At 51.1% G+C, this 50,742-nt stretch carries 53 protein-coding genes (1 of these 53 cut by a window edge); 16 read left to right on the top strand and 37 right to left on the bottom strand.

Features of this window, described 5'->3' with window-relative positions; translation table 11 throughout:
* On the bottom strand, positions 1-723 hold the 5' portion of the coding sequence (cysQ, locus tag C0K55_RS08180) for a 3'(2'),5'-bisphosphate nucleotidase CysQ (RefSeq protein WP_000886881.1). Its footprint begins 18 nt before the window's first position; only the first 723 of its 741 coding nucleotides appear in the window; it begins with the start codon at positions 721-723; the stop codon falls past the left edge of the window.
* Between the two features lie 171 nt (positions 724-894).
* Here cysQ and cpdB point away from each other — a divergent pair, with 171 nt between their 5' ends.
* Positions 895-2,838 carry a 2',3'-cyclic-nucleotide 2'-phosphodiesterase gene (gene cpdB, locus C0K55_RS08185; protein ID WP_016262813.1) on the top strand — a complete coding sequence of 648 codons (1,944 nt, stop codon included), beginning with the start codon at positions 895-897 and terminating at the stop codon, positions 2,836-2,838.
* Positions 2,839-2,950: 112 nt separating this feature from the next.
* Here the strand turns inward: cpdB and C0K55_RS08190 are convergent, their stop codons facing one another.
* Positions 2,951-3,331: a winged helix-turn-helix transcriptional regulator gene (locus C0K55_RS08190; protein WP_001517645.1), complete on the bottom strand. Its 381-nt coding sequence runs from the start codon at positions 3,329-3,331 to the stop codon at positions 2,951-2,953.
* Between the two features lie 88 nt (positions 3,332-3,419).
* Here C0K55_RS08190 and C0K55_RS08195 point away from each other — a divergent pair, with 88 nt between their 5' ends.
* The 3 genes from C0K55_RS08195 to ytfE all read left to right on the top strand — a co-directional run bounded on the left by C0K55_RS08195 (position 3,420) and on the right by ytfE (position 6,124).
* Positions 3,420-4,280 (top strand): SDR family oxidoreductase, encoded by an 861-nt coding sequence (locus C0K55_RS08195; RefSeq protein WP_001517644.1) that lies wholly within the window; start codon positions 3,420-3,422, stop codon positions 4,278-4,280.
* Positions 4,281-4,388: 108 nt separating this feature from the next.
* A complete protein-coding gene (locus C0K55_RS08200; RefSeq protein WP_105266258.1) occupies positions 4,389-5,354 on the top strand; it encodes a DMT family transporter in 966 nt (321 codons plus the stop codon).
* 107 nt (positions 5,355-5,461) lie between these two features.
* Entirely contained in the window at positions 5,462-6,124 is a 663-nt protein-coding gene (gene ytfE / locus C0K55_RS08205) for an iron-sulfur cluster repair protein YtfE (RefSeq protein WP_000331472.1), read from the top strand.
* Positions 6,125-6,176: 52 nt separating this feature from the next.
* On the opposite strand, the gene C0K55_RS08210 is transcribed toward ytfE, so the two are convergent.
* From C0K55_RS08210 to fklB, 4 genes are all read right to left on the bottom strand, one after another.
* Positions 6,177-7,670, bottom strand: coding sequence for a hypothetical protein (locus C0K55_RS08210; RefSeq protein WP_000944314.1), 1,494 nt, complete (start codon positions 7,668-7,670; stop codon positions 6,177-6,179).
* 32 nt (positions 7,671-7,702) lie between these two features.
* Positions 7,703-8,860: a hypothetical protein gene (locus C0K55_RS08215; protein WP_105266259.1), complete on the bottom strand. Its 1,158-nt coding sequence runs from the start codon at positions 8,858-8,860 to the stop codon at positions 7,703-7,705.
* A 266-nt stretch (positions 8,861-9,126) separates the two neighbouring features.
* Positions 9,127-10,530: a D-serine/D-alanine/glycine transporter gene (cycA, locus tag C0K55_RS08220; RefSeq protein ID WP_000228359.1), complete on the bottom strand. Its 1,404-nt coding sequence runs from the start codon at positions 10,528-10,530 to the stop codon at positions 9,127-9,129.
* A 301-nt stretch (positions 10,531-10,831) separates the two neighbouring features.
* Complete coding sequence (gene fklB / locus C0K55_RS08225; protein WP_000211229.1) at positions 10,832-11,452, bottom strand: FKBP-type peptidyl-prolyl cis-trans isomerase; 621 nt, start codon at positions 11,450-11,452, stop codon at positions 10,832-10,834.
* Positions 11,453-11,669: 217 nt separating this feature from the next.
* Between fklB and ytfB the strand changes: the two genes are divergently transcribed.
* Complete coding sequence (gene ytfB, locus C0K55_RS08235) at positions 11,670-12,308, top strand: cell division protein YtfB (RefSeq protein WP_001119463.1); 639 nt, start codon at positions 11,670-11,672, stop codon at positions 12,306-12,308.
* On the opposite strand, the gene C0K55_RS08240 is transcribed toward ytfB, so the two are convergent.
* Complete coding sequence (locus C0K55_RS08240; RefSeq protein ID WP_001517639.1) at positions 12,292-12,939, bottom strand: TetR/AcrR family transcriptional regulator; 648 nt, start codon at positions 12,937-12,939, stop codon at positions 12,292-12,294. The genes ytfB and C0K55_RS08240 overlap by 17 nt on opposite strands.
* 210 nt (positions 12,940-13,149) lie before the next feature.
* Between C0K55_RS08240 and C0K55_RS08245 the strand changes: the two genes are divergently transcribed.
* The 6 genes from C0K55_RS08245 (at position 13,150) to C0K55_RS08270 (ending at position 20,568) form a co-directional block, all read left to right on the top strand.
* Complete coding sequence (locus tag C0K55_RS08245) at positions 13,150-13,941, top strand: 3-ketoacyl-ACP reductase (protein ID WP_000843394.1); 792 nt, start codon at positions 13,150-13,152, stop codon at positions 13,939-13,941.
* Positions 13,942-13,950: 9 nt separating this feature from the next.
* On the top strand, positions 13,951-14,793 hold the full coding sequence (locus C0K55_RS08250) for a sugar phosphate isomerase/epimerase family protein (protein WP_016262809.1): 843 nt from the start codon (positions 13,951-13,953) through the stop codon (positions 14,791-14,793).
* 9 nt (positions 14,794-14,802) lie between these two features.
* Complete coding sequence (locus C0K55_RS08255) at positions 14,803-15,579, top strand: enoyl-CoA hydratase/isomerase family protein (protein ID WP_016249507.1); 777 nt, start codon at positions 14,803-14,805, stop codon at positions 15,577-15,579.
* Between the two features lie 9 nt (positions 15,580-15,588).
* Positions 15,589-17,130, top strand: coding sequence for an acyl CoA:acetate/3-ketoacid CoA transferase (locus C0K55_RS08260; RefSeq protein ID WP_001226987.1), 1,542 nt, complete (start codon positions 15,589-15,591; stop codon positions 17,128-17,130).
* The gene (locus tag C0K55_RS08265; RefSeq protein WP_001517635.1) at positions 17,127-19,199 is read left to right on the top strand and encodes an FAD-dependent oxidoreductase; all 2,073 of its coding nucleotides are present in this window, start codon (positions 17,127-17,129) and stop codon (positions 19,197-19,199) included. Before C0K55_RS08260 ends, C0K55_RS08265 begins: the two co-directional genes overlap by 4 nt.
* A 91-nt stretch (positions 19,200-19,290) precedes the next feature.
* A complete protein-coding gene (locus C0K55_RS08270; protein WP_001033611.1) occupies positions 19,291-20,568 on the top strand; it encodes an MFS transporter in 1,278 nt (425 codons plus the stop codon).
* Between the two features lie 100 nt (positions 20,569-20,668).
* Here the strand turns inward: C0K55_RS08270 and rplI are convergent, their stop codons facing one another.
* The 4 genes from rplI to rpsF are packed head-to-tail and all read right to left on the bottom strand — an operon-like array spanning position 20,669 to position 22,108.
* Complete coding sequence (gene rplI, locus C0K55_RS08275) at positions 20,669-21,118, bottom strand: 50S ribosomal protein L9 (protein ID WP_001196062.1); 450 nt, start codon at positions 21,116-21,118, stop codon at positions 20,669-20,671.
* A 41-nt stretch (positions 21,119-21,159) separates the two neighbouring features.
* Positions 21,160-21,387 (bottom strand): 30S ribosomal protein S18, encoded by a 228-nt coding sequence (gene rpsR, locus C0K55_RS08280; protein WP_000135199.1) that lies wholly within the window; start codon positions 21,385-21,387, stop codon positions 21,160-21,162.
* 4 nt (positions 21,388-21,391) lie between these two features.
* Positions 21,392-21,706, bottom strand: a complete 315-nt coding sequence (gene priB, locus C0K55_RS08285; RefSeq protein ID WP_001517634.1) for a primosomal replication protein N — start codon at positions 21,704-21,706, stop codon at positions 21,392-21,394.
* Positions 21,707-21,712: 6 nt separating this feature from the next.
* Positions 21,713-22,108, bottom strand: a complete 396-nt coding sequence (gene rpsF / locus C0K55_RS08290) for a 30S ribosomal protein S6 (RefSeq protein ID WP_001216676.1) — start codon at positions 22,106-22,108, stop codon at positions 21,713-21,715.
* A gap of 326 nt (positions 22,109-22,434) precedes the next feature.
* Here rpsF and yjfY point away from each other — a divergent pair, with 326 nt between their 5' ends.
* Positions 22,435-22,710: a DUF1471 family protein YjfY gene (yjfY, locus tag C0K55_RS08295; protein ID WP_097471704.1), complete on the top strand. Its 276-nt coding sequence runs from the start codon at positions 22,435-22,437 to the stop codon at positions 22,708-22,710.
* 129 nt (positions 22,711-22,839) lie between these two features.
* Here yjfY and ulaF read toward each other — a convergent pair whose 3' ends face one another.
* The 6 genes from ulaF to ulaA are packed head-to-tail and all read right to left on the bottom strand — an operon-like array spanning position 22,840 to position 27,246.
* Positions 22,840-23,526, bottom strand: a complete 687-nt coding sequence (gene ulaF, locus C0K55_RS08300; RefSeq protein ID WP_001517633.1) for an L-ribulose-5-phosphate 4-epimerase UlaF — start codon at positions 23,524-23,526, stop codon at positions 22,840-22,842.
* Positions 23,526-24,380: an L-ribulose-5-phosphate 3-epimerase UlaE gene (ulaE, locus tag C0K55_RS08305; protein ID WP_000949556.1), complete on the bottom strand. Its 855-nt coding sequence runs from the start codon at positions 24,378-24,380 to the stop codon at positions 23,526-23,528. The genes ulaF and ulaE overlap by 1 nt, the downstream gene beginning before the upstream one ends.
* 9 nt (positions 24,381-24,389) lie before the next feature.
* The gene (gene ulaD, locus C0K55_RS08310) at positions 24,390-25,040 is read right to left on the bottom strand and encodes a 3-keto-L-gulonate-6-phosphate decarboxylase UlaD (RefSeq protein ID WP_000056742.1); all 651 of its coding nucleotides are present in this window, start codon (positions 25,038-25,040) and stop codon (positions 24,390-24,392) included.
* Between the two features lie 13 nt (positions 25,041-25,053).
* Positions 25,054-25,518: a PTS ascorbate transporter subunit IIA gene (gene ulaC, locus C0K55_RS08315; protein ID WP_000776497.1), complete on the bottom strand. Its 465-nt coding sequence runs from the start codon at positions 25,516-25,518 to the stop codon at positions 25,054-25,056.
* Positions 25,519-25,527: 9 nt separating this feature from the next.
* Positions 25,528-25,833, bottom strand: a complete 306-nt coding sequence (gene ulaB, locus C0K55_RS08320) for a PTS ascorbate transporter subunit IIB (protein WP_105266260.1) — start codon at positions 25,831-25,833, stop codon at positions 25,528-25,530.
* A 15-nt stretch (positions 25,834-25,848) separates the two neighbouring features.
* Positions 25,849-27,246 (bottom strand): PTS ascorbate transporter subunit IIC, encoded by a 1,398-nt coding sequence (ulaA, locus tag C0K55_RS08325; protein ID WP_001517632.1) that lies wholly within the window; start codon positions 27,244-27,246, stop codon positions 25,849-25,851.
* A gap of 354 nt (positions 27,247-27,600) precedes the next feature.
* On the opposite strand from ulaA, the gene ulaG reads away from it, so the two are divergent.
* Entirely contained in the window at positions 27,601-28,665 is a 1,065-nt protein-coding gene (ulaG, locus tag C0K55_RS08330; protein ID WP_001517631.1) for an L-ascorbate 6-phosphate lactonase, read from the top strand.
* A 107-nt stretch (positions 28,666-28,772) separates the two neighbouring features.
* The gene (gene ulaR / locus C0K55_RS08335) at positions 28,773-29,528 is read left to right on the top strand and encodes an HTH-type transcriptional regulator UlaR (protein WP_000133636.1); all 756 of its coding nucleotides are present in this window, start codon (positions 28,773-28,775) and stop codon (positions 29,526-29,528) included.
* On the opposite strand, the gene yjfP is transcribed toward ulaR, so the two are convergent.
* On the bottom strand, positions 29,525-30,274 hold the full coding sequence (gene yjfP, locus C0K55_RS08340; protein ID WP_016249502.1) for an esterase: 750 nt from the start codon (positions 30,272-30,274) through the stop codon (positions 29,525-29,527). The two genes, ulaR and yjfP, sit on opposite strands and share 4 nt — an antisense overlap.
* Positions 30,275-30,455: 181 nt before the next feature.
* Here yjfP and bsmA point away from each other — a divergent pair, with 181 nt between their 5' ends.
* A complete protein-coding gene (bsmA, locus tag C0K55_RS08345) occupies positions 30,456-30,785 on the top strand; it encodes a biofilm peroxide resistance protein BsmA (protein ID WP_000254648.1) in 330 nt (109 codons plus the stop codon).
* Positions 30,786-30,933: 148 nt separating this feature from the next.
* A complete protein-coding gene (gene yjfN, locus C0K55_RS08350) occupies positions 30,934-31,209 on the top strand; it encodes a DUF1471 family protease activator YjfN (RefSeq protein ID WP_001517630.1) in 276 nt (91 codons plus the stop codon).
* Positions 31,210-31,299: 90 nt separating this feature from the next.
* On the opposite strand, the gene C0K55_RS08355 is transcribed toward yjfN, so the two are convergent.
* The 19 genes from C0K55_RS08355 to amiB form a co-directional block, all read right to left on the bottom strand.
* Positions 31,300-32,925, bottom strand: coding sequence for an isovaleryl-CoA dehydrogenase (locus C0K55_RS08355; RefSeq protein ID WP_105266261.1), 1,626 nt, complete (start codon positions 32,923-32,925; stop codon positions 31,300-31,302).
* 83 nt (positions 32,926-33,008) lie between these two features.
* Complete coding sequence (locus C0K55_RS08360) at positions 33,009-34,172, bottom strand: glutathionylspermidine synthase family protein (RefSeq protein WP_000943972.1); 1,164 nt, start codon at positions 34,170-34,172, stop codon at positions 33,009-33,011.
* Positions 34,173-34,174: 2 nt separating this feature from the next.
* The gene (locus tag C0K55_RS08365; protein ID WP_105266262.1) at positions 34,175-34,813 is read right to left on the bottom strand and encodes a DUF1190 domain-containing protein; all 639 of its coding nucleotides are present in this window, start codon (positions 34,811-34,813) and stop codon (positions 34,175-34,177) included.
* Between the two features lie 9 nt (positions 34,814-34,822).
* Entirely contained in the window at positions 34,823-35,221 is a 399-nt protein-coding gene (locus C0K55_RS08370) for a DUF350 domain-containing protein (protein ID WP_001517628.1), read from the bottom strand.
* A 17-nt stretch (positions 35,222-35,238) separates the two neighbouring features.
* A complete protein-coding gene (locus tag C0K55_RS08375) occupies positions 35,239-35,898 on the bottom strand; it encodes a YjfK family protein (protein ID WP_001517627.1) in 660 nt (219 codons plus the stop codon).
* Positions 35,899-35,948: 50 nt separating this feature from the next.
* Entirely contained in the window at positions 35,949-36,647 is a 699-nt protein-coding gene (locus tag C0K55_RS08380) for a PspA/IM30 family protein (protein WP_105266263.1), read from the bottom strand.
* Between the two features lie 18 nt (positions 36,648-36,665).
* Entirely contained in the window at positions 36,666-37,067 is a 402-nt protein-coding gene (locus C0K55_RS08385; RefSeq protein ID WP_000220117.1) for a DUF2170 family protein, read from the bottom strand.
* 126 nt (positions 37,068-37,193) lie between these two features.
* Positions 37,194-37,925 carry a 23S rRNA (guanosine(2251)-2'-O)-methyltransferase RlmB gene (gene rlmB, locus C0K55_RS08390; RefSeq protein WP_001293269.1) on the bottom strand — a complete coding sequence of 244 codons (732 nt, stop codon included), beginning with the start codon at positions 37,923-37,925 and terminating at the stop codon, positions 37,194-37,196.
* Positions 37,926-38,104: 179 nt separating this feature from the next.
* Positions 38,105-40,546 carry a ribonuclease R gene (rnr, locus tag C0K55_RS08395; RefSeq protein ID WP_001517624.1) on the bottom strand — a complete coding sequence of 814 codons (2,442 nt, stop codon included), beginning with the start codon at positions 40,544-40,546 and terminating at the stop codon, positions 38,105-38,107.
* 38 nt (positions 40,547-40,584) lie between these two features.
* Positions 40,585-41,010: a nitric oxide-sensing transcriptional repressor NsrR gene (gene nsrR / locus C0K55_RS08400; protein WP_001177639.1), complete on the bottom strand. Its 426-nt coding sequence runs from the start codon at positions 41,008-41,010 to the stop codon at positions 40,585-40,587.
* A gap of 206 nt (positions 41,011-41,216) precedes the next feature.
* Positions 41,217-42,515, bottom strand: coding sequence for an adenylosuccinate synthase (purA, locus tag C0K55_RS08405; RefSeq protein ID WP_000527967.1), 1,299 nt, complete (start codon positions 42,513-42,515; stop codon positions 41,217-41,219).
* Positions 42,516-42,618: 103 nt separating this feature from the next.
* Positions 42,619-42,816: a DUF2065 domain-containing protein gene (locus tag C0K55_RS08410; protein ID WP_001089300.1), complete on the bottom strand. Its 198-nt coding sequence runs from the start codon at positions 42,814-42,816 to the stop codon at positions 42,619-42,621.
* A gap of 81 nt (positions 42,817-42,897) precedes the next feature.
* Positions 42,898-43,902, bottom strand: a complete 1,005-nt coding sequence (hflC, locus tag C0K55_RS08415; protein WP_064525789.1) for a protease modulator HflC — start codon at positions 43,900-43,902, stop codon at positions 42,898-42,900.
* A 2-nt stretch (positions 43,903-43,904) separates the two neighbouring features.
* A complete protein-coding gene (gene hflK / locus C0K55_RS08420; protein WP_000312488.1) occupies positions 43,905-45,164 on the bottom strand; it encodes an FtsH protease activity modulator HflK in 1,260 nt (419 codons plus the stop codon).
* 86 nt (positions 45,165-45,250) lie between these two features.
* On the bottom strand, positions 45,251-46,531 hold the full coding sequence (gene hflX / locus C0K55_RS08425) for a ribosome rescue GTPase HflX (RefSeq protein ID WP_000460354.1): 1,281 nt from the start codon (positions 46,529-46,531) through the stop codon (positions 45,251-45,253).
* Between the two features lie 75 nt (positions 46,532-46,606).
* A complete protein-coding gene (hfq, locus tag C0K55_RS08430; protein ID WP_001051887.1) occupies positions 46,607-46,915 on the bottom strand; it encodes an RNA chaperone Hfq in 309 nt (102 codons plus the stop codon).
* Between the two features lie 85 nt (positions 46,916-47,000).
* Positions 47,001-47,951, bottom strand: a complete 951-nt coding sequence (miaA, locus tag C0K55_RS08435) for a tRNA (adenosine(37)-N6)-dimethylallyltransferase MiaA (protein ID WP_024193623.1) — start codon at positions 47,949-47,951, stop codon at positions 47,001-47,003.
* A complete protein-coding gene (mutL, locus tag C0K55_RS08440; RefSeq protein WP_105266264.1) occupies positions 47,944-49,791 on the bottom strand; it encodes a DNA mismatch repair endonuclease MutL in 1,848 nt (615 codons plus the stop codon). The genes miaA and mutL overlap by 8 nt, the downstream gene beginning before the upstream one ends.
* Before the next feature lie 9 nt (positions 49,792-49,800).
* On the bottom strand, positions 49,801-50,742 hold a 942-nt coding region (amiB, locus tag C0K55_RS08445), incomplete at its 5' end, for an N-acetylmuramoyl-L-alanine amidase AmiB (RefSeq protein ID WP_105281941.1).

Below are 50,742 nucleotides of genomic sequence, written 5' to 3' on the forward strand. Positions count from 1 at the left end.
GAACCCTGGATTCAGGAAGGATTCACGCGGAGTGTAATCCAGCGGTTTCCCCTGCCAGTCGTGGACGTGTGCTCCGGCAGCGGCAGCCACAGCATGACCGGCAGCGGTGTCCCAAATATTGGTTGGCCCAAAACGCGGGTAGAGCTGAGCCTGCCCTTCCGCCACCAGGCAAAATTTCAGTGAAGAACCGATGGATGTCGTCTGGTGTTCGCCAAGCTGTTGCAGATACTCTTTCAGCTCCGCATCCGCATGGGAACGGCTAATGACGACCAGAGGCGGGCGAGCGTCGCGTACCTGAATCTGCTTGCGCACGCCGCACTCTTCTTTCCAGGCTTTTCCTTCCTCCGCGCTGTACATTACGTTCATTACCGGCGCATACACCACACCTAATATCGGTTTGCCTTTGTCGATCAGCGCAATGTTAACGGTAAATTCGCCATTTCGTTTAATAAACTCTTTGGTGCCGTCCAGCGGATCCACCAGCCAGTAACGTTGCCAGTGCTGGCGGACTTCCCAACCGGGAGGATCTTCTTCAGAAAGAACGGGGATATCCGGCGTCAGTTTACGTAATCCTTCCATGATTACGGTATGCGCGGCGATATCTGCCGCCGTCACCGGAGAGTCATCTGCTTTGTTGGCGACGTCCATCGGTTTAGTCCCGTCGTAGACCTGCATAATGGCATCGCCCGCAATCCGTGCAAGCTGGCATACTTGATCTAACATTCTCCACCTCGTCTCTGTGAGCGGCGTTAACTTATTGTTTTACTTATACCCCATCGCTATAGAATCCGCCAACTGTGATGGCGTCATCGTTTCCTGATTTATTATTTATGGCATCCTTCACGCTCCGTATGAAAGACATTTCATCTTCTCGTTCATAAAAGGATGTCCCTTATGATTAAGTTTAGCGCAACGCTCCTGGCCACGCTGATTGCTGCCAGCGTGAATGCGGCAACAGTCGATCTACGCATAATGGAAACCTCTGATTTGCATAGCAACATGATGGATTTCGATTATTACAAAGACACATCCACAGAAAAATTTGGGCTGGTACGCACCGCGAGCCTGATTAATGACGCGCGCAATGAAGTGAAAAATAGCGTGTTGGTCGATAACGGTGACCTGATTCAGGGCAGCCCGCTGGCGGATTACATGTCGGCTAAAGGATTAAAAGCCGGTGATATTCATCCGGTCTATAAGGCGCTGAATACGCTGGATTATACCGTCGGCACACTCGGCAATCATGAATTTAATTACGGTCTGGATTACCTGAAAAACGCGCTGGCGGGGGCGAAATTCCCCTATATAAATGCCAATGTCATTGACGTAAAAACCAACCAGCCGATGTTTACACCGTATTTAATTAAAGACACCGAAGTAGTCGATAAAGACGGGAAAAAGCAAACGCTGAAAATTGGCTATATCGGCGTCGTGCCACCGCAGATTATGGGATGGGATAAAGCCAATTTATCCGGCAAAGTTACCGTTAACGATATTACCGAAACAGTGCGCAAGTACGTGCCGGAAATGCGCGAGAAAGGTGCCGATGTCGTTGTCGTTCTGGCGCATTCTGGTCTGTCTGCCGATCCGTATAAAGTAATGGCGGAAAACTCAGTTTATTATCTCAGTGAAATTCCGGGCGTTGATGCCATTATGTTTGGTCATGCCCATGCCGTCTTCCCGGGCAAAGATTTTGCTGATATCAAAGGAGTAGATATCGCCAAAGGTACGATTAACGGTGTTCCGGCGGTAATGCCAGGCATGTGGGGCGATCATCTCGGCGTGGTCGATCTGCAACTCAATAATGACAGCGGGAAATGGCAGGTGACGCAAGCAAAAGCGGAAGCTCGCCCGATTTACGATGTCGCCAATAAAAAATCACTCGCCGCTGAAGACAGCAAGTTGGTTGCAACGCTGAAAGCCGATCACGATGCCACACGCCAGTTTGTCAGCAAACCTATCGGGAAATCCGCCGACAATATGTATAGCTATCTGGCGCTGGTACAGGACGATCCGACGGTGCAGGTGGTGAACAACGCGCAAAAAGCGTATGTCGAACATTACATTCAGGGCGATCCGGATCTGGCAAAACTGCCGGTGCTCTCTGCCGCTGCGCCGTTTAAAGTTGGCGGTCGCAAGAACGATCCTGCCAGCTATGTAGAAGTGGAAAAAGGCCAACTGACTTTCCGTAATGCCGCCGATCTCTATCTCTATCCCAATACGCTGATTGTGGTAAAAGCCAGCGGCAAGGAAGTTAAAGAGTGGCTGGAGTGCTCCGCCGGGCAGTTTAACCAGATAGATCCCAACAGCACTAAACCGCAGTCATTAATCAACTGGGATGGCTTCCGTACCTATAACTTTGATGTGATTGACGGCGTGAATTATCAGATTGATGTTACCCAGCCAGCCCGCTATGACGGTGAATGTCAGGTGATTAATGCCAATGCGGAAAGGATTAAGAATCTGACCTTTAATGGTAAACCGATTGATCCGGACGCGATGTTCCTGGTTGCTACCAATAATTATCGTGCATACGGTGGCAAATTTGCCGGAACAGGCGACAGCCATATCGCCTTTGCGTCGCCGGATGAGAACCGTTCGGTGCTGGCAGCGTGGATTGCTGAAGAGTCGAAGCGTGCAGGAGAAATTCACCCAGCGGCAGATAATAACTGGCGTTTAGCGCCGATTGCCGGTGATAAAAAACTGGATATTCGTTTTGAAACGTCCCCGTCCGATAAAGCCGCAGACTTTATTAAAGAGAAGGGTCAGTATCCGATGAATAAAGTCGCGACTGATGATATCGGGTTTGCGATTTATCAGGTGGATTTGAGTAAGTAAGACACACCGTTTTCGGTCTACACATCATGCATCGCATCCGGCACTTCCTGGCGGATGCGATGCTGACGCGTCTTATCCGCCCTACAAACCACGAATCGTAGGTCTCCGGCAGTTATGCCGCACGTTCATCCCGCACCGCCAGCACCTCTGGCAAATTCAACTCAATCCAGTCTGCCAGTGCAGCAACCTTTTCACTGACCTGTTCACCCAGCGGTGTGAGGCTATATTCCACATGCGGCGGCACCACCGGATACGCGATACGGTTAACAAATCCATCCTGCTCCAGCGCCTGTAACGACTGCGCGAGCATCTTTTCGCTCACTCCGCCCATTTTACGCCGCAAGTCGCTAAAGCGATGAGTGCCTTCGCGCAGCGCCACCAGAATCAGTACCCCCCAACGGCTGGTAACGTGTTTCAACACATCCCGCGACGGACACTGCTCAGCGAAGAGGTTTCCCTCTTTCAGTTGTTGCGACAGGCTTACCCGACTCATTTCATACTTACCTTTTTGTATGTACTTACTAAAAGTTAGTTTAGGTGTTAGCGTATTTAAACACAAGACAAACCAATGGAGATTTCTCATGATCGCAATCACCGGCGCGACCGGCCAGCTTGGTCACAATGTAATTGAATCTTTGCTGCAAACCGTTTCTGCCAGCCAAATAGTGGCTATCGCACGTAATCCGGAAAAAGCGCATGCTTTGAGCGCACAAGGCATTAGCGTGCGTCAGGCTGACTACGGCGATGAAGCTGCACTGACATCTGCGCTACAGGGCGTGGAAAAATTGCTGCTGATCTCTTCCAGCGAAGTGGGACAGCGTGCCTCGCAGCATCGTAATGTTATTAATGCCGCAAAGGCGGCTGGCGTGAAATTTATCGCCTACACCAGCCTGTTACATGCGGACACCTCCCCGCTCGGCCTGGCTGCTGAGCATATCGAGACGGAGAAAATGCTGGCTGATTCTGGCATCGCTTATACCCTGCTGCGCAACGGCTGGTACACTGAAAACTACCTCGCCAGCGCCCCGGCAGCACTGGAACACGGCGTATTTATTGGTGCGGCGGGCGATGGCAAAATTGCCTCAGCAACTCGTGCAGATTACGCAGAGGCTGCGGCACGCGTAATTAGCGAAGCAGGTCACGAAGGCAAAGTCTATGAGCTGGCGGGCGACAACGCCTGGACGCTGACACAGTTAGCGGCAGAGCTGACCAAACAGAGCGGCAAACCAGTTATCTACCAGAATATGAGCGAAGCCGATTTCGCCGCAGCGCTGAAAAGCGTTGGTCTTCCTGGCGGACTGGCGGATATGCTGGCTGACTCTGACGTTGGCGCATCAAAAGGTGGTCTGTTTGATGACAGCAAAACGCTCAGCACGCTGATTGGCCGCCCGACAACAACATTAGCCGAAAGCGTAAACGCGCTTTTTAATGTTAATAACTAGTTAATTAAAGTGGCATCCTCCCGCATCCTCTCTGATAATGACGGGATGCGGGGAGCAACCATCTCTGTTCCCTGAATATTTCTTCTGACAGACCAATGGATGCCAGTGATGATTAGCGGCGTGCTGTACGCCCTGTTAGCAGGGTTGATGTGGGGGCTTATTTTTGTCGGGCCGTTGATCGTTCCAGAATACCCGGCGATGCTGCAATCAATGGGACGCTATCTGGCATTAGGTTTAATTGCACTGCCCATTGCCTGGCTGGGGCGCGTGCGTCTGCGCCAGTTGACACGTCGCGACTGGCTTACCGCGCTAATGCTCACCATGATGGGCAATCTCATCTATTACTTTTGCCTTGCCAGTGCCATTCAGCGAACCGGCGCGCCTGTTTCCACGATGATTATCGGCACCCTGCCAGTGGTGATCCCGGTCTTTGCCAATTTGCTGTACAGCCAGCGCGACGGCAAACTCGCGTGGGGGAAACTCGCCCCGGCGCTGGTTTGTATTGGTATCGGCCTTGCGTGTGTAAATATTGCTGAGTTAAACCACGGTCTCCCCAATTTTGACTGGGCACGTTATACCTCAGGCGTCATGCTGGCATTAGTCTCCGTGGTTTGCTGGGCGTGGTATGCATTGCGCAACGCCCGCTGGCTGCGGGAAAATCCAGACAAACATCCAATGATGTGGGCGACGGCGCAGGCGCTGGTCACGCTGCCGGTTTCGCTCATCGGTTATGTTGTTGCTTGTTTCTGGCTGAATACGCAAATGCCTGATTTCTCTCTACCTTTTGGCTCCCGTCCACTGGCCTTTATTAGCCTGATGATTGCTATCGCCGTGCTTTGCTCATGGGTCGGCGCACTTTGCTGGAACGTCGCCAGCCAGCGATTACCGACGGTGATCCTCGGGCCGCTGATTGTTTTCGAAACGCTGGCAGGTTTGCTGTACACCTTTTTACTCCGCCAACAAATTCCACCGCTGATGACGCTGAGCGGTATCGCGCTGTTAGTGGCCGGCGTGATCATTGCAGTCAGAGCAGAACCGGAAAAACCCTTAGCTGAACCTGTCTCTGAAAGTTGACACCTTGCCAATCTGTTAAATAATCCTCTGCTACGTAAGGGTTATAGCTTTTAACTTAAAGATGCATTTAAAATACATCTTATCTTATTAAGAATGAGGTATCAGCTATGGCTTATCGCGACCAACCTTTAGGTGAACTGGCGCTCTCTATTCCTCGCGCTTCGGCTCTGTTTCGTCAATATGATATGGATTACTGCTGCGGCGGTAAGCAGACGCTGGCTCGCGCGGCGGCACGTAAAGAACTGGATGTTGACGTCATTGAAGCCGAACTGGCAAAGCTTGCTGAACAACCGATTGAGAAAGACTGGCGTAGCGCGCCGCTGGCAGAAATCATCGACCATATCATCGTGCGCTACCACGATCGTCACCGTGAACAACTGCCAGAGTTGATCCTGCAAGCCACCAAAGTAGAGCGCGTTCACGCCGACAAACCGAGCGTGCCAAAAGGGCTGACAAAATACCTGACTATGCTGCATGAAGAGCTTTCCAGCCACATGATGAAAGAAGAGCAGATCCTCTTCCCGATGATCAAACAAGGCATGGGCAGCCAGGCGATGGGGCCAATCAGCGTAATGGAAAGCGAACACGATGAAGCAGGTGAGCTGTTGGAGGTTATCAAACACATTACCAATAACGTCACACCGCCGCCGGAAGCCTGCACCACCTGGAAAGCGATGTATAACGGTATTAATGAACTGATTGATGATTTAATGGAGCACATCAGTCTGGAAAATAATGTACTGTTCCCACGCGCGCTGGCGGGTGAGTGATTTGTTTGATCAACGATCCTGACATGAGCAGGATCGTTGATTGTTAAGTGATTCAGTCACTCAGTGGAAGCAATTCATTATTGTAACTGGTGTACTTACCTTCAACGGTAAGCAGACTGCCGTTTTTATCAAGATGCGCCGCATTGAGTTGTCGAGTCTCATTACGCCGCTTCGCATCACGAACCAACCCATCTCCTACGTAATAAATATAATGGTCATCATGAGCAAAGGTATCTGATAATTGACCATTGGCGTATTTAAACCACGTCCATTGGCCTTTCAGTTCAAAGAGCTCAACCGTGTCTTCGTTAATAAAATACGTATAGCGGTCATCATGTGCCAAATAATTTAATGTTGTGCCATCGGGGCTTTTATACCACGTCCAATGCCCATTAATATCGAAAATAGTCACATCAGCGCTCGCGATGAAATAAACTTTATTCCCTACAATATTAACGCCTCCCTGTAATTCTTGTTTGGGGTCGGGTAAATGAATAACCGAAAGCGTTTTTTCGACCCCAGAAACATACTTCACCAGATAGAGCGAATCTTTATATTGCGCCACATTCTGCGTCAACGGGCGAAAATATTCCGGATCAACATCAGGAATGGTCGCAACCCGGCAGTCATTAGCGCGCCGGGAAGCATCACGCGTCAACCATGTTACTTTATCTCGCTGTAGATCAAACGTACTCCGGCAATCTTTCCCGAACGAATAACGTTTCTCCCCGTTTTTGTCGCGATAAATCAGTAGTGAACCGGCCATCCAGCGCACAAGATGAAAGGTATCCGGATCGGCATTGATGGCATCTCCATTCACAAAGACCTGCGATTGGGTTCGCCAAATGGTATCCCACGGTCCAGGATTACTTTTGCTTTCACAACTATTAGGTGAATAAAGAATGGGGCGACGTGTCCAGGATTTAACGCCAAGAATAGAATATCCTTGTGCACTGCCTAACCAACGCCCTTGAAAATAAATATTGCGGCGATCTTTGAGCACATCCGCAGAATCACCTGAACGAACGCGACCGCCGACTTGTTGCAGCGAATCCATATCAACCTGCTTTTCGCCGCGGTTATCATCCGTGCGTTCGCCATCAAAATAGAGGCTGTCTTTATCAGCGGCAAAACGTCCCCAGGCACGGAATGTTGCGGCATCGACTTTCGGTGTTCCCGGCGGGTTCTGGACTATTTTCCCTGCCCATAAAATATGACGGCCATCAGTCAACCAGTCGAAACGCCAGCCGCCATTAGTTCTGATATAAGTGCCCGCATCCACTTGTACAAAATCATTATTGATATTATCCGGAGAATCATATTTATCATCAGTGCCGTTGGGTACGCGGCGAAGTTGCTTAAACTTGACCTGCGGTAAATGAATATCCGGGAAATAGAGTCCATAATCGTCACTATCTTCAACGCTATATTTTGTTCCTTGCCCCCACGGCTGGTAGTAAAACGCAGCAGAAGGTACACCGGAGCAGGCTAGTGAGGTGGTTGAAAATAAAGCCAGGGCGAGACAAAGGGGTTTAATTCGCAACATAGCGTCATCCTGAAGCTGTTAGTGTGAAGAGGTTATTTAAATAAGGGTTTTAGTCCGCTCGGAGGTTGCTTCACCGATGACCATCCTCCCACACCCAGGTTATAACGCAGCCATTCACCTTGCCGGGCACGCTCTTTCACAATTTCAGTCGCTTGTTGAGCGTAAAGCTGCCCGTCTGGAGATATATACGTATTAATTAATCTCCGCCAACCACCTGCTTCAAGTGAGCCGGAGAGTTCCTCCGACTTAAGATTAATCAATTCACCTTCACCCAAGGCGTTGGTTGTTACTTTATAAATTTGGTTCTTATATAAACCGGTGTCCCAAACAAACAGATAAAAATATTCCGGATCAACCCCCACCAGCGTTTCATAAACACAGTCACTGCCCGCTGGAGTGGCTTCATGTTTGAGCCAGGACACATTATTCAGACCACTATTAAATGGCGCACAGCGATACTCAATATCCTCAAGCTCATAGTCATGCTCGCCGCTTTTATCGCGATAAACCAACCGTTCACCAGGCATCCAACGTTTAATCTGAAAAGTTTTGCGATCGGCGGGCAGAAGCTTACCGTTAACAATTACCTGCGAATTTGTCAGCACAACAAATTGTATGGCTGAATCATGCCGCACGATTTGAAATCCATCGGCATGACCCAACCAGCGACCTTTATGCCAAAGACTATTTTTATCACGCAGTAAATTCCAGATGTCCGTCTCTTCCAGCGTTGACATATCCACCTGCTTATCACCGCTATTATCATCGGTACGCTGACCATCAAAATAGATACTGCGTTTATCGGCAGCGAAAGCGCCGAATGCCTGAAAACTGGTGGCATCGACATTAGGTTTACCGGATGGGTTTGTCAGGACTTTGCCTGCCCAAAGGACAGAGCGTCCATCGGTGAGCCAGGTATGCTGACAATCCCCCTCATCATCGCAATCGAACTTATCGGGATTAAAATCGGACAGTAAGCGGGTTTCTTGTTTATTGGCTAAATTGGCAATGCGCCAAAGGTGGGAAAAATTAATATCTGGTAATTCGGAGAGGATCTCATCTTTTTCCCCCTTCTGTTCGGCAATGTAAACCGTACCTTTCTCCTGCTGGCGGTAATAAAAATCTGCGCCCCAGGAAAGTGAAATGGAGAGAGGTAATGCGGCGATTAATAACCAACTGTGCTTAGCCATAGTGAACTCTGCAATAAGTGGCAAAGATTCACGGTAAGCCCACGCCTGGGCGCTGTCGATGACGGGAAGTATTTTTAGGAATGTATAAAGACAAAAGAGATTGCAGACAAAGTGTGCTTTGTTCATGCCGGATGCGGCGTAAACGCCTTATCCGGCCTACAAAAGCACGCAAATTCAATATATGGCAGAGCTCCCGTAGGCCTGATAAGCGTAGCGCATCAGGCAATTTTGCAGCCTGAAAGGCACCCGCAGGTGCCTTAGCAGCATTACTTCGCTATACGTTTCTTACCAATAAACAACCAGCCCAGCCCCAGCGCGATAAACCACAGCGGAGTAACCAGCAGCGCCTGCCGAGTGTCATCTTCCAGCGTCAGCAGCACGATAACGAACACAAAAAACGCCATACATACCCAGCACATCAGCTTGCCGAGCGGCATCTTGTAGATCGACTTCTCATGCAGGTGTGGACGCTGTTTGCGATACACCAGGTACGAGCAAAGGATAATAGTCCAGACGAACATAAACAGAATCGCTGAAACCGTGGTGATCATGGTGAACGCGCCAATCACGCTTGGATTCACATACAACATCACCACGCCGCCGAGCAGACAGATACAAGAGAAGGTCAGCCCTTTCGCTGGTACTGCGCGTTTAGAGAGTTTAGCGAACGCTTTCGGCGCGACGCCTTCCTGTGCCAGACCAAACAACATACGGCTGGTAGAGAATACGCCACTGTTAGCAGAAGAAGCCGCAGAGGTCAGCACCACAAAGTTAATCACACTTGCCGCCGCAGGCAGCCCCACCAGCACAAACAGTTCTACAAACGGGCTTTTCTCCGCGACCACTGAACTCCACGGCGTCACGGACATAATCACAATCAGCGCGAAGACGTAGAACATAATGATGCGGATCGGAATGGAGTTAATCGCACGCGGCAGTGATTTCTCGGGATCTTTGGTTTCCGCAGCCGTTGTGCCGACCAGCTCAATCCCCACAAAAGCGAAAACCGCTATCTGGAATCCGGCAAAGAAGCCGCTTAAGCCTTTCGGGAACCAGCCGCCGTCATTCCACAAATGCGCAAACGACGCTTCTACGCCAGTCGGTGACTGGAAGTGCATCATCACCATAATCAGACCGACAACAATCAGCGACACAATAGCGACGATTTTGATCATCGCGAACCAGAACTCCATCTCACCAAACATTTTCACGGTGGCGAGATTAAGAACCAGCAACAGAATGATCACCGACAACGACGCCACCCAGTCGGAAAGTCCTGGAAACCAGAACTGCGCGTAAGCGGTAATCGCCACAACATCCGCCATACCGGTTACCACCCAACAGAACCAATAAGTCCAGCCAGTGAAATAACCCGCCCACGGCCCCAATAAATCGGAAGCGAAGTCACTAAAAGATTTATATTCCAGATTCGAAAGCAGCAACTCCCCCATTGCCCGCATCACGAAAAAGAGCATAAAACCGATGATCATATAAACAAAAATGATCGACGGCCCGGCAAGACTGATTGTTTTACCGGAACCCATAAACAACCCTGTACCTATGGCACCGCCAATGGCAATAAGCTGAATATGCCGGTTTGTGAGATTGCGCCGTAGCGACTGTTCAGCCGGAGCCTGATCATCGGCAACGACTTTTACCTGATCTACCATGTTTTTTCTTCCTGTCTGTGTTGTTCAGGCTCTGCGGCCTTTTGTCAGTCTATGATACGACGAATCGGTATCGGGACTCATCGATATTAGGTAACAATGCGCGGGATGAATACTAAGATTTAGATCTAATGTTAATTTAATGTTTAAAGTGAGTGTCATATCACGGTGATAACGCGAAATAGCTCACAAAAATACACGCTTACGTGGTCTTTGCAACACAAAATAGCGCCGTTTGGCAAACTGAAGGGTTTATTGCTGAATGCCTGCTCCCCTCTGGCTCGAGGGGAACAGAATGCGCTGCTTAGAGGATTTCCAGCAGTTCGACTTCAAACACCAGGGTGCTGAACGGAGGAATAGACGCGCCAGCGCCACGCTCGCCATAAGCCAGTTCCTGCGGGATAGTCAGTTCCCATTTAGAACCTACCGGCATCAGAGTCAGTGCTTCAATCCAGCCGGGGATCACGCCGTTAACCGGGAATTCAGCCGGTTCGCCACGGGCAACGGAGCTGTCAAATACAGTACCGTCGATCAGTTTACCGGTGTAATGAACGCGAACGCGGTCGGTACGTGCCGGAATTGCGCCTTCGCCCTGATTAATCACGCGGAATTGCAGGCCAGATTCGGTGCTGTTCACACCCTCTTTTTTGGCGTTTTCTTCAAGGTATTTCACACCTTCGGCAGCCATCGTCTGGAAACGCTGACGACGAACAGCATCGGCACGTTCGTGGATTTCACGTAGCGCACGGTGCACCACATCAACCGGAACAGCCGGATGTTTGCCTTCCAGCGCATCAGCAATGCCTGCAACCAGTGCTTCTGGCAGTAACCCTTCCAGACCAGATTCACTCAGTTGTTGCCCTACCTGCAAACCAATGCCGTAGCTTGCTTGCGCTTCGATGGTATCAAAAGTTGGGGTGGTCATCGTATTTCCTTTCTTAGGGTAAAAAGTAGCGGGCAGCATATCAGCCACACAACTTTGGGTAAAACTTTGTCGCGGGAATGATGACAAATCACGGGGAAAAAGAAACAATAGCAATATCCCGTATGAATATAATAAAAGCGGGTTTACCACGGACATCATAGCGTTAGCTTATTCATAGGCTATGATTGAGGAACAAGACGCGGAGCAGGAGGAAACCATGCCCGGGCGCTTTGAACTAAAACCAACCCTGGAGAAAGTCTGGCACGCGCCGGACAATTTTCGCTTCATGGACCCGCTGCCGCCGATGCATCGTCGGGGGATCATTATTGCCGCCATTGTATTGGTGGTCGGTTTTCTACTTCCGTCTGATGATACGCCCGACGCGCCGGTGGTGACGCGTGAAGCGCAACTGGATATTCAGTCGCAATCCCAACCGCCGACGGAAGAACAACTGCGGGCGCAATTAGTCATCCCACAAAATGATCCCGATCAGGTGGCACCGGTCGCCCCTGAACCGATACAGGAAAGTCAGCCTGAAGATCAGCCGCAAACCGCACAAACACAACCTTTCCAGCCAGATAGCGGAATTGACAACCAGTGGCGCTCTTACCGTGTCGAACCCGGCAAAACGATGGCGCAACTGTTCCGCGACCACGGTCTACCCGCCACTGATGTCTATGCAATGGCGCAGGTAGAAGGCGTGGGTAAACCGCTGAGTAATTTGCAAAATGGGCAGATAGTGAAAATTCGCCAGAACGCCAGCGGCGTGGTGACGGGCTTAACCATTGATACGGAGAATAATCAACAGGTTCTGTTTACCCGCCAGCCAGATGGCAGTTTTATTCGTGCGCGGTAGATGAAGGTTCAAGCAGAAGCCAGCTAAGGATCGTTTCTTTAATGACCTTACGTCTGGCTTCCAGCGCTTGCGGTGAAACCATGCTGATGTGATAAACCAGGCCAAGCGTATGCTGGTTGATCAAATAATATCCTCCAAGCGCGGCAATATTGATATTCACCTGCAACGGGTCGATATCTGGCTTAAAAATATTGAGTTTCTTCCCTTCAGCCAACAAGGATTCCATTAACTGTAAATGCGCGTGGTTAATTTCCTGAAGACGCTGTGATTTTGCATAATGCACACCTTTGCTCTGGTTTTCACTATGCACAATTTTTAAAAACCAGGGATTAGCAATGTAATAATCCCAGGTAAAATCGATGATTTTTTCAATTGCTTTTTGTGGAGGGAGACCTGAAACATCAAGGGATTTTTCTTTTTGTCGAATATCATTCCAGGTATATTCCAGCACTTCGATAAATAAATTTTCTTTATTACCAAAGTGATGGTAAACCGTCTGTTTACTGCACTCCGCAGCCTTCACGATATTATCGACTCTGGCCCCTTCATAACCATATTCGGCAAATTCATTAACCGCACATAATAATAGTTTTTCCTTCAGGCTTTGTACGTTGCTGGTATCAAGATACATAACGCTTCCCCACGACCTCTTCAGGATTACTATCATAACCTGATTTGATTTCAGCTCCAGAAAAAAGGGCAAAAACTCGTACTTTCATCGAGTTATCAAATGCCCTGTGATCGCTATCGCAGATCAACCAACCAGATGGTTGATCTTTCTTTCCACACGTCGCAAGCTAATCGTCACTCAAGGAAACAATATTCAAAAGAGGGTTATTGTATGAAGTCCACTCGTCCCGTTGCCGTGATTACCGGAGCCGCACGTGGTATTGGAAAAGGCTGTGCGCTGGAACTTGCTCGTGGCGGTTTTAACCTGCTGATTAACGATCGCCCCGATGCCGACAGCGTAGAAAAATTACATGCCACGCAACAGGAATGTCTGGCAGAAGGCGTGGAAGTGATTTGCTTCCCTGCCGATGTTGGCGATCTCTCCCTGCATGAAGAGATGCTCGACGCGGCGCAAAACCAGTGGGGGCGTCTGGACTGTCTGCTCAACAACGCGGGGATTTCCGTGAAAAAGCGCGGTGACCTTCTCGACCTGGAGCCAGACAGCTTCGACCAAAACATTGCCATTAACACCCGTGCGCCGTTTTTCCTCGCTCAGGCATTCAGTAAACGCTTACTGGCACAACCGAAACCGGAAGCGGAGCTACCGCACCGCTCGATTATTTTTGTCAGTTCAATCAACGCCATCATGCTGGCGATGAATCGCGGCGAATATACCATTGCCAAAACCGCCGTTTCTGCCGCTGCTCGTCTGTTTGCCGCTCGCCTTTGCAATGAACAAATTGGCGTCTATGAAGTGCGCCCCGGCCTAATCAAAACCGATATGACCATTCCGGCAACGGCCTATTACGATGAATTAATTGCCAAAGGTCTGGTGCCGTGGGGACGCTGGGGTTATCCGGCTGATATCGCCTCCACAGTACGGGCAATGGCGGAAGGCAAACTGATTTATACCTGTGGCCAGGCGGTCGCTATCGACGGCGGCTTAAGTATGCCGCGCTTCTGAGGCTGAATCATGAGAGATCTGTTACAACGCCCGGATTTATTCAGCATTAATACCGCGACGCTGGGCTATAAAATGCCGCTACCCGCCATTATTGATGCCTGCGCCGCACGCGGTATCGGCGCGCTCGCCCCCTGGCGCAGAGAGTTGCAGGGCGAAGATCTCCAGCAGATCGCCCGCCAGCTTGCCGCCAGTAACATGAGCGTTTCCGGTTTGTGTCGTAGCACCTATTACACCGCGCCGACGCTGGCGGAGCGCAAACTGGCAGTAGATGATAACCGTCAGGCGCTGGACGATGCCGCTGCGCTGAACGCCGCCTGTTACATGCAGGTGGTTGGCGGGTTACCAACTGGCACAAAAGATCTGTATGAGGCGCGGGAACAGGTGAAACAAGGGATTCGCCAGTTGCTGCCACATTCGAAAGAAGTCGGCGTGCCAATTGCGCTGGAGCCACTGCACCCGATGACTGCCGCCGATCGTTCCTGTTTGTGTACGCTACGCCAGGCACTGGACTGGTGTGATGAACTCGATCCCGATGGTGAGTTTGGTCTCGGCGTGGCGGTGGATGTCTACCACGTCTGGTGGGACCCGGAACTGGCCAGCCAAATCCTGCGTGCCGGAAAACGAATTCTCGCATTTCATGTTTCCGACTGGTTAGTGCCTACCACCGATCTGGTCAATGATCGAGGAATGCCGGGAGATGGCATCATCAATATTCCGTCAATCCGTCGCCTGGTTGAAAACGCCGGATTTAATGGCGCTATAGAGCTGGAAATATTCTCACCGTACTGGTGGCAGCAAGATATAAACAGCACGCTGGATATTAGCGTCGATCGCATCGCGCATTATTGTTAAGGAATGATCATGAATGACCAACCCGTTCTGTTCAGCAGAGCGGCGGCTTCCTGCCGTCTGACGTTGAACCGTGAAGATAAATGTCATGCCATTAATGAAGAGATGATTGAATCTCTCGATCATTATTTAAATGAAATTGAAAACGACACCACATTACGATTAGTCGAATTAACCGCAACCGGCGATAAATTCTTTTGTGCGGGCGGCGATATTAAATCATGGTCGACTTATTCTCCATTAGATATGGGCAGAAAGTGGATTAAACGCGGTAATGATGTTTTTAATCGCCTACGCAATTTACCGCAATTAACGGTTGCGAATCTAAACGGTCACACCATCGGCGGCGGTATTGAACTTGCCTTGTGCTGCGATATTCGTATCGCTCGCCCCAACGCAAAATTCTCTAACCCGGAAGTGATGCTTGGCATGGTGCCTGGCTGGATGGGCATCGAACGTGTGCTTAATCAGGTCGGTCCGGTGGTTGGTCGCCAGATGCTGATGTTGGGTAAACGCCTGACGGCGCAGGAAGCCCTGGCGGCGAATTTGATTGATGAAGTGGTAGAAAAAGAACAGATAGAAAGCTGGATGGCGAATCAGTTAGCGCACCTGGAAAAATGTGGCCCGGTGGCGCTGGCGCATATTAAGCAACTGATTCTGGCGCTGGAAAATAAACATGCCGATTACTCACACCAGTTACTGGCGGGATTAATGTCCGCCACCCACGATTGCCAGCAAGCCACGCGCGCATTTGCCGAAAAAGGCAGCGTCAGCTTCCATAATCAATAAGGAAATTGTATGCGTAAGATAACAACCGCCGGGGCACTGGCGGCGCAAATTCAGGACGGCGCAACCATTGCCATTAGCGGTAACGGCGGCGGCATGGTGGAAGCTGACCATATTCTGGCAGCCATTGAAGCGCGTTTCCTGCAAACCGGACACCCCCGCAACCTGACACTAATCCACTCGCTGGGCATTGGCGATCGCGACAGCAAAGGCACTAACCGCCTCGCTCATGCCGAAATGCTCAAACGCATAATTGCCGGACACTTTACCTGGTCCCCCAAAATGCAGGAGTTGGTAAAAAATAACGCCATCGAAGCGTATTGCTTTCCTGGCGGTGTAATTCAGGCACTGCTGCGGGAGATCGGTGCCGGACGTCCTGGGCTTTTTACCCACGTAGGGCTGGGATCGTTTGTTGATCCACGCAATGGTGGCGGAAAGTCGAACGCTTGCACCACTGACGATCTGGTAGAACTGATTGAAATTGATGGCGAAACCAAACTCCGCTATCGCCCTTTCAAAGTGGACTATGCCATTTTGCGCGGCACTTATGCCGATCCGCGTGGCAACGTTAGCCTCGAAGAAGAAGCGATTGATATGGATAGCTATTCGATGGCGCTGGCAGCACACAACAGCGGCGGCAAAGTATTCGTCCAGGTGCGCGATGTGCTGGAAGCTGGCGCCATCGAACCACGCCGGGTCAAGCTGCCGGGGATTCTGGTCGATGGCATCGTTGAGCACCGCGAACAACCGCAAACCTATCTTGGCGGCTACGACCTGACAATTAGCGGTCAGCATCGCCGTCTGAGTTCTACCGGCGCTATTGAACTGGTTAGCCATCCGGTGCGCCGTCTGATTGCCCGTCGGGCGGCACGCGAACTGGTGGCTGGCGCTTCTACCAACTTTGGCTTTGGTATTCCGGGTGGTATTCCTGGGGTTGCACTGCGCGAAGGTGTTCCTTATCAAAGTTTATGGTTGAGTGTCGAGCAAGGCGTGCATAACGGCATGATGCTGGATGACGCGTTTTTCGGCTGCGCCCGTAACGCTGACGCGATTATCCCTTCGCTGGATCAATTCGAGTTCTACAGCGGCGGCGGCATTGATATTACTTTCCTCGGCATGGGCGAGATGGATCAGCACGGTAACGTCAATGTCTCACACCTGAACGGCAATCTGATCGGCCCTGGCGGCTTCCTCGAAATTGCACAAAATGCCCGTAAAGTGGTGTTCTGCGGCACATTCGACGCCAAAGGCAGCAAGCTCGACGTGACGCCAGATGGTCTGCATATCACCCAGTCAGGTCAAATACCCAAACTGGTTACTCAGGTGGAAAAAATCACCTTTAGCGCCGCTTACGCACAGCAAAGTGGTCAGGAAGTGCTGTACATCACCGAACGCGCGGTTTTTCAGTTAACGACAGAAGGTGTTGAATTAATTGAGATTGCCCCGGGCGTGGAGATTGACCGCGACATTCTGCCGTTCATGGCCTTCCGTCCGATTATCAGGCAGCCGCGTCTGATGGAAAGTAGCCTGTTTACGCCGATGGAGGACGCATGAGCCAGCCTGATGACGCCATCCTCGAGGCGCTGACGCACGTCACCTTTCCGAAAGGTTTTACGCCAGCAGAACCGCACTCAATTGTCACCGTGGAGGATGTTGATTACCCAACCTGGCAAGTTGATGCACTGGTCGTTGGTAGCGGCGCGGCTGGATTACGTGCAGCGGTTGAGCTGAAACGTCGCCAGCAAAATGTGCTGCTTGCTACCGCCGGGTTATACATGGGAACGTCAGCCTGCTCCGGTTCCGATAAACAGACGCTGTTTACCGCTGCTACTGCGGGCAACGGCGACAACTTCGCAAAACTGGCCGAGGCACTGGCGAGCGGCGGCGCGATGGATCACGACACGGCATATGTCGAAGCGGTCGGTTCCCTGCATACCCTTGGTGGGCTGCAATATCTTGGTCTGGAATTGCCGGAAGATCGCTATGGCGCAATTCTCCGTTATCAGACCGACCATGACGAAGCCGGACGCGCGACGTCCTGTGGACCACGCACTTCTCGCCTGATGGTGAAAGTGCTGCTGGAAGAAGTGCAGCGCCTCTCCATTCCACTGCTGACCAGTGCGACGGTGATTAAACTGCTGCATCAACGCGGTGAGAATGGCGAAGATCGCGTGGCGGGGGCTATCCTCGCAACCGGTTCCCGCGCCCATAACCCGTGGGGGCTGGCAATTGTGACTGCGCCCAATGTGGTACTGGCAACGGGCGGACCGGGCGAGCTTTATCGCGACAGTGTTTATCCGCATAAATGCTTTGGCTCGCTGGGGCTGGCGCTGGAAGAAGGTTTGACGCTAACCAATCTGACCGAAAGCCAGTTTGGTATAGGCACGCCGCGCAGCACGTTTCCGTGGAATTTATCCGGCACCTATGTGCAGGTGATCCCGTATATCTATTCTGTGGATACAGAGGGTAACGAGTATAATTTCCTTGCGGATTACTATCGCACTACCCAGGAACTGGCTTCAAATATCTTCCGTAAAGGCTATCAGTGGCCGTTCCACGCCACACGGGTGATGGATTTTGGCTCCAGCCTGCTGGATATGGCGGTGGCAAAAGAGCAGCAATCAGGCCGCCTGGTGTTTATGGATTTCAATCGCAATCCTGAAGCGGTGCCTGGTGATTTGCCATTCTCATTAGCGCGACTGGATGCTGACGTTCACGCGTATCTGGAAAACAACGGCGCGCTGGCACCATCGCCCATCGAACGCCTGCAACGAATGAATCCGCTGTCTATCTCGCTGTACCAGATGCACGGCTACGGGCTCACCACGCAACCACTGCAGTTCGCCATGAATAATCAACACATGAACGGCGGCATTGAGGTGGATATCTGGGGGCAAACCTCTCTACCCGGCTGTTTTGCCGTGGGAGAAGTGGCCGGAACTCACGGCGTCACTCGCCCCGGCGGCGCAGCGCTGAATGCCGGGCAGGTTTTTGCCGTGCGCCTGGCGCGCTTTATTGGCTGTACGCAAATGCGGTCTGTTGAGGGAGATATCGCGCAACGGGTAGCTTCGCCCCTGACTACCGTAAGAGAGGTCATCACCCAGGCGCTGGCAAACGAAAACGGTATGACGCTGGCAACGGTGAAAGAAAAAATCCAGACGCGAATGTCTGATTACGCTGGATTTATTTGTCATGCCGATAAAGTTCGCCACGCCACCCGCGATGCCCTGCTGTTGAGTGAATTTGCCCAGCAACACGGTTTAACCATCAACCACGCAGGCGAAGTTGCTGAATTATTTATGTGGCGGCATATGGCGCTGACCTCTGCCGCCGTTTTAACGCAACTCACACATTATATTGACGCAGGTGGCGGCAGTCGTGGGGCGCGGATGGTTATTGATCCGCAAGGCGAATGCCTGCCACAAACTCGTCGCGGCGCAAAAGAAGAATGGCGTTTTCGCTCTGAGCAAGCCGACGATAAAAATCACAAATTAACGATTCAATATTCACAAGGTTCTTTTATTACCGAAGTTAAGTCTTTACGCAAACAACCGCATATTAACGGTATTTTCTTTGAAAAAAACTGGCCAGATTTTCTGAATGGAGAGATTTACACACAATAATTTTTAATATGTTCTCTGTACCTGATTTTATTACCTATTACACGGAAATACCAACAACCAGGGTTTATTAATATAATTAAAAGGTTTAAACATGAATAAAATAAAGAATTATCGGTGGCATATGATTGCCCTCGTATGTTTTATCACTGTAATCAATTATCTGGACAGAACTGCATTAGGTATTGCGGCTCCAACCATTATGGAGACCACCGGAATAACCAAAGAGCAATATTCATGGATCGTCAGTGCGTTCCAGTTGGCCTATACATTAGGGCAACCGGTGATGGGTTTCTTTATTGATACCGTTGGTCTGAAATTAAGCTTTGCGATTTGCGCCGCAATCTGGGGTCTGGCGACAATGGGTCATGCACTGACCGGAACATGGTCAGGTCTGGCATTTATGCGCGCCCTGATGGGGTTCAGCGAAGCATCGGCAATTCCGGCGGGTGTTAAAACAGCATCAACATGGTTCCCGGCAAAAGAGCGCGGTGTGGCTACGGGGGTTTTCAATATGGGAACTTCACTCGGTGCAATGCTTGCGCCACCGCTGATTGCCTGGTGCATTATGTTTCATAGCTGGCAATTTGCGTTTATTGTCTCGGGTAGCCTTGCTTTGCTCGCGGCTATATTTTGGTTCTTTTGTTATAAAGATCCGAAAGATGCCAAACGCCTTTCTGATGAAGAGCGTCAATATATTGAATCAGGACAAGAGCAGCATCTTAAAACAGGTAAAAAAGAAAAAACGTCAATCAAACATATCCTCAGCCAACGTAATTTCTGGGGTATCGGCATCGCGCGTTTTCTCGCAGACCCGGCATGGGGAACCATTAATTTCTGGGTGCCTATATTCTTCGTTGAAACGCTGCATTTTAGCCTGAAAGAAATTGCCATGTTTGTCTGGCTACCTTTCCTGCTGGGCGACCTCGGCTGTTTAGCCAGCGGTTTTGTGGCGAAGTTCTTCCACGATCGCGGCGTGAGTTTAATTAACTCGCGAAGAATTACCTTCACTATTGCTGCGGTCATTATGATGACAATCGGCCTGGTGAGTATTGTCGAAAATCCCTACATTGCCGTATTGCTGATTAGTATTGGCGCGTTCTCGCATCAATGTCTTTCTACTGTTGCGGCAACACTGGGCGGCGATTTGTTCAAAAAAGATGAAGTTGCCACCGCCGTTGGTATGGCGGGTGCCTGTGCGTGGAGTGGTCAGTTGATTTTCAACCTGTTTATCGGGGCATTCGTTCACATTATCGGCTTCGCGCCGTTCTTTATTGCTCTGGCTTTCTTTGACATCCTGGGGGCAATTGCGCTGTGGGCGCTTATCAAAGTCAAAGATGAAGAACCGCACGTACAATTAGCTACGAGCTAATATTTAAGATGAGTGCGCTGTAATTATGGTTATGGCGCTTCAACAATAAAGCAAAACGCCGGCACATGGCCGGCGTTTTTACGTCTCGTTGAATAACGAATTATTCAGCTACTACGTTTACGATCACTTTCGCGAATACTTCGCTGTGAACCTGGAAGCTTACTTCGTGTTCGCCAGTGGTACGCAGAACGCCGTTCGGCAGACGAACTTCGCTCTTAGCCACTTCAACGCCTGCTGCAGTTACAGCGTCAGCGATGTCGCGAGTACCGATGGAACCGAACAGTTTACCTTCGTCGCCAGCTTTAGACGCGATGGTAACAGTTTCCAGTGCATTGATTTTCTCAGCGCGAGCATTAGCTGCTGCCAGAACTTCAGCCAGTTTAGCTTCCAGTTCAGCGCGACGTGCTTCGAAGAATTCAATGTTTTTCTTGGTAGCTGGAACAGCTTTACCCTGTGGTACCAGGAAGTTACGAGCGTAGCCCGCTTTAACATTTACCTGATCACCCAGGCTACCCAGGTTTGCTACTTTATCAAGCAGAATAACTTGCATTACCTTATCCTCTCAAAGTCGTATTAATGGACCGTGACCGATTACTGATGGCGATCAGTGTACGGCAGCAGGGACAGGTAGCGAGCGCGTTTGATAGCGCGAGCCAGCTGACGCTGGTATTTTGCACGGGTCCCGGTGATACGGCTTGGGACAATCTTACCGCTTTCGGTGATGTAGTTTTTCAGCGTAGCGATATCTTTATAGTCGATCTCTTGAACGCCTTCCGCGGTGAAACGGCAGAACTTGCGACGACGGAAATAACGTGCCATATGGCTAGTCTCCAGAATCTATCAATTCAATCTGCTCGGCATGCAAAACCATTTTGCTCAGACCGTTCTTTGCCTTGTGGCATGAAATGAACCCCTGAACGGTTATGCGACTGCCGACCGTTATACTGTGAGTAATGGCCTGGTTTTCGTGTCCGCTAATAATAACGGGCATTTGGCACCACGCCTGCCGATGAAAACCGGCTTCCTCCTGCACAGAACGATGCTCAAGCACGAACTGGCAGTGAGGAATTCCTGATGGACTGACCTTTCGAAGGGGCATCCTGCACACGGTGCCGGACAACACCAGACGGTTGGTCATCAGAAATTACTCTTCAGAATCCCCAGCTTCAGCATCATCAGCGGTTTCGTTTGCGAAATCATCGCGACGCTCACGGCGCTCGTCTTTCGCTTTAACCATCGGAGATGCTTCGGTAACGGCGTGCTTAGTACGCATTACCATGCTACGGATAACGGCGTCGTTGAAGCGGAAGGTAGTTTCCAGCTCATCGATCACTTCCTGCGGCGCTTCAACGTTCATCAGAACGTAGTGAGCTTTGTGCAGTTTGTTGATCGGGTAAGCCAACTGACGGCGGCCCCAGTCTTCCAGACGGTGGATCTTGCCTTCTGCACCAGTGATGGCAGCAGTGTAGCGCTCGATCATGCCCGGAACCTGTTCGCTCTGGTCAGGATGGACCATAAAAACGATTTCGTAATGACGCATCGAATTGCTCCTTACGGATTATTCAGCCTCCTGTCTGGGTCAGCCGCAGCCCATGGAGGCAAGGAACGTGTTAAAGGGCGGCTGAAAAATGACGCGTTATAGTACTGGTATACCCCACTAAACTCAAGGCCAGCCGACAAATAATTCTCATCTTTCGCTAAATCGTACTAACCCGCTGATTTGAAGTTCATCACATTCCATTACGGTGTTTTTTTGAACAACTGCATCAGAAATGGTCACCATCAACTTCTTTATCATTGATTAAAATTAAATCAGAAGATCATCACAGAGGAGCGCATACAAAGACAGCCGTCGAGGAGGTATTTATGTTCAGTCGTGTTTTAGCCCTTCTGGCTGTGCTTTTGCTAAGTGCAAATACATGGGCAGCCATTGAAATCAATAACCACCAGGCCAGAAATATGGACGATGTGCAGAGCTTAGGCGTGATTTATATCAATCATAACTTTGCCACTGAAAGTGAAGCACGTCAGGCATTAAACGAAGAAACCGATGCGCAGGGCGCAACGTACTACCACGTGATTCTGATGCGGGAACCGGGGAGTAACGACAACATGCACGCCAGCGCGGATATTTATCGCTAGCACCAGGTATAACCAACGAAACATTGTCATAGTTTGCATTGCCCCCTTCACCGGGGGCTTTTTTATGAAAAACGGCTGCGGAATCAGACCAGTTATCTCCCGAAGAAGGATATTTCCGCAGCGCGTGTTTTACTTCTGTCCGTAATAAGCGTTGGGACCATGCTTACGCATAAAGTGCTTATTCATCAGATAACTATCGATGGGATTCAGTTGCGGGTTAATGCCGCGCGCAATCCACGCCATTTTCGCCACTTCTTCCATCACCACCGCATTATGCACCGCATCATGAGCGTCTTTACCCCAGGCGAACGGCCCGTGCTGGTAAACCACAATCCCCGGCGTATGCAGCGGCTCGGCATCGCCCAGCGTTTCGATGATCACTTTGCCGGTGTTCAGTTCATACTCGCCCTGCACCTCTTCTTCGCTTAATCCGCGCGTACACGGAATATCGCCAAAGAAATAGTCAGCGTGTGTGGTGCCTAACGCCGGGATCGCCATCCCCGCCTGCGCCCATGCGGTGGCATGGGTTGAGTGGGTATGCACGATTCCACCGAGAGATGGATAACGACGGTAAAGCTCGAGATGCGTTGCAGTGTCTGACGATGGACGATACTGCCCTTCCACCACATTGCCACTCATGTCAACCACCACCATATCGTCCACTTGCATGGTTTCGTAGGCGACGCCGCTGGGCTTAATCACCACCAGCCCGCGTCCGCGATCAATGGCGCTGACGTTGCCCCAGGTAAAGGTCACCAGTCCGTAACGCGGCAGATCCATGTTGGCTTCAAATACCTGTAGTTTCAGCTTTTGCATTATGCGGCCTCCACCATGCCCGCTTTGGCCATGCGCGCTTTCACCCAATCACGCGCTTTCGCCACTTCTGCCGCCGGGTCTTCCGCCGTTTCGCTCCACATCTCAATCAGATAAGGCCCGCAATAACCACTCTGTTTGAGCGTTTCAAAGCAACGTTCGAAGTCCACCACGCCTTCGCCAAACGGCACATTTTTAAAGACGCCCGGTTTGGTGTCTTTCACATGCACCGCGACGATGTGCCCTATTCCAGCCTGTAATTCCATCTGCACGTCGTTATCCCACGCCGACAGGTTGCCGATATCCGGATAGAGCTGGAACCACGGGTTGTTGAGATAGTGTGCATAGCCCAGCGCCTTGCTGATGGAGTTCATCAACGGGTAATCCATGATCTCCATCGCCAGCGTCACCTGCGCACGGCTCGCCATCTCAACACTCTCTTTCAGCCCTTCGCGAAAACGACGACGCGTTTCGTTATTGGCTTCCTGATAGTAGACGTCATAGCCCGCCAGTTGGATCACGCGAATGCCGACATCCTGGGCGAACTGGATAGCTTTACGCATAATCTCCAGCCCCTGCGCCCGCACTGTGTCATCTTCGCTGCCCAGCGGAAAACGACGATGGGCAGAAAGGCACATGGACGGTACGCGCACGCCAGTTTCAACAATCGCATTCACCAGCGTCAGACGTTGTTCGCGGCTCCAGTCAAGGCGAGACAGGCGAGCGTCCGTTTCATCTACTGACATCTCAACAAAATCGAAGCCCAACGTTTTTGCCAGTTGCAACCGTTCCAACCAGCACTCCCCGGTGGGGAGTGCTTTTTCATAGATGCCAAGCGGGATTTGTTTGGACAACATATCCGCTCCTTAGCCCCACAGTTGGGCGATGGAACGTTTGAACTGACGCGCAGCTTCAACCGGAGACGCGGCATCACGGATGCTACGACCAGCGATAAAGACATGAATCGGAATACCTTTGAACAGTGGCAAATCTTCCAGCGCCAGCCCACCGGTAATGGTTACTTTGAAGCCCATATCAGAAAGGCGTTTGATCGCGGCGATATCTGATTCGCCCCAGCCTACACCGGCTGCTTGCGCATCACGGCTGCGGTGATACACCACCTGCTGGATGCCCGCTTCACGCCATGCATCCGCCTGTTCCCAGGTCCAGAAACCAGTCAGCTCAATCTGTACGTCGCCGTTAAACTCTTTTGCCACATCCAGCGCGCCTTTGGCGGTGTTGATATCCGCACAGCAAATCACGGTGACCCAGTCAGCGTTGGCTTCAAAGCACATACGAGAAAGGATTTTGCCCGCATCAGCAATTTTGGCGTCTGCCAGCACAATCTTGTGTGGATAGAGTGCTTTCAGATCGCGCACCGCACGCACACCTTCCCCCATACACAGAATGGTGCCCACTTCGATAATATCGACTTCTTCAGCAATCAGACGAGTGGTTTCATAGGCGCTATCCATAGTCTGGTTGTCCAGCGCGACTTGCAACATGGGTAATGACATCTTCAATTCCTTCTTAAGCAGCCGCGTTGGTGCGGTCAATTAAATCCAGTACTTCCTGCTCGGTACGGCAGGCGCGTAAACGGTCGAAATTCTCTTCATCTTCAAACAGGTTGACGATTTGCATGATGCCCACTTCCTGATGAGTATTGGCATCGACTGCCGCCATCGTGATGAGGATATCCACCGGGTCGTTATCTTCGTGGTTGAACTCCAGCGGCTTTTTCAACGTCACCAGCGCAAAACCGGTTTTCTTAACCCCCTCTTCCGGGCGTCCGTGTGGCATTGCCAGGCCTGGCGCGAGCACAAAGTACGGGCCGTGCTGTTCAACCGCATCCAGAATCGCCTGGTAGTAACGCGGCTCAACAACATCCGCCGCCACCAACAGGTCAACGCCAATTTTTACCGCGTCCTGCCAGGTCTCTGCTTCTGCCTGCAAACAGATAGATTTATTTTCTGCCAGCGAATCACGTAATTTCATGGCGCGTCCTTACTTCATGTCCTGCGGGAAATGTTCTTTGATCACTTCCAGCAGTTTCGGGCCAAAGTCTGTGGGTGAGAGCATGTTGCGCACGCCAACCACATATTTGTTGCCGGTAACAGTGATTTCGCCCGCAATATGGGTAGAAGCGATGATGATATCCGCGCCGCTCAACTCGCTTTTGTACTCGCCAACCGCGCAGCTATTTACCATGTGGTCAATGTTTGATTGGGTTAAAAACTGGTCCACTTTCATTTTCATGATCATGGAACTGCCTTGTCCGTTGCCACACACAGCCAGAATACGTACGGTCATAATCAAAACTCCTTATTAAGCAGACTGTTCTGCCAGTTGTTTTTCTGCATCTTCTTCTGCGCGCAGCGCGCGGCCAGCGAAGTACATATAAGCCAATGCAATAACGATGATGACGGCCATAAAGGCGATACCGATGGAGAAGAAGCCCTGCATCATCGGCGGTGCCAGAATCGACCAGTCCGCCATGCCCATCCAGGCACTCATACCGGTGAGTTTCACCGCCCAGACGCAGCCAAAGATTTCAATCATCCCCATCACCAGACAAATCTTCAGCGCCGCACGCCAGCCGCCGAAGTGGTTCGCGAATACGCCGATGGTGGCGTTGGAGAAAAACATCGGGATAAAACCAGGAATGATCAGAATCGCGGAACCGCAGGCGACCAGAATACCAACCGCTATTAGTTGCCCGATGGTGCCCCACATAAAGCCCCAGACCACGGCATTCGGCGCAAAGCTATAGATAGCCGCACAGTCAATCGCCAGAACCGCACCCGGGATCAGACGCTGGGAGATACCGTTAAATGCTTCAGAGAGTTCCGCGACAAACATGCGCACGCCCTGAGTAATGATGAAGATCGCCACCGCAAAGGAGAAACCGGTTTGCAGGATGTACACCACCCAGTTCACTTTGCCTGCCATCGCCTGCACGGTATCGATACCGAAAGAGAGCAGAATGGCACCAAAGAAGATGGTCATCACAATCGCCGTGGAGACGATGTTGTCGTGGAAAATGTTCAGCCAACCGGGCAATTTGAGGTCTTCAACACTTTCCTCTTTTTTGCCCAAATACGGCGCGACCTTATAGGCAAGCCAGGAAGCAAACTGCTGTTGGTGACCGATGGAGAAACCGCAGCCGTCCGTCACTTCCTGAGTCGGCTTGTACATCATGTTGGAGGTGATGCCCCAGTAAAGCGAAACCAGAATCGCAGTGCAGATAATGGTAGTCCACATGGAGTAGCCGAAAATAAACAGCGTGACAGCTATCAGACCCGCCTGTTGGAACATGATGTGGCCGGTCAGCATGATGGTGCGAATACCAGTAATGCGACGCAGCAGCACGTAACAGATGTTTAGCGCCAGTGCCAACAACACCGCATAACCCACCCAGCTATAGGCATCGCCCATACGCTCAATAGTTGCCATCATCGATGCGTAGGTATCTGAAATCGCGCCATTAATGCCATAGACTTCCGACATTTTTGCCACCACCGGTTTAAAAGTGCTGGTCAGGATGCCGGACCCTGCTTGCAGCAACATAAAACCGATAATCGTTTTGATGGTGCCTTTGATAATCACGCTGACGCTTTTACGCAGCAGGATGTAGCCCAGGCAGGTCACAATACCCAGCAATAACGGGGCATTGGTCATGACCTGGTTAAAGAACACGGTAAAGATGCTGTAGAGGATCTCCATAACGATCTCCTGAAGAAGAGGTAACCGGGAATTCCGCACACCCGGAATGTTGTGCACTCACTCTAATTTTCAAAAATAATCACAACAAGATTATTTGTGATTAAATGTGACGCGGCACGCAAATAATTCCACATAGAAAGTATGGTGTTCACAAGACGAAACAATTACTCATTTAAATTCATTTAGTTAATTAAATCACACACTCCTTTAAATCTTTCCATACTCAAAATCATCAACAACGCTTTCGGTGAAAAGTCAAAAAATGGTCATTGCCTTCCTGAAAAAACAGTGCCAGGATTAATCAAAACAAATCACACATTGATTCAAATTGAACTATCATGAAGGTAAATGGCGATGAGTAAAGTGAAAAGTATCACCCGTGAATCCTGGATCCTGAGCACCTTCCCGGAATGGGGTAGCTGGCTGAATGAAGAAATAGAGCAAGAACAGGTCGCACCAGGCACCTTTGCGATGTGGTGGCTCGGCTGCACCGGGATCTGGTTGAAATCGGAAGGCGGCACCAACGTGTGCGTCGATTTCTGGTGCGGTACTGGCAAACAAAGTCACGGTAACCCACTGATGAAACAGGGTCACCAGATGCAGCGCATGGCAGGGGTGAAAAAACTGCAACCGAACCTGCGCACCACACCATTTGTCCTTGATCCGTTTGCCATTCGCCAGATCGACGCTGTGCTGGCGACTCACGATCACAACGATCATATCGACGTGAACGTCGCTGCAGCCGTAATGCAAAACTGCGCCGACGATGTGCCATTTATCGGGCCGAAAACCTGTGTGGATTTATGGATTGGCTGGGGCGTGCCGAAAGAACGCTGCATCGTGGTCAAACCAGGCGATGTGGTAAAAGTGAAAGACATTGAAATTCATGCCCTTGACGCGTTCGACCGTACTGCACTGATTACCCTGCCTGCGGATCAAAAAGCGGCTGGCGTACTGCCGGACGGGATGGATGATCGCGCAGTGAACTATCTGTTCAAAACGCCGGGCGGTTCCCTGTATCACAGCGGCGACTCCCACTACTCCAACTACTATGCAAAACATGGTAATGAGTATCAGATCGATGTGGCGTTAGGATCTTACGGCGAGAACCCGCGCGGTATTACCGACAAAATGACCAGCGCCGATATGTTGCGTATGGGTGAAGCGTTAAATGCAAAAGTGGTGATCCCGTTCCACCACGATATCTGGTCAAACTTCCAGGCCGATCCGCAGGAAATTCGCGTACTGTGGGAGATGAAAAAAGATCGTCTGAAGTATGGCTTTAAGCCGTTTATCTGGCAGGTTGGCGGCAAGTTCACCTGGCCGCTGGATAAAGACAACTTCGAATACCACTATCCGCGTGGTTTTGACGATTGCTTCACCATTGAACCGGATCTGCCGTTCAAATCGTTCCTGTAATCCGTCGCTTTTACCGGATAGCGTGGAGATGTTCCCGCTATCCGGCGTAGTATTTCCTGGCTATTTCAAATATCATCTAAAAAAATCAAATTTTATCGGAATAGCTCATGACTGAAGCACAAAGACATCAAATCCTCCTGGAAATGCTCGCACAATTGGGCTTTGTGACCGTAGAGAAAGTTGTTGAGCGCCTGGGAATTTCACCTGCTACCGCACGACGGGACATTAATAAACTCGACGAGAGCGGCAAACTGAAAAAAGTGCGCAATGGCGCGGAAGCCATCACCCAACAGCGTCCTCGCTGGACACCAATGAATCTCCACCAGGCACAGAACCACGATGAAAAAGTGCGTATCGCCAAAGCGGCATCGCAACTGGTCAATCCGGGCGAAAGTGTGGTCATCAACTGTGGTTCCACCGCATTCCTGCTCGGAAGGGAAATGTGTGGCAAGCCTGTGCAAATCATCACCAATTATTTACCGCTGGCAAATTACCTGATCGATCAGGAACATGAGAGCGTGATCATCATGGGCGGGCAGTACAATAAAAGCCAGTCCATCACCTTAAGCCCGCAGGGCAGTGAGAACAGCTTGTATGCCGGCCACTGGATGTTTACCAGTGGCAAAGGGCTGACGGCAGAAGGGTTGTATAAAACCGATATGCTAACAGCGATGGCAGAGCAGAAGATGCTGAGCGTGGTGGGGAAACTGGTGGTACTGGTCGATAGCAGCAAGATTGGTGAGCGCGCGGGTATGCTCTTTAGCCGCGCCGATCAAATCGATATGCTGATCACTGGCAAAAATGCTAACCCGGAAATCCTGCAACAACTGGAAGCGCAAGGGGTCAGCATTCTGCGCGTTTAAAGATGCTGGCGGAAAAATTTCACCGCGGCATCTAACGCTTCTGGCGTAATGCGATGACGCACGCCTGGCTGCCATGAACAGGTTAACTGTTTATCCAGCCCCGCTTCTCTTAGTGCCTGCTGCAAACGTACTGATTCGTCGGCAGGTACGACATCATCATCAAGACCATGCCATAAAAGCAGTGGTCTGTTTCCCAGCTCTTCCCGGTGGTTTGTCGCTTCCCACTCCACCAGCGGAGCGATAATGTTATTAAATTCGCGCTGCTGCGCTGCCGTTTCAGGTATCAGCGGTGGAAACAGTGAACGGGCAAGCGATGTGAAATAGCCCGATCCCATCATGCTGGCGGTACATTTCACCGTGGAGTGGCGAGCGGTAATTCCCAAGGCCGTCATCGCGCCCATCGATGCGCCGCCGACTGCCAGACGGTCATCAAGCAGCCAGTTTTCTTTAACAATAGCCGCACGTAATGGCGTAAATTCTTGCATATTTTGCCGCAATATTTGCCAGAACTGATTTAACCGTCGCGGTGTGTCGCCACTAAAACGGATACCGTGATCGGGTGCGTCTGGCATGATTACCCGCATACCGGCCTGTGCCAGCGCAACGGCAAAATAGCTATACACCAGACTGGATGAAGTAAAACCGTGATAAAAAATCACGCACGGTAACGGAGTTTCTTTTTGCCCAACGGGATAAGCATGTAGAACGGGAATATCTGCCAGTACGCGCGATTCTAATTCAATCATCTATTCCTCCTTTTTGTCTGGTATGACATGAAGAAATCCTTAGCACAAGTTTCCGCTGGCAGTATTAGTTCATAATGTTGAGATATGGGTTACGCTTTCACCACGTTTTCATTCGAAAATCGCGTACCAGGTAACAATTCGGGAACATTCCCCCAAAGTTAAATTAATAAGGCACTACACTATGGTTAGCAGGAAACGTAATAGCGTTGTTTACCGGTTTGCCAGTTTATTATTGGTGTTGATGTTAAGCGCCTGTAGCGCACTGCAAGGTACGCCACAGCCAGCGCCACCAGTAACGGATCATCCGCAGGAAATTCGCCGCGACCAAACCCAAGGGCTACAGCGAATTGGAACGGTAAGCACAATGGTCCGTGGCTCACCGGATGACGCATTAGCAGAAATCAGAGCGAAAGCTGCCGCGGCAAAAGCTGATTATTACGTCGTCGTAATGGTGGATGAAACCATTGTGACAGGACAGTGGTATTCACAAGCCATTTTGTACCGTAAATAAATCAGACAACTTATACAGTAAGCTTTACATTGCTTTGCGTCCCTATGCGTTTACCTGTGCACAATAAATTACCGGCTGGAAGCTCGGGCGTTTATTACCGCGATGGAATGCCCTGCAACATGTGGGGAAACGAAAAATGGAGCTGACGATGAAACAATTACTTGCCTCACCCTCGCTGCAATTAGTTACGTGTCCCGCGAGCGCCACGGCACAGTCTGCAGAATTCGCCAGTGCTGACTGCGTGACGGGCCTGAATGAAATAGGTCAGATCTCAGTTAGCAATATTTCAGGGGATCCGCAGGACGTGGAACGTATCGTGGCGTTAAAGGCCGATGAACAGGGGGCGTCATGGTATCGCATTATTACCATGTACGAGGATCAGCAGCCCGATAACTGGCGTGTACAGGCGATACTGTATGCATGAGTGTTATCAACAGCGAATGAACAATGCCGGATGCGGCGCGAGCGCCCTATCCGGCCTATAAATTCTATATATTTCATTAAGCGTAAACGCTTACAAACACACACCACCAGTCGCCCGCAGTAACAAATCATTCTGGATCTGCCCTGACAACCGCACACCACCGCGCGTATCTAACATCATCTGGCACCACGCCTGCGCCATTGGCGGAGAAGCATATTTCAACATTTGCGCGCCACTACCCAGCAAGAATAGCTGATGAGTAATCTCTCGCCCCAGCTCTTCAGTCGGTTTGCGCAGTTGCTGCTGTAAACGACGAACCGCGCGATCAAAATAGCGATCCTGTCCTTTCACTTCCATAAACGCTTCCGTCAATAACTCGTATACGCCAGCCTGCTTATTAAGAACGCGCAGCACATCCAGACACATAATATTGCCGGAGCCTTCCCAGATACTGTTCACCGGCATCTCCCGGTACAGCCGCGGCAACTCGCTCTCCTCGCAATAGCCAATACCGCCCAACACCTCCATCGCTTCGGCCACAAATGGGACGCCACTTTTGCAAATCACAAACTTCGCTGCTGGCGTAAATAAACGCGCCCACAGGGCTTCTTTAGCATCGGCACGCCGATCCCACGCCCGTGCCAGACGAAACAACAGCGCCGTTTGCCCTTCAAGCTGAAGCGCTATGCGACTTAAGACATGACGCATAAGGGGCTGTTCGATCAACGGATTGCCAAATACATGTCGTTGATGAGCGTGATAAATCGCCAGCGAAAATGCACGGCGCATCATGGCATGGCTACCCAGGGCGCAATCAAAACGCGTCATCCCGCCCATTTTCAGGATCAGGCGGATGCCTTCTCCCTCCTGGCCTAACAGCCAGCCGATAGCATCCTGAAACTCCACTTCGCAACTGGCATTAGAGCGATTGCCCAGCTTATCTTTCAGGCGTTCCAGGCGAATCGCGTTACGTTGTCCATCAGGCAAAAAACGCGGCACAAAGAAGCAGGACAATCCGCCCGTGGTCTGTGCCAGCACCAAATGCGCGTCGCTTTGCGGCACTGAGAAAAACCATTTATGCCCCACCAGCCGATAAGAACCATCGTCCAGACGCTCTGCCCTGGTAGTATTGCTCATCACATCAGAGCCGCCCTGCTTTTCTGTCATTCCCATGCCAATCAACAGACCGCGTTTTTGCCCGCCTGGCAGCAAATGGGAATCGTAGCGATCGCTCAACAGCGGCGTGGTCCAATCCTTGAATGGTGCAGGTAACATCTGCAATAACAATGGGGTGGCGGCAAAAGTCATGGTTATCGGACATAACGATCCGGCCTCAACCTGTGCGTGCAACATAAAACGCGCCGCGCGCGCCACAAATGCGCCAGAACGAGCATCTTCCTCCCAGGCCAGATTGTGCACCCGATTGGTACATAGTGCCTGCATCAGCAAGTGCCATGCCGGATGAAAACGCACATCGTCCAGACGGCGTCCCTGAGCATCGTAGCGCAACAATTCTGGCGGATTCACATTCGCCAGTCGCCCCAGTTCAAGGGATTCAGCCGTCCCTAACTGCTGACCAATACTGGCGAGAAAATCACTATCCCAGCCCGCACCTTCACGTGTTACCGCTTCGCAAAGCGCGCCATCGGACAGGTATAGATTGCTGTTATTTAAAGGTATCGGTTGATTAAAAACGGTGTGAGTTTGCCAGTGCACTGTGTCTCCCTCCATCAATGGCAGTCACCATTAGTATGGTCACTGCCACGGATTCCTGACAGAAAGAGATTGCTAAAACATTCTTAACCCGCAATGTAATGCGGAACAAAACGCGAAGTATCTTTAGTGATCAGCGTGTTATCTTCGCGAATCCCCATACCGCACGCTTCATCATCGACAATCCAGCTACCAATCAATGTGTAGCTATCGCCAAAGCGCGGCAAAGGCTGAAAAGCCTGGTAGATCATCGGTTCATCGGCGTAATCACCCTCAGCATGGTCAACGACGTTGTTCTGACCGTCAAAAATGGTGACGTTACCGCCTTCCCGTGAGTAGATCGGTTTACGCACGTAGCTTTCGCCCGCAGCAATCTGCGGTTTCTCGCCCTCAAACCAGGATGCCAGAAGATTAGGATGACCAGGGAAAAAGCGCCACAATAGCGGCATTAACCCTTTGTTGCTCAAGATACTTTTCCATAACGGTTCCACCCATTGCTCACGACGCTTGCGCAGCAGCGGGCCGTTATCGTCACGCATCATCCACTCCAGCGGATACAGCTTAAACGCACGCTGGATGACGTTATCATCGAGATCGGTCAGCACACCGCCGACGCCCAGGCCGAGATCTTCAATATAGATAAACCGCGATTCCTGTCCTGCCTGCTGGGCGCAGTCCTGCAAGTACAGCACGGTAGTCCTGTCTTCGTCGGTATCCTGACAGCAACAAAAATAAAACGGTTCACGGCTATAAATCTCGCTAAAGCGCGAAATCAGACGCTCCTGAATGACATTGTACTGATCAGCGTCACGCGGAATAATGCCGCTGCGCCGGGCATCTTCCAGCCACAACCACTGAAAATAAGCCGATTCATACAGCGAGGTCGGCGTATCGGCGTTGTACTCCAGCAACTTCACCGGCGCATTACCACACCAGGCAAAATCCATACGGCCATACAGCGAAGGATCGCGCGCGCGCCAGCTTTCAGCAATTACATCCCAGTACAGCGGGGGGATCGCCAGTTGCGTCAGGATCTCTTCATTTTTAACCGCACGATCCACCACCTCAAGGCACATCTGATGCAGTTCCGCAGTCGGTTTTTCGATCTGCTCTTCAATCTGCCGCAGGGTAAAGCGATAAGCACGACTCTCATCCCAATAGATTTCATTGTCGATGATATGAAAGTCAAATCCGTTATCGGCAGCGATCTGATCCAGATCCCGCCGCACAGGAACGTTGTGTCTCAGCATGATTAGCCTCCCCAATGCCCACGGGCGCTGGAAGAACGACCATAGCCGCCGCGAGAAACGGTTGATGCTTTTCTGGTGGTAAAGCCGCCCGAAGAGTAAGACTCTTTTTTGCCAGAACCGGAGCGCCAGGAGTAATCACCGGAAGTGTTGCGCCAGACGGGACGCGAAGCATAAGAGGAGCCGCCACTGTTATAAACAAACTGCTCATCGCGATCTTTACGAATAACCCGACTTAATAAAAATCCAGAAATGACCGGGAGCCAACTCTGTTCGACGTTGTCGTAATAGCAATTTTCGTACTTAGACTGACAATTCTGCTGAGTCATATTCTTCGGAACATCGGCATAAAATGACGCTTTGGCGTTGTTCCAGCCATGAGCACAGATATCTGAATTATTACCGTCATCAATGCAATCCTGCACTGTCGAGTAAAACGTTCCGTCGCCGTCGTTATCGACATCGCCACTATCGCCACAACTTTTCAATACGAAAAAAGCGGCTCCCCCCATTAGCGCCAACGTTAAGTATTTATGTGCGTAGCGATTTCGCTGCGGTGCGAAGGGATTATTCGGTCGATTAATACGGCTGATGGCTCCGTGAGCTGGTTTACTGCTATTTCTTGATTTGCGTTTTCTGGCCATGATCGTCCATTACCATGTCATACAAGCTGCGTTAAAAATACCACCAGCCAGCGCGGCGGTTCCCATAAACATTCCTGCGGCGGTATTGTGATTAATAATTTTGTCGCTTAATGCGGGTATATAAAGTCTGACGCCAGAAAAAACGAGTAATTGAATCACCAGTGCGATCCCACCCCAGGCAAAATAATCAGGAATACTCACCGCATTGATTGCCGCACTGGATAATGGAATAACATAACCCAGCAATGTCCCGCTGAACGCCAGTGACGCCGCGATATTATTGTTTTTGATTAACTGCCATTCATTATGCGGAGTAATTTTGGAATAGATAAACAGAAAGATAATCACCATAGCCACGCCAATAAAAAAATAGGCGCTAAAAGCAAGGAGTGAATCAAGAATATGCATTATAAACTTCCCTGTAATTAACCAATAATATGAAGTGATGTTAGTGGGATATCGACACCCAGCGCACGCGAAAATAACCACTCCGGTTCACCGAGTTCGTTAAAGGATTCCTCACCATTTAACAGCAAATATTCGTAAGTATCTTCGGTCACCTGTCGCTGGTAACCCATCATAAAGTTATGCACTTCCCATTTGGTATGGTTTTGATTTTCTATTTTTTCCAGCATGTAGACCGGCTCAATATTACCTGGTTCTTCGCTATTAAAAAATCGCTGCCAGCGTTTTTCCTGCCAGTTTAAGGTCATCATCCCCATTGCTTTGGCATTAATTGCCTCGCGCCAGTGGCTCTCTTTGCTGATACCGTAACTCTCTTCATAGACAAAGAGCTTGATATCATCAATGTCATCAATGTCTTCGCCGCCAGTGGTATTGATTTGCAGGAATTCATCACCGGAAGTGTAGTAACGGAATATCTGACTACCGCCCCCCAGATCGATGCGACTGGCTGCAGCTACAGTGTATTCTTCCCCCGGTAACGCAATCAGTAATTCATCTTCCAGTAAACGAAACGCTAACGTATCGAGCGTAAAACCATTATGGAGATGCAACCCCAGCGGACCACGAGCGACAGCAGGCTTATCATCATTGCCAAACAGGCGCTGGAAAAAACCAGACATATTTTACCCTTAAAATAGCTGCCAGCCTTTTAGTGAGGCTGGCAAAAAAATTACTCACCCTGTTGGCGTTGCAGCCTTGCCAGCACATCCTGAGCACTGCTTTTGTTAACTCCACCAATCCCCGCTTCCGCCAGTTTTTCGTCGAGATCGCGGCCGTCTGCCACTTTCTCCAGTTGTGCAGCGGCATCCAGCCGTGCCTGACGTTCGGCCTGACGCGCTTGCAGGCATTTTAAGGATTCAGCCGCTGTAGAGACGCTGGAAGATGCTCCAACGGTAGAGGTCGTTACTGCCTGTTGCGCACGCTGCATGGCTTCAGTGGCCTTAACGACTTCCATCTGTTGCTCAAATTGAGCAATACGCTGTGCCGTTGCCGTTACCGCTTTTTCCACACCATCACGGGAGACTTCAAGATTCGACAACACTTGCTCTTCAGCGGTAATGAGATTCTCAAGGCGCGCGATTTCTTCAGCGACTTCGTTAATCAACGACGGGTTGACGTTCTTACTTAATGCTTCCAGCGCACGGGCTTCCAGAGTGGCTTTACGCTCACGTAAATCTTTCAGTTTATCGTTACTTAATTTCACTCGCGCCAGCAGATCGACGCGTGATTTTCCGGCTTTATCCAGTTCAGCTTTGGCGTCGCGAATATGTTGTTCCAGCATCCGCACACCCTGGTTTTCTTCAATGGATTCTTCCGCCTGTGAAATAAAAGACTTACCTAATGTAAATAAACTTTTTAAAATCCCCATAAATACCTGTCTTCGTGATTAATATGAATATTCTTCAGTAATTTCAGCTAAATCCAATGCATTATCTACCAGCGTGGTTATCTCCAGCAGGAGATCATCAAGGGAAGAGTTAAGCGATAATGCACCAAAAACAATGTAATACTCTTCCTGCTCCACACTGGAGATCCCTACCGATGACAGTGGCATAATCTTCTGATTTCTTAATAAGAAGGTATTAAATTCATCTGGATTACTGATACAACTTACCGGGCAAATAAATGTTTCGATAATCATCTGGCGGGAAGTAAAAAGAATATTGATTTGCAAATCGCCATAATCATTCATTTTAATAATTAATGCGTTTTCATTATTTGTTATATCAATATTTTGTTCAGGTACAGTTTGCAGCGCCGTCGCCAGCGCCAACGGATTCCATGTCATATATTATTCCATAGTGATTAAGTTAAAATATTAATAATATGAATATTTGTAGCACGTAATTATCTTACCAGCTCCAGGTAAAAAAAAACCATCCAAATATGGATGGTTTTTCATAATTCAGAGGAATTAGCTACGCTGGCGTACTGCTTCAAATAAACAAATGCCGGTCGCTACCGAAACGTTCAGGGAAGAAACGCTTCCTGCCATCGGGATGCTGATCAACTCATCGCAATGTTCACGAGTCAGGCGACGCATGCCTTCACCTTCCGCGCCCATCACCAGTGCCAGACGCCCGGTCATTTTGCTCTGATAGAGAGTATGATCCGCTTCACCCGCCGTACCAACGATCCAGATATTCTCTTCCTGCAACATACGCATGGTGCGCGCCAGGTTAGTCACCCGAATCAGAGGAACGCTTTCTGCCGCGCCACAGGCCACTTTTTTCGCCGTTGCATTGAGTTGAGCGGAACGATCTTTCGGTACAATCACCGCATGAACGCCAGCGGCGTCTGCGCTACGCAGGCACGCACCGAGGTTGTGTGGATCGGTAACGCCGTCGAGGATCAGCAGGAACGGTTGTTCGAGCGAAGCGATCAGATCCGGCAGATCGCTTTCCTGATACTGACGTCCAGGCTTCACGCGGGCGATAATGCCCTGATGCACGGCACCGTCGCTTTTCTCGTCGAGATATTGACGATTTGCCAACTGGATAACCACGCCATGAGATTCGAGGGCGTGAATCAGCGGTAACAGACGTTTATCTTCACGGCCTTTTAAAATAAAGACTTCCTGAAAACGTTCAGGGGCGCGCTCCAGCAGGGCCTGCACTGCGTGGATGCCGTAAATCATTTCGCTCATTAATGTACTCGTTGTTAACGTTTTGCCTGATACGCTACGCTTATCAGGCCTACATGATTCTGCAATATATTGAATTTGCGTGATTATGTAGGCCTGATAAGGCGTTCACGCCGCATCCGGCATGAACAAAGCGCACTTTGTCAGCAATCTGACCCTCTTCTTTTTGAAGAGGGTTTTGATCACTCAGCTACTTTTTTCTTCGCTGCACGCTTCGCTTTGGTCGCTGCAGCTATTTTCTGCGTTTTAGCCGATGGCTTTTTCGCTTTTCTCGCGTCTTTTTTCGCCGCTTTCGGCTTCGCTTTTTTCTCACCACGGAAAGCACTGTCTGGCTCAAAGTTTACCTTTTTGCCCACCTGACGACGCTTACCGGCTTTTTTACCTGCATCACCTTTTTTCGCTTTCTCGCGCGCCGTTTTACCGACGTTGCGTGGCGCGCGTTCGCTGGAGATCAGGCTAAAGTCGATCTTGCGCTCGTCCATATTAACCGCTTCGACGCGAACTTCCACGCGGTCGCCCAGGCGATAAGTCTGGCCGCTGGATTCCCCCATCAGACGTTGACCAACCTGATCAAAGCGATAGTAGTCGTTATCCAGCGAAGAAACGTGGACCAGGCCATCAATAAACAGATCATCCAGGCGAACAAAGAAACCGAATCCAGTGACGCTGGAAATTACGCCTTTAAAGACGTTGCCCACCTGGTCGAGCATAAAGTCACACTTCAGCCAGTCTGCCACATCACGCGTTGCTTCATCGGCACGACGTTCCGCCATCGAACAGTGCTGACCCAGTTGCAGCATCTCTTCCATTGAATAATGGTAGCCACCGGTTTCAGTCGTGTTCCCCTGATGCCCCTGCTCTTTCGCCAACAGATACTTAATGGCACGATGCAGCGTCAGGTCAGGATAACGACGAATCGGTGAGGTAAAGTGGGCATAAGACTGCAATGCCAGACCAAAGTGACCGCGGTTTTCCGGATCGTAAATCGCCTGTTTCATTGAGCGCAGCAGCATGGTTTGTAGCATTTCTGCGTCAGGACGGTCGGCAACCGACTCCAGCAGTTCTGCGTAGTCGCGCGGTTCTGGCTTGTTACCACCCGGCAATTCCAGCCCCAGTTCCGCCAGCACTGAACGGAAAGAGGTAATCGCTTCGGTGCTCGGCTTGTCGTGAATACGGAACAATGCCGGTTCTTTCGCTTTCTCAACGAAACGTGCCGCCGAGATATTCGCCAGAATCATACACTCTTCAATTAATTTGTGCGCGTCGTTACGCTGAGTCTGTTCGATACGTTCAATACGACGTTCAGCGTTGAAAATAAACTTCGCTTCTTCACTCTCAAACGAGATCCCACCGCGCTCTTCGCGGGCTTTATCCAGCACTTTATAGAGGTTATGCAGCTCTTCGAGATGCTTAACCAGCGGCGCGTATTGTTCACGCAGTTCCTGATCGCCCTGCAGAATATGCCAAACTTTGGTGTAAGTCAGACGCGCATGAGAGCTCATCACCGCTTCGTAGAATTTATAGCCGGTCAGGCGACCTTTCGACGAAATGGTCATCTCGCACACCATACACAGGCGGTCTACCTGCGGATTGAGCGAGCACAGGCCGTTAGAGAGTACTTCCGGCAGCATCGGGATAACCTGCGACGGGAAGTAGACCGACGTACCGCGGTTACGTGCTTCTCTGTCCAGCGGTGTTGGTGGACGCACATAGTAACTGACGTCGGCAATTGCGACCCATAAACGCCAGCCACCGCCGCGTTTCTTCTCGCAGTAAACCGCATCGTCAAAGTCACGGGCGTCTTCGCCATCAATGGTGACCAACGGTAAATCACGCAGATCGACACGGCCTGCTTTTGCCTCTTCCGGCACTTCTTCTTTCAGCCCGGCAACCTGTTGCTCAACAGCCTGCGGCCAGATGTACGGAATTTCATGGGTGCGCAGGGCGATATCAACCGCCATGCCGGTGCCCATATTGTCGCCAAGTACTTCGACGATTTTACCCACCGCTTTGGTACGACGTGTCGGGCGTTGAGTCAGTTCGACAACAACGACAAAGCCCATGCGTGCGCCCATGATCTGATCAGGTGGGATTAAGATATCGAAGCTCAAACGGCTGTCGTCAGGAACCACAAAGCCGACGCCCGCTTCGGTAAAGTAACGACCCACAATCTGGCTCGTTTTTGGCACCAGTACGCGGACAATACGCGCTTCACGGCGGCCTTTACGGTCAGCACCAAGCGGTTGCGCCAGAACCTGATCGCCATGAATGCAGGTTTTCATCTGCTCGCTGGAAAGATACAAATCATCTTTACGCCCTTCAACCCGCAGAAAGCCGTAGCCATCACGGTGGCCAATAACAGTACCTTTCACCAGATCGAGACGTTCCGGCAGCGCATAGCACTGACGGCGAGTGAAGACCAGTTGACCGTCGCGCTCCATCGCGCGCAGGCGACGACGCAGGCCTTCAAGCTGCTCTTCGCCTTCAATGTGCAGCTCTACCGCCAGCTCATCACGGCTGGCCGGTTTTTCACGTTTGGTTAAATGTTCGAGGATAAATTCCCGACTAGGGATGGGATTCGCGTATTTTTCAGCTTCGCGTTCCTGGAAAGGATCTTGTGACATCTCGGTTCCTCCGTTGTCATCTCTGATGAAGATTTTCGTCACTCCACCAGCAATAATTTATAAAGCGGTTGATTCTCTTCAACCAAATCGGCAAGCGTGTAGTTATCCAGTTCCGTAAGAAAACTTTGCACGGCCTTTGAAAGTGCCTGTTTCAACCGACAGGCAGGTGTGATGTGGCAAAACTCACTGCTGCAATTCACCAACGATAAGGGTTCCAACTCGCGCACCACATCACCAATACGTATAGCACTCGCCGGTTTACCCAGGCGAATGCCGCCATTTTTTCCACGAACAGCAGTCACGTAGCCGGCACGACTAAGTTGATTGATTATTTTGACCATATGATTACGGGAAACGCCGTAGACGTCAGTCACTTCAGAAATGCTGGTCATCCGCCCTTCTGGCAATGATGCCATGTAGATCAGCGCGCGTAATCCGTAATCAGTGAAACTCGTTAACTGCACATCAACCTCAAAAAAGGGAAAGCGGGAAAAAATACATTTACATTGATGATAAACCAGCCACAAGCTGTGTCGCTAATTTATTTCAGTTTGGGGAAGGAAAAAAGCGAGGATTTAACACTGTGTCGGATAGCGTAATGGCTTACCCGACACAGTAATGTATCACACTGCTAGCCCGGCAGGCAAAAGATCTGCCGGGCGTACCAGAATTACGCGTCGAACGGGTCGCGCAGAATCATGGTTTCAGTACGATCCGGACCAGTAGAGATGATATCGATCGGCACACCGGTCAGCTCTTCAATACGCTTGATGTAGTTCAGCGCTGCCTGCGGCAGACCGCTACGATCTTTCACGCCGAAGGTGGATTCAGACCAGCCCGGCATGGTTTCGTAAATCGGCTCAACGCCTTTCCAGTCATCTGCTGCCAGCGGAGTGGTGGTCACTTCGCGACCATCCGGCATACGGTAGGCCACGCAGAGTTTCACCTCTTTCAGGCCGTCCAGAACGTCCAGTTTGGTCAGGCAGAAGCCAGACAGAGAGTTCAACTGTACCGCACGACGAACAGCAACGGTGTCCAACCAGCCGGTACGACGGCGACGACCCGTTGTCGCGCCAAATTCGTTACCCTGCTTGCAGAGGAACTCGCCGGTTTCATCAAACAGTTCAGTCGGGAACGGACCTGCGCCAACGCGAGTGGAGTAAGCTTTGAGGATACCCAGAACGTAATCAACATAACGCGGCCCCAGGCCGGAACCGGTCGCCACGCCACCCGCAGTGGTGTTGGAAGAAGTTACGTACGGATAAGTACCGTGGTCGATATCCAGCAGCGTACCCTGCGCACCTTCGAACATGACGAAATCGCCACGTTGACGCGCCTGGTCGAGCAGGTCAGAAACGTCAACCACCATAGAAGTCAGGATGTCAGCAACCGCCATCACATCATCCAGAACTTTCTGGTAATCAACCGCTTCAACTTTGTAGTAGTTAACCAACTGGAAGTTGTGATATTCCATCACTTCTTTCAGTTTTTCAGCGAAGGTTTCTTTGTCGAAAAGGTCGCCAACACGCAAACCGCGACGTGCTACTTTATCTTCGTAGGCCGGCCCGATACCACGACCCGTGGTGCCGATCGCTTTCGCACCACGCGCTTTCTCACGTGCGTTATCCAGCGCCACGTGATAATCAAGGATCAGCGGACATGCTTCAGACAACAGCAGACGCTCACGAACGGGGATGCCACGGTCTTCCAGTTCTTTCATCTCTTTCATCAGCGCAGCCGGAGACAGCACAACACCGTTACCGATGATGCTGGTTACATTCTCGCGAAGAATACCTGATGGAATAAGATGGAGAACGGTTTTTTCACCGTTGATTACGAGAGTATGGCCTGCGTTGTGACCGCCCTGGTAGCGTACAACATATTTAGCCCGTTCAGTCAGAAGATCGACGATCTTACCTTTACCTTCGTCACCCCATTGGGTGCCCAGTACGACGACGTTGTTACCCATTTTTCAAAATCACCGTTTGCTTAAAAATGGATTCTACCATCGCTTTTTCAGAGTTACAGCACTTTTTGCATCCAAAAATGACCTTAGTCAGTCTATTTTTTGCTCAGCCAATCGTTTTCCTCAACATGTAGTAGACCACAACGCCCGCAACCACAAGTCCACCGCCAAAACGGCGTAAAATATTATCGGGTAAATTGGTCATCGCGGAGATCATCTTCTTCCACGCCTGTGGGTAAAGCATCGGCCCTAAACCTTCCAGCACCAAAACCAGAGCAAGCGCCAGCCAGATTGTCGAATTCATTCATTATCCTTATAGAAAAAGAAAACCACCGACATCCCTGAGGATGCGGTGGCTTTATTTACCTGTACCGCGGTCGTTATCTTAACGCGTCGTGGAGCTCGGCGTCTTCATGTAGCGGAAGAAATCGCTGTCCGGGCTCATGACCATCACGTCCTGATTGCCAGAGAAACTGTTCTCATAAGCACGCAGGCTACGAATGAACGCATAGAAGTCTGGATCCTTGCTGAATGCGTCTGCAAACAGCTTGGCAGCTTCAGCATCGCCTTCACCGCGCATGATACGGCCCTGACGCTCTGCTTCTGCCAGCGTTCTGGTGACTTCATAGTCAGCAGTCGCACGCAGTTTTTCTGCTTCTTCCTGACCTTGCGAACGATGACGACGTGCTACCGCTTCACGCTCGGCGCGCATACGGTTGTAGATCGCTTCAGACACTTCGGTCGGCAGGTTGATCTGCTTAATACGCACATCGACAACTTCAATACCCAGCGCCGCCATACTGTTCGGGTTGATGACCGGAACTTTGCCCTTCGTCTCAGCCGTCACGCGCTCTGCCGCTTCAGCAATGGCGTTATCTGCCGCAGGGGTAGTAACTTCATCTTCTGTACCCGCAGAACCGGAGTTCAGCGCGTCACGCACTTCCAGGGTCAGGCGACCACGAGAATCAGTGACGATGTCTTTCACATCCAGACGACCAATTTCAGAACGCAGACGGTCAGAGAACTTACGTTTCAGCAGCACTTCTGCTTGCGAAATATCGCCGCCGCCCGTTGCCAGGTAGTAACGGCTGAAATCGCTGATGCGCCATTTGATGTAAGAGTCGACGATCAGGTCTTTCTTCTCTTTGGTCACAAAGCGGTCTGCCTGGTTGTCCATGGTCTGAATACGCGCGTCGAGCATTTTCACCGTTTCAATGAACGGTATCTTGAAATGCAGACCCGGTTCATAAACCAGAGGTTTGTTGTCATCGTCACGCAGTACCTTACCAAAACGCAGCGTAATACCGCGCTCACCTTCTTTGACGACAAAGACAGACATGTAAAGCACTACCAGCACGATGATGATAATCGCGATAACTGACTTACGCATCGTTATTCCCCCTGACGCTGGTAGTCGTTACGCTGCGCGTTGGCGCGGCGTTGGTCCATAATATCGCCCTGACTGGTGGACGACGTGTTGCTTGCTCCACTGGTTGTGGAGGAAGAGGCTGGCGGCAGACGCAGCAAGTTGCTGGCACCGTTGTCGCTCTTCGCCGCAGGCGCGTTGCCGCCTTTCAGCATCTGGTCTAACGGCAGAACCATCAGGTTGCCACCTTTATCGTTAACCAGCACTTTGCGGGTGTTACCCAACACTTTTTCCATCGTCTCGATATACAGACGCTCGCGAGTAATTTCCGGCGCGGCTTTATATTCCGGCAGAAGTTTAGCAAAGCGCGCCACTTCACCCTGGGCTTCCAGGATAGTCTGAGCCTTGTACGCACGCGCCTCTTCGAGGATACGTTGCGCCTGACCGTTCGCACGCGGCTGAACTTCGTTGGTATACGCCTCTGCTTCACGAATGTATTGCTGTTCGTTTTCACGCGCAGCAATCGCATCGTCAAACGCGGCTTTTACTTCTTCCGGCGGACGAGCGGCCTGGAAGTTGACGTCCAGCAGCGTGATACCCATGTCATACGGACGAATCGTCTCTTCCAGTTCGCGCTGGGTATCGCTACGAATCACAGTACGACCTTCCGTCAGAATGCGGTCCATGGTGTATTTACCGATAACTCCACGCAGGGCGCTGTCGGTAGCCTGACGCAGACTGTCATCCGGGCTGGTCACGCTATACAGGTATTTTTCCGGATTGGTTACGCGGTACTGCACGTTCATCTCAACGCGCACCACGTTTTCGTCCGACGTCAGCATCACACCGGAAGCAGCCAGTTCACGCACGGCTTCTACGTTCACCGGTTTGACTTCGTCGATAAACGTCGGTTTCCAGTTCAGACCCGGCTCAACCAGATGGCTGAATTTACCAAAGCGTGTTACCACGCCACGTTCGGCTTCTTTAATGGTGTAGAAACCACTGGCCGCCCAGATAATGACAATCGCTGCCGCTGCGATGGTAACGACACGACCGCCAAGCTGCGGGCGCGGACCTTGCGATGAACTACCACCGCCAGACCCAGTGCCTTTGCCGCCGCCCAGTCCACCGAGCTTTTTGCTCAGTTTGCGGAAGATATCATCTAAATCAGGTGGCCCTTGATCACGACCGCCTTTGTTTCCATTTCCCTCAGAGTTGCCGCCAGGTTTGCTGCTTCCCCACGGGTCGCGGTCTTGTCCGTTATTACCGGGCTGATTCCACGCCATGTTTGTGCTCCATATTTGTTATGCGGTGATCCCTGTTGTCTTTCGACGCCAGAGGATATGACTCCACGCTTCAGACGCTTTGCCGGTTAGATCAGGTAATCGATCAACGCCGGTTCTTGTTTACAGAGGCGACGCCAGTCAATGATCGGCATACGAACTTGCAGACTTACGCTGCCGTCCTCCTCCATCCACTCTTTTTCTATTGCCTGAAGCTGATAAAAACGGCTTCTCAGACGCCCTTCCTGCGGCGGCAAACGCAATGTATGCTGCGCCACCTCACCGGAAAGCCGCTCCGTCAAAGCCTGAAAAAGCTGTGGTATCCCCGCTCCGGTCTGCGCGGAAAGCCAGACACGAATCGGTTTGTTCTCTTCATCTCGATCAATACGCGGTTCGAAATCGTCCAGCATATCGATCTTGTTCATCACCAGCAGGGTTGGGATCTCGTGAGCATCGATCTCTTCAAGAACCGTATTCACCGCTTCGATGTTCTCCTGTACGCGCACATCTGCCGCATCAATGACGTGCAGCAGCAATGTGGCTTGCCGCGTCTCTTGCAACGTGGCTTTAAACGCCGCCACCAGATCGTGCGGCAAGTGGCGAATGAACCCTACGGTATCCGCCAGTACGGTTTCACCGACATCCGCGACGTCAATACGCCGCAACGTAGGGTCGAGGGTGGCAAACAACTGGTCTGCCGCATAAACCCGTGCTTCGGTGATGCGATTGAAAAGGGTAGATTTACCGGCGTTGGTATATCCCACCAGCGAAACTGTAGGAACGTCGGCTTTGATGCGCGATTGCCGCCCCTGCTCACGCTGCTTTTCAACTTTTTCCAGGCGCGACTGTATCTGCACAATGCGATTACGCAACAAACGACGGTCGGTTTCGAGCTGGGTTTCGCCCGGCCCACGCAAACCGATCCCGCCTTTCTGTCTTTCAAGGTGGGTCCAACCACGCACCAGGCGCGTGGCCAGATGGCGCAACTGCGCCAGCTCAACCTGCAACTTACCCTCATGAGTACGTGCACGTTGGGCGAAAATATCTAAAATAAGACCAGTGCGGTCGATAACACGACATTCGCACAAACGCTCCAGGTTACGCTCCTGCGCCGGACTCAGTGCATGGTCAAAAAGAACGACCGAAGCACCCGTCGCTTTTACGGCTTCCGCAATTTCAACGGCTTTACCTTCACCAACAAAATACTTTGGGTGCGGCGCTTTACGGCTACCGGTAATCACCTGCAATGCTTCGACACCGGCGGAAGAGACCAGAGATTCAAACTCCTGGAGGTCTTCCATATCTTTGTCTTGCGTAAAATAGATGTGTACCAGCACCGCCTGCTCACCAGCATCATAACGGTCAAACAAGCGTATAACCCTCTAAATAGATCAGCGGGGAACGCAGGATCGCTGGCTCCCCGTGTAAAAAAACAGCCCAAAACCTTATTCGGTTTCTTCGCTGTCCTGTTGCGCGGAAGTATTCTGCGCGCTGCTACCATGATGGTAGTTACTGCTGGTACTGCCACCGGCGTTGTTACTGTGATGAGAAACCGGGCGAGACGGGACAACAGTAGAAATCGCGTGCTTATAAACCATCTGGCTGACCGTGTTTTTCAACAGGATCACGAACTGATCAAAAGACTCGATTTGTCCTTGCAGCTTAATACCATTCACCAAATAAATAGAAACTGGAACACGTTCCCGACGCAGTGCGTTCAGGAACGGATCTTGTAAAGATTGCCCCTTAGCCATTCTCTCTTTTCCTTATATGCTTATTTGTACTTTGAACCTTTCGATTCTGAAAAAATTGCGCACGATACGTCTCAATTGTACACATTCAGCCTGCGATAGCACCAACAACCTGTAATACTTCGTCACGCGCCTGTTCTGGTTTTTCACTGTCAAGCCAGTGAACCCCTTCCCAACCACGCAGCCAGGTTATTTGCCGCTTCGCCAACTGTCTCGTGGCGCAAACACCTCGATAAACCATTTCATCGTATGAGATTTCGCCTTCAAGGTAAGACCACATCTGGCGATAACCCACGCAACGAATGGAAGGCAAATCCGTATGCAAATCTCCTCGGGCAAAAAGCGCCCGGACTTCTGCTTCAAAACCTGAAGCCAACATCTGATGAAAACGCTGCTCAATTCGTTGATGGAGCAGTTCACGGCTCGCCGGGGCGATGGCGAACTGATGCACCTGATACGGTAGAGCGTCTCCTGACGTTTGCGTCAGTTCCGTTAAAGTTTTACCCGAAATGAAAAAAACTTCCAGTGCCCGGGAAAGCCTTTGTGGATCATTTGGATGAATCCTTGCTGCCGCAACCGGATCGATCTCCTGAAGTTGACGGTGCCATGACTCCCAACCTTGCTCTGCCGCCTGTTGCTCAATTCTGGCCCGTACTTCCGGGTCCGCCGACGGTAGCGGCGACAACCCTTCCAGTAACGCCTTGAAATACAACATCGTACCGCCTACCAACAGCGGGATCCGCCCCGCCGCGGTGATATCGGCCATTTCTGCCAGCGCATCGCGGCGAAAATCAGCAGCCGAATAAGCCTGCGACGGATCGCGAATATCCAGCAATCGGTGCGGCGCGGCGAGTAACTCTTCAGCGTTCGGCTTCGCCGTCCCGATATCCATCCCTTTGTAAATAAGGGCAGAATCAACGCTTATCAACTCTACTGGTAAAATTTTACGCAGCTCAATAGCCAGCGCCGTTTTACCGGAGGCCGTTGGCCCCATCAAAAAAATTGCCTTAGGCAGGCTCGCCTTACTGATATCACTCATCTTTCAGGGCTTTTATCGCCGGATGTAAATCAACAGATTGTAACAGACCACCCGGCGGCGTTTTCACAAGCTGAGGACATAACCGTTCTACGTCCGCCAGTAGGGTAATGGCTTGTGCCATTGACCACTGTGCATGTTCGCTCGTCAGATTTCGTGCAATCCACTGCGCAATATTGCCATGTTCGAATACGGACTGCTTTGCCAGGTAGCCTATCAGTTCAGGAATCAAGATTTGTAAATTTTGTTGGCGTAAGGGTAAAGGCACGGCCCTGATGGTCACATGCTGCGCATCGGACTGATATTCAATGCCTAACTCTGCCAGTGCAGACTGCGCTTTTTCTAATGCCGATTTTTCTTCGCCAGAGACTTTTAGCCGCAACGGAATAAGCAACGGCTGGGCGCAAACTGGCGATTCACCCGGTGTCAGTTGCACCTGACGCAACCAGCGTTCCGCTACCGGCAGGGCTAAAAGTGAAATTTTGCCGTCGCGTTCCAGCAGCGCACAGTCAGAATGGACGATAGTCAGCACCCGACCAAAGCTTTGACCATTCGCTGCCAGCGTAAGTTCCTGCGGTTCTGACGCTTTTGGTTTGTGCATTGGCGCAGGCGTTTGCAAAAGCTGGCGATACACTTCGCCTTGCTGTTTCTGGTAGCCTGGCTGTGCGTTCGGCCACGGAGCGGCCTGGCGGCTGCCTGTTGCTGGAGCAGGAGAGTAGCGCTGGGCTGCTGGCTCACGAACTGCCGGTTCAGCGAAATGATTACGCCCTGCTGCCACGCGGTTTTCTGGTACAGGACGCGGTGCTGGCTGAGCGTTACCCTCCAACGGCAAAGGCGTTTCCAGTTGCTGTTGCAGCACGCTTAACACGCCCTGATAGATAAAATCATGCACCAGGCGCGACTGATGAAAACGCACTTCGTGTTTGGCAGGGTGCACGTTAACATCCACCTGATGCGGGTCGATCTCAAGATACAACACAAACGCCGGTTGTTGGTCGGCCCCCAGTTTATCTTCGCAGGCCTGGCGAATCGCGTGATTGATCAGGCGATCGCGCATCATGCGCCCATTCACGTAGCAATACTGAATTTCTGCCAGCGCGGGCGTGGTATGAGTCGGATCTACGACCCAGCCGTGCAGCGTGAGGTCACCGTGCTGCCATTCAATCGCCAGCGCATGTTCGAGAAAAGCGGTGCCACAAATCGCCCCTAAACGGCGCTCTTTTTGCCCGCCTTCCGGCACCGCGCGGTACTGGCGCATGATTTTGCCGTTATGTGACAGGTTGATGGTCACATCGAAACGCGCCAGTGCAATACGCCGGATAATCTCATCAATATGGTTAAATTCCGTTTTCTCGGTGCGCATGAATTTGCGCCGCGCCGGGGTGTTGTAGAACAGATCCAACACTTCCAGCGTCGTTCCCACCGGATGGGCAGCAGGTTTAACCGTCACATCCATATCACGCCCTTCGGCATAAGCCAGCCAGGCTTCCTGCTGTTCCGCGGTGCGCGAAGTGAGTGTCAGGCGGGAAACCGAACTGATACTCGCCAACGCCTCACCGCGAAAGCCCAGGCTGATAATGGCTTCGAGATCGTCCAGAGAGGCGATTTTACTGGTGGCATGACGCGCCAGCGCCAGCGCCAGTTCATCTTTTTTGATACCGCAGCCGTTATCACGAATGCGGATAAGTTTCGCCCCACCACGTTCGATATCAATATCAATGCGCGTCGCCCCCGCATCGAGGCTGTTTTCCACCAGTTCTTTGACTACCGACGCAGGTCGCTCGACCACCTCACCTGCGGCAATCTGGTTCGCCAGTTGTGGCGGTAAGACCTGAATTGGCATCAATAATCCTTAGTTTGGCAGCGTGCGATCTGACGTCGTGGCAGTACTGGCTGTCTGCGCAGTTGCGCCCTGAGGCGCAGACTGCATCGGATGCGCAAGGAAATAATTGCGCAGGCCGTTGTAAATGGCTTCTGCCAACTGCTGTTGATAATCGTCGCTCGCCAGCAAACGCTCTTCGCTGTTATTGCTGATAAAACCGGTTTCGACCAGTACTGACGGGATATCCGGCGAACGCAGAACGCCAAGGCTGGCGTGTTCTGGTCGACGTTTATGAATTTCGCCAATGCGTTGTAACTGGCTGATCATACTGGTCGCCACATCATACCCTACCCGCTGGGAATGACCGAACTGTAAATCCAGCACTGCCTGGCTTAAGTACGGATCCGACTGGCTGTTTGCCAGCACATCACCAGCACCGCCCAGCAACTCTGACTGTTTCTCGTGCTGTTCCAGCCAGCTTGCCATTTCACTGTTTGCGCGACGGTTCGAGAGCACCCATACAGAAGCGCCGGTGGCACTGCGGTTCGGTGCGGCATCGGCGTGAATCGACACGAGGAAATTGGCGTTTTGCTTACGTGCGACGTCACTACGCCCCATCACCGAAATAAAGTAATCCCCGTCACGGGTTAAAACCCCCTTAAACATCGGATCGGCATTGAGCAAAGTACGCAATTTACGCGCGATGGCGATGGTGACATTTTTCTCCCGCGTACCGCCAGGGCCGATAGCGCCTGGGTCCTGACCGCCGTGCCCGGCATCAATGGCGATGACAATTTTATCGCCAGTGTTAGCCGTCGCGCGCGCTGCCGGACGCGTTACCGTATTGCTGCTGATGACACCTGTTGTGCGGTTGCTTTCAGTTTTAAACGGATTGCGCGCAGGTTCACTTACGCGCGGTGCGACAACCGTAGGTGTTTCAACGCGTTTAGCAACCACAGGTGGTGGAGGGGG

Origin of the sequence: Escherichia sp. MOD1-EC6098 (assembly GCF_002965865.1) — a bacterium.
GTDB lineage: Bacteria > Pseudomonadota > Gammaproteobacteria > Enterobacterales > Enterobacteriaceae > Escherichia > Escherichia marmotae.

Coding starts and splice junctions, on each gene's coding strand:
- cpdB (WP_016262813.1), top strand. CDS start 895: ATGATTAAGTTTAGCGCAACGCTCCTGGCCACGCTGATTGCTGCCAGC.
- C0K55_RS08190 (WP_001517645.1), bottom strand. CDS start 3,331: ATGAGTCGGGTAAGCCTGTCGCAACAACTGAAAGAGGGAAACCTCTTC.
- C0K55_RS08195 (WP_001517644.1), top strand. CDS start 3,420: ATGATCGCAATCACCGGCGCGACCGGCCAGCTTGGTCACAATGTAATT.
- C0K55_RS08200 (WP_105266258.1), top strand. CDS start 4,389: ATGATTAGCGGCGTGCTGTACGCCCTGTTAGCAGGGTTGATGTGGGGG.
- ytfE (WP_000331472.1), top strand. CDS start 5,462: ATGGCTTATCGCGACCAACCTTTAGGTGAACTGGCGCTCTCTATTCCT.
- C0K55_RS08210 (WP_000944314.1), bottom strand. CDS start 7,670: ATGTTGCGAATTAAACCCCTTTGTCTCGCCCTGGCTTTATTTTCAACC.
- C0K55_RS08215 (WP_105266259.1), bottom strand. CDS start 8,860: ATGGCTAAGCACAGTTGGTTATTAATCGCCGCATTACCTCTCTCCATT.
- cycA (WP_000228359.1), bottom strand. CDS start 10,530: ATGGTAGATCAGGTAAAAGTCGTTGCCGATGATCAGGCTCCGGCTGAA.
- fklB (WP_000211229.1), bottom strand. CDS start 11,452: ATGACCACCCCAACTTTTGATACCATCGAAGCGCAAGCAAGCTACGGC.
- ytfB (WP_001119463.1), top strand. CDS start 11,670: ATGCCCGGGCGCTTTGAACTAAAACCAACCCTGGAGAAAGTCTGGCAC.
- C0K55_RS08240 (WP_001517639.1), bottom strand. CDS start 12,939: ATGTATCTTGATACCAGCAACGTACAAAGCCTGAAGGAAAAACTATTA.
- C0K55_RS08245 (WP_000843394.1), top strand. CDS start 13,150: ATGAAGTCCACTCGTCCCGTTGCCGTGATTACCGGAGCCGCACGTGGT.
- C0K55_RS08250 (WP_016262809.1), top strand. CDS start 13,951: ATGAGAGATCTGTTACAACGCCCGGATTTATTCAGCATTAATACCGCG.
- C0K55_RS08255 (WP_016249507.1), top strand. CDS start 14,803: ATGAATGACCAACCCGTTCTGTTCAGCAGAGCGGCGGCTTCCTGCCGT.
- C0K55_RS08260 (WP_001226987.1), top strand. CDS start 15,589: ATGCGTAAGATAACAACCGCCGGGGCACTGGCGGCGCAAATTCAGGAC.
- C0K55_RS08265 (WP_001517635.1), top strand. CDS start 17,127: ATGAGCCAGCCTGATGACGCCATCCTCGAGGCGCTGACGCACGTCACC.
- C0K55_RS08270 (WP_001033611.1), top strand. CDS start 19,291: ATGAATAAAATAAAGAATTATCGGTGGCATATGATTGCCCTCGTATGT.
- rplI (WP_001196062.1), bottom strand. CDS start 21,118: ATGCAAGTTATTCTGCTTGATAAAGTAGCAAACCTGGGTAGCCTGGGT.
- rpsR (WP_000135199.1), bottom strand. CDS start 21,387: ATGGCACGTTATTTCCGTCGTCGCAAGTTCTGCCGTTTCACCGCGGAA.
- priB (WP_001517634.1), bottom strand. CDS start 21,706: ATGACCAACCGTCTGGTGTTGTCCGGCACCGTGTGCAGGATGCCCCTT.
- rpsF (WP_001216676.1), bottom strand. CDS start 22,108: ATGCGTCATTACGAAATCGTTTTTATGGTCCATCCTGACCAGAGCGAA.
- yjfY (WP_097471704.1), top strand. CDS start 22,435: ATGTTCAGTCGTGTTTTAGCCCTTCTGGCTGTGCTTTTGCTAAGTGCA.
- ulaF (WP_001517633.1), bottom strand. CDS start 23,526: ATGCAAAAGCTGAAACTACAGGTATTTGAAGCCAACATGGATCTGCCG.
- ulaE (WP_000949556.1), bottom strand. CDS start 24,380: ATGTTGTCCAAACAAATCCCGCTTGGCATCTATGAAAAAGCACTCCCC.
- ulaD (WP_000056742.1), bottom strand. CDS start 25,040: ATGTCATTACCCATGTTGCAAGTCGCGCTGGACAACCAGACTATGGAT.
- ulaC (WP_000776497.1), bottom strand. CDS start 25,518: ATGAAATTACGTGATTCGCTGGCAGAAAATAAATCTATCTGTTTGCAG.
- ulaB (WP_105266260.1), bottom strand. CDS start 25,833: ATGACCGTACGTATTCTGGCTGTGTGTGGCAACGGACAAGGCAGTTCC.
- ulaA (WP_001517632.1), bottom strand. CDS start 27,246: ATGGAGATCCTCTACAGCATCTTTACCGTGTTCTTTAACCAGGTCATG.
- ulaG (WP_001517631.1), top strand. CDS start 27,601: ATGAGTAAAGTGAAAAGTATCACCCGTGAATCCTGGATCCTGAGCACC.
- ulaR (WP_000133636.1), top strand. CDS start 28,773: ATGACTGAAGCACAAAGACATCAAATCCTCCTGGAAATGCTCGCACAA.
- yjfP (WP_016249502.1), bottom strand. CDS start 30,274: ATGATTGAATTAGAATCGCGCGTACTGGCAGATATTCCCGTTCTACAT.
- bsmA (WP_000254648.1), top strand. CDS start 30,456: ATGGTTAGCAGGAAACGTAATAGCGTTGTTTACCGGTTTGCCAGTTTA.
- yjfN (WP_001517630.1), top strand. CDS start 30,934: ATGAAACAATTACTTGCCTCACCCTCGCTGCAATTAGTTACGTGTCCC.
- C0K55_RS08360 (WP_000943972.1), bottom strand. CDS start 34,172: ATGCTGAGACACAACGTTCCTGTGCGGCGGGATCTGGATCAGATCGCT.
- C0K55_RS08365 (WP_105266262.1), bottom strand. CDS start 34,813: ATGGCCAGAAAACGCAAATCAAGAAATAGCAGTAAACCAGCTCACGGA.
- C0K55_RS08370 (WP_001517628.1), bottom strand. CDS start 35,221: ATGCATATTCTTGATTCACTCCTTGCTTTTAGCGCCTATTTTTTTATT.
- C0K55_RS08375 (WP_001517627.1), bottom strand. CDS start 35,898: ATGTCTGGTTTTTTCCAGCGCCTGTTTGGCAATGATGATAAGCCTGCT.
- C0K55_RS08380 (WP_105266263.1), bottom strand. CDS start 36,647: ATGGGGATTTTAAAAAGTTTATTTACATTAGGTAAGTCTTTTATTTCA.
- C0K55_RS08385 (WP_000220117.1), bottom strand. CDS start 37,067: ATGACATGGAATCCGTTGGCGCTGGCGACGGCGCTGCAAACTGTACCT.
- rlmB (WP_001293269.1), bottom strand. CDS start 37,925: ATGAGCGAAATGATTTACGGCATCCACGCAGTGCAGGCCCTGCTGGAG.
- rnr (WP_001517624.1), bottom strand. CDS start 40,546: ATGTCACAAGATCCTTTCCAGGAACGCGAAGCTGAAAAATACGCGAAT.
- purA (WP_000527967.1), bottom strand. CDS start 42,515: ATGGGTAACAACGTCGTCGTACTGGGCACCCAATGGGGTGACGAAGGT.
- C0K55_RS08410 (WP_001089300.1), bottom strand. CDS start 42,816: ATGAATTCGACAATCTGGCTGGCGCTTGCTCTGGTTTTGGTGCTGGAA.
- hflC (WP_064525789.1), bottom strand. CDS start 43,902: ATGCGTAAGTCAGTTATCGCGATTATCATCATCGTGCTGGTAGTGCTT.
- hflK (WP_000312488.1), bottom strand. CDS start 45,164: ATGGCGTGGAATCAGCCCGGTAATAACGGACAAGACCGCGACCCGTGG.
- hfq (WP_001051887.1), bottom strand. CDS start 46,915: ATGGCTAAGGGGCAATCTTTACAAGATCCGTTCCTGAACGCACTGCGT.
- miaA (WP_024193623.1), bottom strand. CDS start 47,951: ATGAGTGATATCAGTAAGGCGAGCCTGCCTAAGGCAATTTTTTTGATG.
- mutL (WP_105266264.1), bottom strand. CDS start 49,791: ATGCCAATTCAGGTCTTACCGCCACAACTGGCGAACCAGATTGCCGCA.